43 protein-coding genes are annotated in these 57,671 nt (G+C 45.7%); 14 read left to right on the top strand and 29 right to left on the bottom strand.

What is annotated here, in order from left to right; translation table 11 throughout:
• The first annotated feature begins 171 nt into the window (after positions 1-171).
• From M3636_RS22845 to M3636_RS22835, 3 genes are all read left to right on the top strand, one after another.
• Positions 172-552, top strand: coding sequence for a VOC family protein (locus M3636_RS22845; protein ID WP_251384140.1), 381 nt, complete (start codon positions 172-174; stop codon positions 550-552).
• Between the two features lie 256 nt (positions 553-808).
• Positions 809-1,711: a LysR family transcriptional regulator gene (locus M3636_RS22840; protein ID WP_056702477.1), complete on the top strand. Its 903-nt coding sequence runs from the start codon at positions 809-811 to the stop codon at positions 1,709-1,711.
• 31 nt (positions 1,712-1,742) lie between these two features.
• Positions 1,743-2,552, top strand: a complete 810-nt coding sequence (locus M3636_RS22835) for a histidinol-phosphatase (protein WP_251384139.1) — start codon at positions 1,743-1,745, stop codon at positions 2,550-2,552.
• Between the two features lie 262 nt (positions 2,553-2,814).
• Here the strand turns inward: M3636_RS22835 and M3636_RS22830 are convergent, their stop codons facing one another.
• From M3636_RS22830 to M3636_RS22805, 6 genes are all read right to left on the bottom strand, one after another.
• Positions 2,815-3,456: a GNAT family N-acetyltransferase gene (locus M3636_RS22830; protein ID WP_251384138.1), complete on the bottom strand. Its 642-nt coding sequence runs from the start codon at positions 3,454-3,456 to the stop codon at positions 2,815-2,817.
• Positions 3,457-3,619: 163 nt separating this feature from the next.
• Positions 3,620-4,369, bottom strand: a complete 750-nt coding sequence (locus tag M3636_RS22825; protein WP_128103412.1) for a metallophosphoesterase family protein — start codon at positions 4,367-4,369, stop codon at positions 3,620-3,622.
• Between the two features lie 59 nt (positions 4,370-4,428).
• Entirely contained in the window at positions 4,429-5,376 is a 948-nt protein-coding gene (locus M3636_RS22820; RefSeq protein ID WP_251384137.1) for a metallophosphoesterase, read from the bottom strand.
• Between the two features lie 204 nt (positions 5,377-5,580).
• Positions 5,581-6,345: a succinate dehydrogenase iron-sulfur subunit gene (sdhB, locus tag M3636_RS22815; protein WP_251384136.1), complete on the bottom strand. Its 765-nt coding sequence runs from the start codon at positions 6,343-6,345 to the stop codon at positions 5,581-5,583.
• Positions 6,346-6,814: 469 nt separating this feature from the next.
• Positions 6,815-8,557 carry a succinate dehydrogenase flavoprotein subunit gene (sdhA, locus tag M3636_RS22810; RefSeq protein ID WP_128103414.1) on the bottom strand — a complete coding sequence of 581 codons (1,743 nt, stop codon included), beginning with the start codon at positions 8,555-8,557 and terminating at the stop codon, positions 6,815-6,817.
• Positions 8,558-8,639: 82 nt separating this feature from the next.
• Positions 8,640-9,308 (bottom strand): succinate dehydrogenase cytochrome b558 subunit, encoded by a 669-nt coding sequence (locus tag M3636_RS22805; protein ID WP_128103415.1) that lies wholly within the window; start codon positions 9,306-9,308, stop codon positions 8,640-8,642.
• A gap of 572 nt (positions 9,309-9,880) precedes the next feature.
• Between M3636_RS22805 and M3636_RS22800 the strand changes: the two genes are divergently transcribed.
• Positions 9,881-10,804 (top strand): LysR family transcriptional regulator, encoded by a 924-nt coding sequence (locus M3636_RS22800; RefSeq protein WP_145408679.1) that lies wholly within the window; start codon positions 9,881-9,883, stop codon positions 10,802-10,804.
• Between the two features lie 55 nt (positions 10,805-10,859).
• Here the strand turns inward: M3636_RS22800 and M3636_RS22795 are convergent, their stop codons facing one another.
• The gene (locus M3636_RS22795) at positions 10,860-11,531 is read right to left on the bottom strand and encodes a potassium channel family protein (RefSeq protein WP_145408680.1); all 672 of its coding nucleotides are present in this window, start codon (positions 11,529-11,531) and stop codon (positions 10,860-10,862) included.
• Between the two features lie 17 nt (positions 11,532-11,548).
• Entirely contained in the window at positions 11,549-12,889 is a 1,341-nt protein-coding gene (locus M3636_RS22790; protein ID WP_251384135.1) for a TrkH family potassium uptake protein, read from the bottom strand.
• 398 nt (positions 12,890-13,287) lie between these two features.
• Between M3636_RS22790 and M3636_RS22785 the strand changes: the two genes are divergently transcribed.
• Positions 13,288-14,985 carry a CPBP family intramembrane glutamic endopeptidase gene (locus M3636_RS22785; protein WP_251384134.1) on the top strand — a complete coding sequence of 566 codons (1,698 nt, stop codon included), beginning with the start codon at positions 13,288-13,290 and terminating at the stop codon, positions 14,983-14,985.
• On the opposite strand, the gene uvrC is transcribed toward M3636_RS22785, so the two are convergent.
• Positions 14,954-17,056 (bottom strand): excinuclease ABC subunit UvrC, encoded by a 2,103-nt coding sequence (gene uvrC / locus M3636_RS22780; RefSeq protein WP_251384238.1) that lies wholly within the window; start codon positions 17,054-17,056, stop codon positions 14,954-14,956. The genes M3636_RS22785 and uvrC overlap by 32 nt on opposite strands.
• Before the next feature lie 226 nt (positions 17,057-17,282).
• Positions 17,283-17,600, bottom strand: coding sequence for a thioredoxin (gene trxA, locus M3636_RS22775; protein ID WP_036605788.1), 318 nt, complete (start codon positions 17,598-17,600; stop codon positions 17,283-17,285).
• Positions 17,601-18,043: 443 nt separating this feature from the next.
• On the opposite strand from trxA, the gene M3636_RS22770 reads away from it, so the two are divergent.
• Positions 18,044-18,199, top strand: a complete 156-nt coding sequence (locus M3636_RS22770) for a YqzM family protein (protein WP_095292061.1) — start codon at positions 18,044-18,046, stop codon at positions 18,197-18,199.
• A gap of 102 nt (positions 18,200-18,301) precedes the next feature.
• Here the strand turns inward: M3636_RS22770 and dnaI are convergent, their stop codons facing one another.
• The 11 genes from dnaI to M3636_RS22715 form a co-directional block, all read right to left on the bottom strand.
• Entirely contained in the window at positions 18,302-19,252 is a 951-nt protein-coding gene (dnaI, locus tag M3636_RS22765) for a primosomal protein DnaI (protein ID WP_251384133.1), read from the bottom strand.
• Between the two features lie 224 nt (positions 19,253-19,476).
• Positions 19,477-22,341 carry an alpha-mannosidase gene (locus tag M3636_RS22760; protein ID WP_251384132.1) on the bottom strand — a complete coding sequence of 955 codons (2,865 nt, stop codon included), beginning with the start codon at positions 22,339-22,341 and terminating at the stop codon, positions 19,477-19,479.
• Between the two features lie 4 nt (positions 22,342-22,345).
• Entirely contained in the window at positions 22,346-25,504 is a 3,159-nt protein-coding gene (locus M3636_RS22755; protein WP_251384131.1) for a beta-galactosidase, read from the bottom strand.
• An 11-nt stretch (positions 25,505-25,515) separates the two neighbouring features.
• Complete coding sequence (locus tag M3636_RS22750; protein ID WP_251384130.1) at positions 25,516-26,835, bottom strand: glycoside hydrolase family 125 protein; 1,320 nt, start codon at positions 26,833-26,835, stop codon at positions 25,516-25,518.
• Between the two features lie 81 nt (positions 26,836-26,916).
• Positions 26,917-30,024, bottom strand: a complete 3,108-nt coding sequence (locus M3636_RS22745) for an alpha-mannosidase (protein WP_251384129.1) — start codon at positions 30,022-30,024, stop codon at positions 26,917-26,919.
• A 3-nt stretch (positions 30,025-30,027) separates the two neighbouring features.
• Entirely contained in the window at positions 30,028-32,346 is a 2,319-nt protein-coding gene (locus M3636_RS22740) for a glycoside hydrolase family 3 N-terminal domain-containing protein (RefSeq protein ID WP_251384128.1), read from the bottom strand.
• A 33-nt stretch (positions 32,347-32,379) separates the two neighbouring features.
• Complete coding sequence (locus tag M3636_RS22735) at positions 32,380-33,300, bottom strand: carbohydrate ABC transporter permease (RefSeq protein WP_251384127.1); 921 nt, start codon at positions 33,298-33,300, stop codon at positions 32,380-32,382.
• A gap of 24 nt (positions 33,301-33,324) precedes the next feature.
• The gene (locus M3636_RS22730) at positions 33,325-34,254 is read right to left on the bottom strand and encodes an ABC transporter permease (protein WP_251384126.1); all 930 of its coding nucleotides are present in this window, start codon (positions 34,252-34,254) and stop codon (positions 33,325-33,327) included.
• A 78-nt stretch (positions 34,255-34,332) separates the two neighbouring features.
• Positions 34,333-35,805, bottom strand: coding sequence for an ABC transporter substrate-binding protein (locus M3636_RS22725; RefSeq protein WP_145408689.1), 1,473 nt, complete (start codon positions 35,803-35,805; stop codon positions 34,333-34,335).
• A gap of 281 nt (positions 35,806-36,086) precedes the next feature.
• Complete coding sequence (locus M3636_RS22720; RefSeq protein WP_251384125.1) at positions 36,087-37,610, bottom strand: response regulator transcription factor; 1,524 nt, start codon at positions 37,608-37,610, stop codon at positions 36,087-36,089.
• Position 37,611: 1 nt separating this feature from the next.
• Positions 37,612-39,441 carry a sensor histidine kinase gene (locus M3636_RS22715; RefSeq protein WP_483311539.1) on the bottom strand — a complete coding sequence of 610 codons (1,830 nt, stop codon included), beginning with the start codon at positions 39,439-39,441 and terminating at the stop codon, positions 37,612-37,614.
• A gap of 212 nt (positions 39,442-39,653) precedes the next feature.
• Between M3636_RS22715 and M3636_RS22710 the strand changes: the two genes are divergently transcribed.
• Positions 39,654-42,410 (top strand): endo-beta-N-acetylglucosaminidase, encoded by a 2,757-nt coding sequence (locus tag M3636_RS22710; RefSeq protein WP_251384124.1) that lies wholly within the window; start codon positions 39,654-39,656, stop codon positions 42,408-42,410.
• Positions 42,411-42,779: 369 nt separating this feature from the next.
• Here M3636_RS22710 and M3636_RS22705 read toward each other — a convergent pair whose 3' ends face one another.
• Positions 42,780-44,315, bottom strand: a complete 1,536-nt coding sequence (locus tag M3636_RS22705; RefSeq protein ID WP_251384123.1) for a replication initiation and membrane attachment family protein — start codon at positions 44,313-44,315, stop codon at positions 42,780-42,782.
• Between the two features lie 665 nt (positions 44,316-44,980).
• The gene (locus M3636_RS22700; RefSeq protein WP_128103429.1) at positions 44,981-45,274 is read right to left on the bottom strand and encodes a YuiB family protein; all 294 of its coding nucleotides are present in this window, start codon (positions 45,272-45,274) and stop codon (positions 44,981-44,983) included.
• Between the two features lie 266 nt (positions 45,275-45,540).
• Between M3636_RS22700 and hemQ the strand changes: the two genes are divergently transcribed.
• Positions 45,541-46,287 (top strand): hydrogen peroxide-dependent heme synthase, encoded by a 747-nt coding sequence (hemQ, locus tag M3636_RS22695; protein WP_128103430.1) that lies wholly within the window; start codon positions 45,541-45,543, stop codon positions 46,285-46,287.
• A gap of 88 nt (positions 46,288-46,375) precedes the next feature.
• On the opposite strand, the gene M3636_RS22690 is transcribed toward hemQ, so the two are convergent.
• The gene (locus tag M3636_RS22690) at positions 46,376-46,624 is read right to left on the bottom strand and encodes a hypothetical protein (protein ID WP_128103431.1); all 249 of its coding nucleotides are present in this window, start codon (positions 46,622-46,624) and stop codon (positions 46,376-46,378) included.
• Entirely contained in the window at positions 46,621-47,814 is a 1,194-nt protein-coding gene (locus M3636_RS22685) for an NAD(P)/FAD-dependent oxidoreductase (RefSeq protein ID WP_128103432.1), read from the bottom strand. Before M3636_RS22685 ends, M3636_RS22690 begins: the two co-directional genes overlap by 4 nt.
• 592 nt (positions 47,815-48,406) lie before the next feature.
• Between M3636_RS22685 and M3636_RS22680 the strand changes: the two genes are divergently transcribed.
• A complete protein-coding gene (locus tag M3636_RS22680; RefSeq protein ID WP_128103433.1) occupies positions 48,407-49,408 on the top strand; it encodes an NAD(P)/FAD-dependent oxidoreductase in 1,002 nt (333 codons plus the stop codon).
• 153 nt (positions 49,409-49,561) lie between these two features.
• The gene (locus M3636_RS22675; protein WP_082560585.1) at positions 49,562-49,813 is read left to right on the top strand and encodes a hypothetical protein; all 252 of its coding nucleotides are present in this window, start codon (positions 49,562-49,564) and stop codon (positions 49,811-49,813) included.
• 22 nt (positions 49,814-49,835) lie between these two features.
• Here the strand turns inward: M3636_RS22675 and sda are convergent, their stop codons facing one another.
• Together sda and M3636_RS22665 are read right to left on the bottom strand one after the other, a co-directional pair.
• The gene (gene sda, locus M3636_RS22670) at positions 49,836-49,979 is read right to left on the bottom strand and encodes a sporulation histidine kinase inhibitor Sda (protein ID WP_024632651.1); all 144 of its coding nucleotides are present in this window, start codon (positions 49,977-49,979) and stop codon (positions 49,836-49,838) included.
• A gap of 353 nt (positions 49,980-50,332) precedes the next feature.
• Positions 50,333-50,992 carry a YheC/YheD family protein gene (locus tag M3636_RS22665; protein WP_128103434.1) on the bottom strand — a complete coding sequence of 220 codons (660 nt, stop codon included), beginning with the start codon at positions 50,990-50,992 and terminating at the stop codon, positions 50,333-50,335.
• A 457-nt stretch (positions 50,993-51,449) separates the two neighbouring features.
• On the opposite strand from M3636_RS22665, the gene M3636_RS22660 reads away from it, so the two are divergent.
• The gene (locus tag M3636_RS22660; RefSeq protein WP_128103435.1) at positions 51,450-51,704 is read left to right on the top strand and encodes a hypothetical protein; all 255 of its coding nucleotides are present in this window, start codon (positions 51,450-51,452) and stop codon (positions 51,702-51,704) included.
• Positions 51,705-51,730: 26 nt separating this feature from the next.
• Complete coding sequence (locus M3636_RS22655; protein WP_251384122.1) at positions 51,731-53,257, top strand: Ppx/GppA phosphatase family protein; 1,527 nt, start codon at positions 51,731-51,733, stop codon at positions 53,255-53,257.
• Here M3636_RS22655 and ppk1 read toward each other — a convergent pair.
• On the bottom strand, positions 53,217-55,298 hold the full coding sequence (gene ppk1 / locus M3636_RS22650) for a polyphosphate kinase 1 (RefSeq protein WP_128103437.1): 2,082 nt from the start codon (positions 55,296-55,298) through the stop codon (positions 53,217-53,219). The genes M3636_RS22655 and ppk1 overlap by 41 nt on opposite strands.
• 247 nt (positions 55,299-55,545) lie before the next feature.
• Between ppk1 and M3636_RS22645 the strand changes: the two genes are divergently transcribed.
• Both M3636_RS22645 and M3636_RS22640 read left to right on the top strand, forming a co-directional pair.
• Positions 55,546-55,773 (top strand): hypothetical protein, encoded by a 228-nt coding sequence (locus M3636_RS22645; RefSeq protein ID WP_251384121.1) that lies wholly within the window; start codon positions 55,546-55,548, stop codon positions 55,771-55,773.
• A gap of 513 nt (positions 55,774-56,286) precedes the next feature.
• Complete coding sequence (locus tag M3636_RS22640; RefSeq protein WP_251384236.1) at positions 56,287-57,267, top strand: glycoside hydrolase family 53 protein; 981 nt, start codon at positions 56,287-56,289, stop codon at positions 57,265-57,267.
• Here the strand turns inward: M3636_RS22640 and M3636_RS22635 are convergent.
• On the bottom strand, positions 57,264-57,671 hold a 408-nt coding region (locus M3636_RS22635), incomplete at its 5' end, for a hypothetical protein (RefSeq protein ID WP_251384120.1). The genes M3636_RS22640 and M3636_RS22635 overlap by 4 nt on opposite strands.

Here is a 57,671-nt window from a genome sequence, read left to right as displayed (position 1 = left end):
TGAAAAGACTAGAAAATAAGATGTGCAAAATTAAAAATAAGTTCTTAAGCATTATTTTCGTGAAAATCAGATAAGCTGCCTTTCATCATGAAAAAGCATGACTTCTGTCCCCCGCTATGGTATAGAAGAATAGGAGACATATCATCATCTAACTAGGGAGTGAACCATTGAATGATTAACCAAGTCGGTCAAATCATGCTGTACGTCAACAACCAGGAACAGGCTCTACAATTTTGGACAGAAAAAGCGGGTTTCCATCTCATCGCAGAAGAAAACATCAGCCCAGAAATGAAATGGTACGAGATTGCTGCAACCCCGGATGCCGAAACGAGCCTTGTTCTTCAAGACAAACAGGTCGTTGCCAAAATGTCGCCAGGTGTCAATCTAGGCACACCTTCCCTGATGTTTTTCACTCCGAACATTGATAAGCTCTATCAGGATTTCAAGGATAAAGAGATTACAGTTGGCGAACTGGTAGATTTGCCTTTTGGCAGAATATTTAACTTTGCCGATGATGAAGACAACTACTTTGCCGTTATGGAACGCAAATAAAATAGGTTTACACTCAACAGATCATGAGCGAGATATCGTTATAATCTTCGGGCGGCTGACGCATAGTCAGTCGCTTTTTCTTATTAAAGCTGCCTCATCCTATGTATTCCTATGTTCTACAAACTTCGTGATGTTAGATTTATTGCCCTGTCCCGTTGAATCACCTATAATTTAAGATAACGGAACAATGAAACGTTACGGATTCCACTCACAAGCTTGATATGTAGTCGATACTTTGCCCGCTAGGAGGAAATACATGAATATCAGCCAACTGGAGACGCTGATCACGATATCCAAAACGATGAGTTTCCGCAAAGCGGGAGAATTACTGAATCTCACTCAGCCTGCCGTCTCTGCCCAGATCAAAAGTCTGGAGGATGAATTCAACACCGTTCTTGTAGATCGTAATCAACCCGTCACACTCACTGACCGTGGCCAAGTATTTCTGGAACATGCCGAGCGCATGCTGGATATTGTGGATGAATTGAAACAAAAGCTATCCGATCTGGATGAAACACCACAGGGAAGGATTGTACTCGCTACAACAACATCCATCGCCATTCAAATTTTACCAAGGGTATTGTCTTACTTTCAGGATCAGTTCCCTCTAATTAAAACAAGCATTCAGTCCCTACCATCCTCACAGATTTATACTCAGGTCGAAAATGGTTTGGTCGACATCGGTATCGGTTATCTTACGGAACGTAATCCGAATCTGAATACCGCCGTGTTGTATTACGATACGTTTGAACTCGTCGTTTCTCCTGCCCATCCCCTGGCGAAGCAAAAGCACGCTGCCGTGGACGTATTGCGAAACACCCCCCTGATTCTATTGTCCCCAGATACTGTGGGGCGTCGTTTTACAGAAGCTGTGTTCAAAAAGTATGATATTCAGCCCAACATCGTCATGGAGTTGTCGAGTAGCGAAGAAGTCAAACGTATGGTTGAGATCAACTTAGGAGCTGCTGTCATATCCAAGCAATCCGTCGCACATGAGCTGCGGCAAGGTACGCTGCGGATGATCCCACTAAGTGAACTTGAGGTCAGTCATCCCGTCGGCGTCATTTACAAATCCAGCCGGTATCTCAACTCAGCCATGCAGCAATTTCTAAGTGATCTCAAAGGTATGCCTGAGACACAGTTCATCAGTTCTGAATGACAAATGAGCTATGAGAAAGGAAGGATTTCTAATGAAATTTGATCTTCATACACATCATTTTCGTTGCGGTCATGCAGACGGTAATATTCGTGATTATATTGATGCGGGTATTGAGGCAGGACTTCAAGCCATCGGTATCTCCGACCATACGCCTTATTTTGGCAGTGAAGAGGAGCAGGCGTTTCCACGAATTGCGATGGGCAAGTCGGAATTACGTAACTATGTTGAAGAAGTCTTGTCATTGAAACAAGAATACGCGGGCAAAATTGACGTATTACTCGGCATTGAATCCGATTATTTCCCCATCCATGCGGAGCTGTATCGTGACACGCTTGGGCAGTACCCTTTTGACTATATTATTGGATCTGTCCACCATACCGAGGATGTTAGCATTTTCAATAAGACACGATGGAAGGGACTTAGCAACGTACGCAAAGTTGAAGTGAAAGAGAGTTATTATTCTTTGATTGCTCAGTCTGCTCGAAGTGGTATGTTTCAGATTCTCGGTCACATCGATGCGATGAAAGGCAACTACCCGCCCTTCTCGGAAATTATCGCGGATGATGCGATTGATAAGACGTTACAGGTTATTGCCGATGCGAACGTAGCGATTGAAATTAATACCTCAGGCAAAACAAAGCTCAGCGGAGGCTGGTACCCTTCGGATGCCATTCTCGAACGTGCCCAGCACTACGGTGTGAAAGTAACGTTTGGATCGGATGCTCACAAACCTCAGCGTGTAGGGGACGAGCTGGAAGAAGTGCGTACTCGACTGCTGGAGATTGGGTTTACAGAATGGGTATATTTCAAACAAAAGCAGATGCAGATTGTTCCTTTGTAGTGGTTCAGTCCGCTTATATTAAGTCAAGAACCCCACTTGGAAGCTCATTCCGTAGTGGGGTTCTGTGTTTTCGTTGCGATCTGCTTTATATGAGGACAAAAAAAATGAACCCGTTCGCACGGGTTCCAACAGCATAATATATTTATCAAAAAGGGGGTCATGAGATAAGTTTACCCGCTGTCTGTTAGAGTTCAATTGCAGCTATATTTCATTTGTGTAACAAATAAATTGAAGTTCAAATACGTGTTTCAACTCTCTTATTCTATGTCAGCTGAGGCTTGTCGAAGACCATAGCCTGGAGGTTACTTTCCATGATGGCTTGAACCTGTTGCTCCCGGTACATGCTGTATACTTTAACGTCCATCAACGTATCACTTTCACTGGTGACGTCATGCTCCACTGAACCAAAAGAAGGCAGCGTTCGTTCGTAAGACATACCGCTTTTGTATAACACCCGCTCAGATGATACGTTAGCTTCGTAACAACGTGCTTCCACTTTCGATAAGTGTAGCTCCGTAAATCCGAATTCAATCATCCGTCGTAGCGCCTCCGTAGCTATGCCTAAGCCCCAACAAGATCTGCTCACGATGTATCCAATCTGAGCTGTACCCTGCTGCTCATTCCAATGTTGAAATGAAATGATACCAATGAGTGGCTCTCTTCCTTTCCAACATATCCCGTAATGCAACGATTCAAGCTTCGCACTGCTACTGCGAATCTGATTCAATAATCGCCGGGCACGAACCGGTGTTGGCTGGTTCCCTCTGTTCACATAACGGATGATCTGTGGATCGGAAAACAATTCCGACAATGTGCCAAAATCATTCTGACGTAACGATCGTAGCACAAGGCGTTCTGTCCATAGTACAGGCAATCCCTGACTTAGCATTTTTCGGGTCAGCATGACAATCGCTCCTTTTGCCTATCGGGTTTGAGTCCGGTAAGACAAGCATGCTCTGGAGATGATCCGGAAGTATAATATTTCAATGATACAATTCGAAAAGGACGACTAGATATCGTATGGTTCTATCACGGCTTACGTTATTATGCCAACACACGCTGAGCTGTTATTCCTCTGTCACACTTTTCTCCTGTAATCCACGATAAACACCTGTACGAATCTCTCGAATGTATAGCTCAAGTGCTGGCACCCCGGCTTGTTGTGCAACCTGAACCTCCTGCTCGATATCATAGGGGACTCGGACAAATTGAATATTGATGGTCTGGTTTATATCTCCGCTGCTCTCTCCCTCAAGAATACAATACGAAGCCTGAGGAATATCCAGTGGATTGCCCACACTTCCCACATTGAACAAAACTTTCCCATTTAGGTGCTGTAGATAAGCATTGTGTACATCGCCATAACCAACGATATCTGCCTGTCCGAGTTCAGGCTCATTCGCTGGGGCATCAAACATTGCAATACGTTTGTCCATTTCGTCCCATGGTTGTACGCGATGATATACGCTCTGTGGTGAAGCATGTAACAATCGAACGGTACGACCACTTAACTCGAATTGGTGACTAAATGGAAGATTCGCTAAATAGTCCAGCCGTTCCTGCCCAAGCTTGTCTGCTTGCCAAGTAAAGTTCTCATTATCCCGATTCACGGCGACCAGCTCATCCCAATTGCCACGAACGACTTGTTCACATGTCTCTCTCACCTGATCAACCACCTGAACCGGATCAGGCCCTTTGCCTACAAGGTCGCCAAGACAAAAGATTCGCTTCAGCCCGCGACTCCGAATATCGTTCAACACTGCTTTCCATGCCGTCATATTGCCGTGAATATCGGATACAATCGCAATTCGTTCCATCCTGGCTAACCTCCATTCATAACTTGCATATTCATGTATTGTATTATGTCAGATGTATATTATGTTTGATGACTCTGCAAACGAAATACGGTGACTTCTGGTCTGCACAAAAAACGAATGGGCAAATGGGTCATCCCGAACCCCCGATTCACATACACCGGCATTTTCGTCCAACCGGCATAATACAATCCCTGCACATATTTGTGTGCACCACGAGGAGCAGATAATGCCCCAATCCAGGGAAAACGAACCTGACCGCCGTGGCTATGCCCAGACAACTGCAAACCAAAACCATTTGCAGCAGCTCTATCCGCATAATCTGGCTCATGCATGAGTAATAGCTTCCAAGTGTCCTCATCCAGACCATCCACAGCTGTAGCCAGATTAGGCTTACCCGTTAACGCATCATCTAAACCAACGATAGCTATTCGATCTTCATGATGCCGGATAACTACATGAGCGTTCCGAAGTAAGGTAAAGCCAGCTTGCTCAAACATTTTCTCTACTTCTTCTTGCTGCTTCCCCCGGTAATCATGATTACCGAAAACTGCAAACTTGCCAAACTTAGCTTGCATGGAAGATAGAGCCGGAATACACTCCCGCATAGGTTCTGCATCTCGCTCCACGATATCTCCTGTAAAACATATCAGATCCGGCTGCTGCTCTTGAATCAGATCCGCCAGCTTCTCGATCTGCTTCACGCCAGTATGGAACCCGATATGGGCATCACTGAACTGAATTAGTCGCAAGCCATCAAAGGCGCTGGGGAGTTTAGGGAGATTCAATTGTATCTGCTTTACTTCCACACGACGCGGCTCCCATAGCGCATATCCACCTGTAAACACAGTTGCGATCGCTGTCATTAGAGCCGTCTTTAACTTTGTACTTCGCCGGGAGGGATCATGATCCTTTTCCTGACCAGGAAAAATGGGCTGCTCTGTCTCATTCTTATCGGCTCCGCGCCTGATTAGCGTCTCCTTACTACTCTTATACGGCACCCTTGCCATGTTCCCTCTCCTCCTTCCGCACGAAAAACATCCCCTCATTATAGCATATTCTGCATGATAAGCTCGGTTCCTTCGCCCCATTACAAAAAGAAGTCATGTCCCCAAACAACCACGATCGGAGAACACGACTTCTTGTCACATATCATATTAGACTGACAGTTATAAAATTCTACTACAAAACCATTTGCGCTAAACTAGCTACGCTTAAACGCCCAACCAACGTTTGAACATATGCTTCGTTGTTTGTTTGTTCATTTCAGCAATAGAAGTAGTCAGCGGAATGCCCTTAGGACAGGATTGAACACAGTTCTGCGAGTTACCACAGCCTTCAATTCCTCCATCCTCCATCAATGCTTCCAGACGATCCTCAGCGTTCATCTCACCTGTTGGGTGAGCGTTGAAGAGACGTACTTGCGAAAGTGCTGCAGGTCCAATAAAGTCTGTCTTTTCATTCACGTTAGGACAAGCTTCCAGACAAACACCACATGTCATACATTTGGATAACTCATATGCCCATTGACGCTTCTTCTCTGGCATACGCGGTCCTGGCCCAAGGTCATAGGTACCGTCAATTGGAATCCATGCTTTTACCCGTTTCAGGGCGTTAAACATCCGATTACGGTCAATGACAAGGTCACGTACCACCGGGAATGTTTTCATTGGTTCAATACGAACCGGTTGCTCCAGCTTATCGATCAATGCAGCACACGCTTGGCGCGGCTTGCCGTTGATCACCATGGAGCATGCTCCACATACCTCTTCCAGACAGTTCGATTCCCAACATACTGGAGCAATTGACTTACCCTCAGTATTGACCGGGTTCCGCTGAATTTCCATCAGGGCACTGATCACGTTCATGTTGGGACGGTACGGAAGTTCGAACTCTTCGTTATACGAAGCTGATTCTGGGCTATCCTGACGTGTGATGATAAACTTGACGGTTTTGTTCGCTGTTGCTTGTTCCGCCATATCGTAGTCCCCTCCTTGGTGACGATGATTGTATTGCTATCGTTATAAGACCAACGTGTTACACGTAGTCATTCCGCCGACAGAAGATCCTTCCGATCGCTGTTATCCCCAGACTTTCTTTGATCCCATCCAACAGGGTTAAAATCCGGGGATAAAGGCGAGCGCTTCACTTCTTCAGTATTCTTCTGTCTTCTCCGTTAAAGTGGTAACTGTTTGGAATTTATAAATATAAAAATAAATCTTCTTGCTGATTCACAGTTAAGAGCGGACACTTCTCTAGGTCATTTCCGCTCCCTCCACTACGTCGTGCACATGCGTTACTTTACTAAAACGATAATCCAATCATGCTGGATTGTAGTAGTTTTACAGTTGGAAGCTTCTCAAATACTCAACTTCCTGAAAACCTATGTGGTTACGGATGACATTTCGAAAACGGAATGACCTGCCGCAACTGTTGAACCTACCGCGATTAGTCTTTGGAGTAGTCGCGGATCCGTGGTGGGATCAGGGAAACGTCTACTGGCTCGTACGAGATTTGTGGCCCTTCCTTCGACCAGCTTGCGATGGTCGTTTTGAGGAATTCCTCATCGTTACGTTCCGTGAACTCAGGTTTGTAATGTGCGCCACGGCTTTCGTTACGCAGCAGTGCGCCCAGCGTCATGGCTTCAGCCAACTCAAGCATGTTCCACAACTGGCGTGTAAATGCCGCACCCGGGTTGTTCCAACCTGAAGTGTCATACATATTGATTTTGCCATAACGTTCTTTCAATTCCTTGATCTTGCCAATGGTTGCTTCGAGCTTGTCATTGTAGCGTACAACCGTCATGTTGGCTGTCATCCACTCGCCAAGCTCTTTGTGAATCACATAGGCATTCTCGTTACCCTGCATCTTCATGATGCCTTCGTATTTATCCGTTTGTTGTTTCGTATAGTTATCAAAGACAGAGGAAGAAATATCAGCAGAAGACTTTTTGAGTCCTTTGATATATTCAGCCGCTTTTGGTCCAGCAACCATACCGCCGTAGATGGCCGACACCAAAGAGTTCGCACCAAGTCGGTTCGCTCCGTGGTATTGATACTCGCACTCACCTGCTGCAAACAGCCCCGGAATGTTAGTCATTTGATTGTAATCTACCCACATACCGCCCATGGAATAATGGACTGCCGGGAAGATTTTCATTGGGATTTTACGTGGATCGTCACCCATGAACTTCTCGTAGATCTCGATAATTCCGCCGAGCTTCACATCCAGCTCTTTTGGATCTTTATGGGACAGATCGAGGTATACCATGTTCTCGCCATTGACTCCAAGACCCATATCTACGCAGACGCTGAAGATTTCACGAGTCGCGATGTCACGTGGTACAAGGTTACCGTAGGATGGATACTTCTCTTCAAGGAAGTACCATGGCTTACCGTCTTTGTATGTCCAGATCCGTCCACCTTCACCGCGTGCAGATTCTGACATAAGACGGAGCTTATCATCGCCCGGAATAGCCGTTGGGTGAATCTGAATGAACTCACCATTCGCGTAATTTACACCTTGTTGATACACGGCACTTGCCGCTGTACCTGTGTTAATGACCGAGTTGGTTGTTTTTCCGAAAATAATACCAGGGCCACCACTCGCAAGTATGACAGCTTCGGCCGGGAAGGTCTGCACCTTCATCGTTTTCAGGTCCTGAGCTACGATGCCTCGGCATACACCTTCATCATCGACAACAGCCTGTAGGAATTCCCAGTTCTCATACTTCGTAACCAGACCTGCTGCTTCCCAACGCCGTACCTGCTCGTCTAGTGCGTAGAGCAATTGTTGTCCTGTTGTCGCTCCTGCAAACGCCGTACGGTGATGTTTCGTACCTCCGAAACGACGGAAATCAAGCAAGCCTTCCGGTGTCCGGTTAAACATAACGCCCATTCTGTCCATCAAGTGGATGATGCCTGGCGCTGCTTCACACATCGCCTTAACTGGAGGCTGGTTCGCGAGGAAGTCGCCGCCATATACCGTATCGTCAAAGTGTACCCAAGGAGAATCTCCCTCACCCTTGGTATTTACCGCACCGTTGATGCCGCCTTGGGCACATACGGAGTGAGATCTTTTAACGGGTACTAGTGAAAATAAATGAACATGGACTCCGGCTTCAGCCGATTTGATCGCCGCCATCAAACCTGCGAGACCGCCGCCCACAATAATTACATTAGATGATGCCATTGTTGTTCACTCCTTTATAAGTCAGCAATTATAGAAGTTGTTCAAAAAGTCCCCTTTTTGAACATGAATTGAAAGCTACTGCCTAGATCAGAACTGATTTAACTGCGTCAATCATCGAAGTTGCAACTTGGAAATCGATGCTACGGAAAGCAAATAATGAAGCAATAAACATGATAGAAACAATACCGAATAAGCTCATGCATACGTAAGAGGATACACGCTGCGCGCGCGGACCAACTGTAATCCCCCAGCTAACGAGGAACGACCACAGGCCATTCGCAAAGTGATATGAAGCCGCAACCACACTGATCATATATATAACAAAGGTTATCGGATTCGTCACAGCATCATGAATGACGCCGCCTATCTCTTCATGTGTTACGTTACCCAACGCAATTTGCACACGCGTCTCCCATACGTGCCAGATTACGAACACAAACGTAATGACACCACTGACCCGCTGTAATGTGTAGCGCCAGTTACGCTCATTGCCATAACGACCCACATTAGGCTTAGCCTGATAGGCAATATAAAGACCGTAGACACCGTGGAAGAACAACGGTAACCAAATGAGCGTCGCCTCAATAACAATAACAAGAGGTAAGCCATTCAGAAATGCAACGGCATCGTAAAACGCTTCTTTGCCGCCTTCAACTGCCGTGAAGTTCGTCACCAAATGCTCAATGAAGAACAAACTGAGCGGAATGACGCCGAGCAAGGAGTGCAGCTTTCTGGAATAAAACCCTTTCATAAAATGTCGATCCCCTTTCGCTAAATACAACGTTTTCATAAATTAGTTCACTATCACACACAAACCTTTCCTAAGGAAAGGTTCGACAAATTGTTCCGTTTTCGTCAGGTGTGAACAACTTGTGTCACAATTCATGTTACTCTTTTTTTTCTTATAAGGGAATTGCAATATAATTATTAAATGTTATAACCTATAGGTATAAGCATTGAAACATTGGACAAATACCACATACATCATACAAAATCATTTTTCAAGGATATGCATCACGCTTGATACCAAAAGTGCGTGTTCAAAAGGTCGGTTTTCAGTACCGAGAAGATGATGAAGATAGAAATGGAGTAGCGGAGCGTAGGCAAAACTACGTGAGCAACTACATGTTTCCGAAGGAAACAAGCTTCGTAAGCATCCCGCTTATTTCGGCTGAATTCCATCTTCGACGCTGAGATGCCGCTCGCGCACCCTTCGTAATCAAAATTGGACTTTTTGAACAACCTCTAAAAACAGATCTTACCTTCAATATGCACATATAATCGCATTTAAAGACATCTGAAATGGAAGCGAGGTTAGCGTCTATGTTTGAGGATTTAAACGCCTTTGCGGCGGTCGTGGAGCAATCGAGTCTAAACCGGGCATCCAAGCTGCTGAACCTGTCACAGCCCGCCCTATCTCGCAAAATTGCCAAATTGGAGGATGAGCTCGGGGTAGCTCTCTTTCATCGTCGGGGTAAACGGCTTGAATTAACAAGCGTGGGCCAGCTCGCCTATACGTTTGCCGTTGAACAGAAACAGCAGCAACAGAAGTTTCTAAACATGCTCGCCCAGTATAAAGACGAGGAACAGAGCACGATCACCCTGGGAGCCAGCCTGACCACACTTCAAACGACGTTACCCCCTCTGGTTAATGCATTTATGGAGAAACATCCGAACGCAGAGCTTAAGCTGTTAACAGGTAAAACCCATGAAATCGTTTCTTTTGTCCGTGATAAAAAAGCAGACGTCGGTATCGTCGCCTCCTCCATTAATGAAGCGGGGTTAAACTGCATTCCGCTCTTTGATGACCATCTGGAGCTTGTTGTACCGCTAACTCACCCGTTGTCAGGGCGTGAAGCAGACATGGAGAATCTGCATGAGCTACCGATGATCACTTTTTCCAAAGGCACATGGTATCGCAAACTAACGGACGATCTATTCCATCGTTGTGCGGTTATGCCTGATATTCGTATGGAGATCGACTCCTTCGAAGCCATCATACGTCTATTACCTACATGCAAAGCTGCTGCTCTCCTACCCAAATCGTATCTTCGTCCCCAACTGCTTGCGGATAATGACCTGGTATCCGTTTATCTGCCTGAATTGCAGCAGACTAGGCGAACTACGAGCATGATTTATGGTCATAAGGAAGATCTGAGCAAGACATCGAGACAGTGGATAAAAGAAACCGCTGCGCTGTTCACAGCAAAGGCGCCGCTATCCTCTAAGAGAACAACGACGCCCTAGTTATAGTTTTCATGATCCTTTTTTGCCTTAAATTAATCAATGCCATAGGACGATCTTAGTCCTCTTGGCTGATTACCTCTTCTTCAAAACGCTCGATATTGTCGTTTGTGCCGATAATGACCATAATATCCCCAGTATGGAGAGAGTCTAGCGCCGTAGGAGCGATTATAACCCCTGCCTCCTTCTGTAATGCAACAATGCTACATCCAAAACGTACACGTGCATTCAGTGAGGACAGCGTCTTGTTATGCAGGCACTCAGGCACTTTCATTTCGACAATACTGTAGTTATTGGATAGCTCGATATAATCCAGCAAATTCGGAGTTACCAGCTGATGGGCAACCCGCACTCCCATATCCCGTTCAGGATACACGACACGGTCAATGCCGAGTTTATCCAGCGCACGGCCGTGAAGAACAGAGATGGCTTTGGCTACCACCGTTTTTACACCAAGCTCTTTTAACAATATCGCAGTCAGGATGCTTGTCTGAATATCGTCCCCAATCGCTACGATGCCACAGTCGAAATTCCGGATGCCGAGGGAGCGCAGCACTTCCTCATCTGTTGCATCAGCTACAACGGCATGAGTGACCAATTCACTGATATCTTCGACAACCTCTTCATTTTTGTCAATACCGAGCACCTCGTAGCCAAGTTCCATTAATTCCTGTGCCAAGCTGGAGCCAAACCGTCCAAGCCCAATCACTGCAAACTGCTGTTTTTTCATCGTTCTTCACGAACCCCTTATCCAATAATCATTTTGCCTTCCGGGTACCTGTATAACTCCTTACCCTTTTTCTGTCCAAGTGCATACGCTAGCGTAATTGGCCCGAGTCGACCTGCGAACATGGTAAAACAAATCAATAGCTTACCAAATGTGGTCAGCTTCAGTGTAAGTCCCATAGATAAACCTACCGTACCAAAGGCCGATGTCGTCTCAAATAAAATCATTAAGAAGCTGCTGTCCTCCGTCGTGCTCAGGATCATCGTTACGGTTATAATGAGCAGCAGCGCAAGCAGTGTAATCGTAAGTGCTTTGAAGATCCGCTCCTGCACTAGCCTGTATCTAAAGAAGACAATATCCTCCCGGCCGCGCATCATGGCTATAACGGCACCGATCATAATCATGAACGTAGTCGTCTTGATTCCACCCCCTGTTGAACCGGGCGATGCTCCAATAAACATCAGTATAATCATGAAAAATTGCGTAGCCTGCCTCAAGCCGGCAATATCCACCGTATTAGCACCAGCTGTTCGAGGTGTGACCGATTGAAAGAACGAACCGAGAATTTTACCACCCCAATTCAGCCCACCAAGTGTTCGCGGATTGTTGAACTCGAAGACAAAGATCACTAAAGCTCCCAATACAATAAGTAGACCCGTCGTTAACAGCACAACTTTGGAGTGCAGCGAAATCTTACGGGTTTTATGATAATCAATGAGATCGGACAATACGACGAAGCCAATTCCCCCGGAAATAATGAGGAACATCGCCGTAAAGTTTACCAAAGGATCATAGACATAACTCGTCAAACTGCGAAAATCACCAAACATATCAAAGCCAGCGTTATTAAACATCGATATGGCATGCCAGTATCCGTAATACATCGCTTGACCCAGCGGCATGTCAAATGACCAACGAATAGCGAATAATGTGCCACATACCAATTCAATAATGAGGGAATACGCCACAACTTTGCGAATAAGCCGCACAATACCTTCCATCGTGCTCTGGTTCATCGCTTCCTGCAATATAAGCCGTTCCCGCAAAGAAATCTTACGTTTGAATGCAATCGCCACGAGCGTAGCCATCGTCATAAAGCCTAGTCCACCGATCTGAATCAACAAAGCTATAATAACTTGACCAAGCACGGAGAAATGAGTACCTGTGTCCACAACCACCAGTCCAGTCACACAAACGGCTGATGTTGCAGTAAATAGTGCATCAATAAAAGAAAGGCTGTCCCCACTCTGACTCGATGCTGGAAGCATCAACAGTAATGTTCCTATCAAAATAATCCCGGCAAAGCCAAGCACCAGAATTCGAGGCGGAGATAGGTTCAGCCATTGAACATTTAATTTCACTTATGGATCATCCACCTCTACTAAAATGAAAACAACTCCACCATGTGGAGTTTCAACCTAAACGGTATGATTCGTATGGATTTAACGTATACATACATGTTGAACTATATTGTATTCGTTCCCTTAATACGTTGCAGGCATGCGGTTTGTTACACATTTGCTTCAAAAATTATAATCGCTTGAACGTTTGCAAACAAAACGATTTTTGAGTAAATAGCATCGAATTCCGCCAAATAGGGAAAAACTCAGATATCGGGATGGATTGATCTGATTATTTCGATCGTTTTCATTCATTTTCAAGGATTTACACAGCTTCTCGTTTCCTTATTGGCGTTCAAGGCTTCGCCTGTGATATCTTTACTTTAATATCCATATTAATAAAGGAGGAAACATATTAAATGAATCCCTTAGGGCAGCCTTTAGAACTCAAAGCGAACTTCAAGCGTTTAGGGTTGCTTGCGGCGATCGGCCTGATTCTGTTTTTCGTTTTTCAGATCCTTCCATCTACGTCATCTCAAACGACAGACATCACGTCCACACCCGTTATAAGCAAGGAGCAAGCAACGCAATCAGCAAGATCCTTTGCGGCTTCCGTAGCCGATTATACCCTTCCTAGCAACGAAGAAGAGCCTCTGGTAACGTACCAGACCCATTCAGACATATACGGGTATATGTCCAGAACGAAGCAACTAGATGCTTACAATAAGCAATGGGAAGCTACCTATCCCTATGATGTATACCGCGTACGTTTGGTCGATAACGATCGAGGCGGTTACTTAAATGTCGACGTACATATGAAGACTGGCAAAGTGGTCGGATTTACTCGAGAGCTTCCTTCTTCCCTCTACGCTTCGGCTAATGTTGAAGAAGATCAACAGAAACGCAATGCGACCATTCGTGTGGCTGAAGGAAATATATCTTTAGAACAGAAAGAACGTCTTGCCGCAGGTGTACTTACCGAATTTGGATATGAAATCCCCAAGCTCCAGTTAGATACACAGGATGGAGAAGGTGGACTGAAATATACGGACGTAGATAAACAAATCGGGGACTCCAACCTGGAGTTAAACTTTACGTTTGAAAGTGGCGCAGTTCGTTCCTTTGAAGCTGTTTTCTCCGTGCCTGACTCCCATACCCAGTATGTAAAAGATCAGACGCGTCAGGCTAACTACATGACGTATGGTGGTTACGCATTTCTGACGTTTGTACTCGGCGTATTGGCGATCATCTACAGTATTCTAACGAGAGCACACACCTCATTTAAGCGTGGTATTATCTTATCCTTGATTTACTTTGCAGCTTCCGTCATTGGTACGTTGAACATGCTGCCACTCTTAAAATCTCAAGGATTAAACAGCTTCATGCTCAGCTTCCTCATGATCTTTCAGATTGGAATCACGCTAGTCATGAGTGCCACGATCTACCTATCACTCGTTGCAGGTGATGGGATGTGGAGAAAAATTGGGCTAAACCCTTGGCCACGTGCCAAAGAGCCAGGATATGGTAAATATGTACTTCACAGTATGTATACAGGTTATCTCTGGGCACTAATCTTGCTTGGTGTGCAGTCCATTCTCTTCTTCATTCTTGAACGGAGTATTGGAACCTGGTCAACAACATCTGCCGATCAATCCACATACAATATGAGCTATGCCTGGCTCTTCCCAATCATGGCTTGGATGGCAGGGATCGGGGAAGAGACCGTCTATCGTTTATTCGGTATCCGCATGATGCAGAAGATCGTGCGCAACACCTTTATCGCTTGTCTTATTCCGACCATCATCTGGGCATTAGGACATACCTTATATCCAATCTATCCGGTCATTACACGGCCAATCGAATTAACTGTGATTGGACTCCTGTTCAGTTTCATTATGCTACGTCATGGCTTTGTCGCGGTTGTTTTCAGCCATGTAATATTCAACAGTCTCTTGATGGGTCTGAGCCTTGTCTTCATGGGTGATGCATTCAACGTTTCCGCAGGAATCTTCTGGATTGTACTTCCTGCAATCGTGGGTTATGTCATCTATAAATGTAATCCAAACAAAAAAGAGAAGCCGTATGTCACGACTCCTCATCACGAAGTGCTGCAATAATCTGATTTGCCAGTTTGTCACCAATAGATAGAGGCCGGAAGTCTTCGACGCTGGCCTCTTTTATTTTGCGTAAAGAGCCAAAGTGCTTGAGTAAAAGCTTACGTCTTTTCTCTCCAATGCCCGGAATGGAATCCAAACGTGAAGTTACCATTGATTTGCCACGTTGCTCTCGGTGGAACGAAATGGCGAATCGGTGAACCTCCTCCTGAATTCGTTGCAGCAAATAAAACTCTTGGCTATCTCGCGGTAGCGAAATAACCTCCGGTGGGTTACCAATCATCAGTTGGGATGTTTTGTGTTTGGCATCCTTCACCAGACCACATACAGGAATGAACAAACCTAATTCATTCTCCAGCACATCCACTGCCGCAGAGATCTGACCTTTACCTCCGTCCACAACGATCAGATCGGGCTGAGTGAGGTTCTCTTTCAATACACGTTCGTATCTACGACGAATAACCTCTCTCATCGTCTCGTAATCATCGGGGCCTTCAACCGAACGAACCTTGTACTTACGGTACTCTTTCTTATCCGGTTTGCCATCTGTGAACACAATCATAGCCGAAACAGGATTAGTTCCTTGGATGTTCGAGTTATCAAACGCTTCAATTCGGCGTAATTGATCCAGCCCAATCCAACGCCCCAGACCTTCCGAAGCCTTCGATGTCCGTTCTTCGTTACGCTCAATTAGTCTGAACTTCTCTTCTAACGCCACGCGTGCGTTGTCCACAGCCATCGTAATCATCTGCCGTTTCAAACCGCGCTGCGGAATATGGACCTTGATCTCCAGCCATTCTTGTAACGCAGCGGCTGCCTGGGCTGGCTCTTCCAATCCTGCGGGTTGCGATTCACGCGTTGATGAAGTTGAATCTGGATCGTTATGCTCGGGATCCTCCGTATGAGCCGTTGATTCCTCTAGAGCTGATGTAGTTTGTGCCGGCTCCATATTAGTTTCATAGGTTACAGACGTTTCGGCCACAAGGGGTTCGTCGGTCTTCACCTGCCACTGCTCTTCCGTTGTCTCCGCGGTCACTGCTGCAGGACTAACTGCTTCTGGATCTGTTCCACTTTGAACAGTGTCAGCTACTTCCAGCTCTTTAGGCATGTCAGGCAATAAAATCTCTTGCGGCAATGCCGGGTTGTCGCTGTAATATTGAGTCACATAGGACATGAAATCACTGTATGTTTCGCCATAAAACGGAAACGTGGATACGTGACGTTCGATCATTTTACCCTGACGCATATATAGAATCTGGACACACATCCAGCCTTTATCAATAGCAAAACCAAATACATCACGGTCTCTGGCGTCCGCCATGGTGATCTTCTGTTTTTCCATAATTGCATCAATGGCAATAACCTGATCACGCAGCTCTTTAGCCCGTTCAAAATACAGATCCTCAGCAGCCTCCTGCATTTTGCGCTGTAGATCCTTCTTAATCTCTTCATGCCCACCACTCAGGAAGGAACCAATCTCTTGGGAAATCTCATCGTACTGCTCTTTGTTGACTTCCTCCACACAAGGTGCAAGACATTGACCCATGTGAAAATAGAGACAGACCTCCTTCGGCATCACTCCGCATTTACGTAATGGATACATCCGATCCAGCAGTTTTTTCGTTTGATGAGCCGCATACGAATTGGGATACGGTCCAAAATACTTGGCTTTATCCTTCAGCACCCGCCGGGTTACTTCGAGCCTTGGATGCTTTTCATTCGTGATTTTGAGGTAGGGAAAGGTCTTATCATCCTTAAGTAATACGTTATATCGCGGCATATGCTTCTTGATCAGATTACACTCTAGAATAAGTGCTTCCATGTTACTACCCGTCACGATGTATTCGAAATCGCGAATCTGGGATACGAGGCGTTGCGTTTTACCATTATGACTACCCATAAAATAAGACTTAACACGGTTCTTCAGAACTTTCGCTTTACCTACATAAATAATCGTACCTTCTTTGTTCTTCATCAGGTAACAGCCAGACATATCTGGCAGCAGCGCCAGCTTGTGACGTATATGCTCTAATGCTTTTTCTTGCTCTTGTAAATCTGTCATAAATCCGTCCATCACTCTGTGAATCCTCCTTCCCCGAAAAGGTACACATCAATTGTTCACTTCACACTTCAAGGGGATTAATTATGCCCTCGCCATTTTCATTTATAATACACGTTCAAAAGGGCTGTTTTCAGTGCTTCTTATAATGAATAGTATACTTTATATTGTCCTATATGATAGCATTCGACGCAAAACGCCCCCGGCATATAAACCGGAGGCGAACGTTAAGCCTAGTGTCTTATTGGTGTTTCTCAATAATTCCTTTGAGTGCATCTTTAGAGTTCAGACCAACCACTTTATCAACCGGTTGACCGTCTTTGAAGAAGATCAATGTTGGAATGCTCATTACGCCAAAGCGAGAAGCAGATTCCGGATTTTCGTCCACATTGACTTTTGCAATTTTCACTGCATCGCCAACTTCAGTGGACAGCTCTTCCAGGATTGGAGCGAGCATTTTACAAGGACCGCACCAAGGCGCCCAGAAATCAACAAGAACCGTTCCTTCTCCTTCGACTTCTGCGTTAAAGGATTGATCGGATACGTTAACAATAGCCATGATAATTGTCCTCCTTATATATGCTTACGGTTATTATAACCTGTAACGTCGTGAACGACACTTCCAGTATAACACATGTACTCTTGACTTGTGAAATGAACGGAACAATGTTCATCTATCAAACATCAAATCTTCATAATTATTGATTTCAGGTGTAAATGCAAAATCTTTACAAACGCTTTCTTTTCCAAGTATACTGAACTTACTCCGGGTTTCAGCACCAATAAAGTGCAGGTTCAAAAAGGGCGGTTTTCAGTACCGAGAAGATGGGATGAAGATAGAAATGGAGTAGCGGAGCGTAGGGAAAACTACGTGAGCAACGGACATTTCGGCTGAATTCCATATTCGATGCTGAGATGCCGTTAGGCATCCATCGTAATCAAAAGTGGACTTTTTGAACTACCTTATATAGGTAGCTGCATATCCCCAAAGGAGGAAATCACATGGATGCAAATGTGCGGATCAGTGACCCGCGTGAACATGTCAATGAAGAACCCCGTAACGATCTATTTGATCTGATTGCAGGTGTAGCTGGCATGGGTGGCCTAATGACCGTGATCTTTTTCGGTATGGTTATCTTCAAATTTCTAACCGAATAGGACACGACAGTCACACGCAAGATCCAAAAAAGCCTGGCTTTCGCATTGCGAAAACCGGGCTTTTTGCTGAGCATTGTTTAAACTTATTTCAAGCTAGTTGGATCAACGTTTACCCCGCTGATTCTCCCCACGAACGGATACTACATCAACAAATGGACGAATTCGATCCATCAGACGCTGACCCTTGTTCATTTCCTCGCCGTCTTTGCTTGTGAAGCTCAAATGTTTCTCCAGCCCCTCCAAGTTGTAATTCGACGTGTAGAACGTAGGCTTGCGATTCATGCGGTAGTTCAATATGGAACCCATCACATGGTCACGAACCCATGGATTCAGATTCTCAGCTCCAATATCATCAAAGATCAGCAGGTCACAGCTCTTCAGAATATCTGTCGTTTCCTTAACCTTCTGTCCATCCGTAATCATCGATTTGAGATCCTCTACAAAATCAGGCATATAAATGATAACACCGGTATGACCGGCGACAGCCAGTTCGTGCAACAAATAACACATGAGAAACGTCTTGCCTGTTCCAAATGATCCTTCCAGGAACAGTCCATTAGAAGACAACCCATTCTCTTTAGTTTCGTTAATATAACGAAGAACTCGATTTACCGCTGGTGCACGCATCCGATCTTTGCCCATAATTTCCACATCATCATAACCCGCATTTAGGGCACGCTCGTCCACATAGAAACTACGTATTCTTTGTTTAATCAGATGTTCGTTCTGCCGAGCAATGTGCTTGGAGCAAGGTGCTTTTTTATCTATAATTTCGGGTTTGCCGTTAAAATGTTCTACTTCCAGCTTGCAAAAATGACCCTGAAAATCGTTAGGACAGTTGTCCAGTCCCGGACAATTCGCACAGTTCTTAGAATCTTTGGCATACTGAAACAGCTTGCTCAGATCAGTCATCATCTGTGTGTCTTTCAGTTCAGGATGACTCGCACGGAACTCTCGTACGTATGGATCATCCATCAATTCTGCCGCGATTCGCCGAGACTGCTCACGAAAGGAAGGGTTAAGCTGCTGAAGCAGTCCTCCCAAGGATTCCATGGCTTCAAGCCCCCTTAATGGTGTCTGTATAGAATGAACAATGAACCGTTACTTATACCATTACGATGGTATAGTAACCTTCAATCGCTTTGTAATTCTACTGTTCATTCTATAGAAAAGCAACCAATAACTCAACTGAAACTGAGCGGATACCTCTGGAAAATAGCATAATCCCTTTGTCACGACACAGATGTCAGATCCTACAAACTAGAAACTTGCACTTATTAAAGCCGAAGACCCACGGTTACAATTTCACATGCTCTCGTCTGCATGATCCATTCTTTACTGGCAAAGGATACGGATGAAGCCCCTTCAATTGGACTAGCCTGTTGCGTTTCTGCCTCTTCCTCCAGTATGTTGCTCTTATACATCGTTTCAAATGACTGTGAATTGGTCTGTGAGGCAGCCAGTCTCAGCGTAGTCGCTTCTGTTGTCATGTTGTACCAGCGAAGCATCAGATCGCCTGAATCCGCATTGACCTTGAGGGATGAAAATGCCACCCCTTCCCCTTGCCACGCAAGTGGGGAATGACTAGGTGTGAGATCGCCTGGATGCACTTCAGTCTGTACCAGCGTCCATGGAACTTGGAACTGATAAGCCTCAATATATGCATCTGCAGATGCAGCACGGCCATGATGCGGGATGATCTCCATTTGAAACGAATGCTCTCCGAGACATTGGGCTTCTGGTGTCGGGAACAATCCCCAGTCTCCGAGTTCACCGACAGCTCGCAGTAAGGTAACTGCAATCGTATTGCGTCCATCCTGAAGGACTTCATACTCGTTCAGACCCAAGTTGGCAATGACTAATCCAGCCTGATCCTCACTCACATTCACAAAGCTCTGCTGATGCTGCGTATTGCTAGGATTTTGCCACTCTGGTGCAGGGATATTATCCCTTGTAGTGATTTCGAACATGGAATCCGCATGGTGCACAGCAGTCTTCAGATCCGTTGGGAAAAGAGCACGCACCCGATGATCCTTCGCTTGATTGTTAAAGGTCGTTTCCATGTGAATTCCTTTTCCACTTCGACTGAGCGATAGAACCGTCCGAATCTTTAACGGGATCATTCTCGCAGAACGTTGCGCTTTGCGGTATGGATAATAGATCAATTCCCGTTGCTCACGATCCAGTAATTCATCTGCAGACTCAGGAACTTCCCAATGATGAACAATTTCGTAGGAGACACGATAGGCTGTATCCTCAATGACTCGTACCTCTGCCACAAGATCTTGTGTGGTTCTAGCCACTTCGTTTTCTGGCTGCTTGAACATGTACTCGTTCCCGATATCGCCAACATCCTCGTACATACCAAGATCATGATATGTACGACCTGTTTGTTTATCCGTGAGTGAGAACGAGCCGTTGGCTGCAATCACTACAGATAGATGTTCATTTTCCATAGCACGCTCTGTATGCCTTAATGTGGTTCCATTTGAAAGTTGTCCATCATGAACGTCTTCATTAACTCCCCCTTCACTACGTACCCAAGCATAGGTCTTCAAGCCAAGTGCAGGCACCTTCTCGGCTTCAAAAGTAATTCTGACCCGTCGACAGCTGTATGGCTGGCGAAAGCGATCATCAGGTAGATCATAACCGAATTGCAGACCAAGATCCTCTACTGTGCACGGGACGGATGCACCATGCTCATCAACCAGAATGCGATTGGATAGGTCGATTTCGTTCATCTGAAGAGCCATCTCTTCCAAGGAATAGCCATCACGGAAGTATCTACGTCCAGCATCCAGCTCCATCTGCACAACACCACTACGCTCCCAACCTGTTGTATTGAAAGTAATGAGCGGTCGTGCATCCTCGCCATAGCTGCTAAAGATTGATGTGTCCACCATGCTAGCGATCTCGCTGCTGCTCTGCTCAGCCAATGCTTCGGCTACATGACGACTCTTCTCGAATCGCGTGACCATTTCGCGATGAACCTCGTCCACACTGCACCCACAGATACTATCATGTGGATGGTTTTGCATTAACGTTTTCCAAGCATATGTCAATTGATCATGCGGATAGGTGTGTCCGAGCAGATACGCATAGGACGCCAGTGGCTCAGCCACTTTTTCCAGCATCGCTTGCCCTAATTGATTCATTTGTTTGAGATACACACGAGCGGAGGCCGTATTCACAAGCGTTCCCCAACCATCCGTACGCTGACTACGCAATTCTCCTTTTACCGTGGATAGCTCATGTTCGGCATTTCCTTTCAGTGCTTCTAGATAATCTGGAAAGTTGGAATGAACAAACTCAATATCGGGGTATAATTGTTCCGCCATCCGAATGGCTTCCGGCAGATCCCGCTGGATCGGCTGATGATCGCAACCGTTCATGTACAACAACTCATTGGTCGAAGCATATTTCTCTGCGTCTGCAAGCTTGGTTTCCCAGAACTTCCGAGCTGAAGCCTCATCCACCGGAACCTCATTCCCGTTCGAGTACCAGTTAGCAAACAAAACACCGAGCACTTTCGATCCATCCGGTCCTTCCCACATCAACTCAGAGAAGCTGGATTCATATCCTTCATCCGATACCGTATTGTTAAAGCCTGTAGGTTTAACGCCCCGACCAAAGAAAACATTATCAATCCCCGATTGCAGCATGAGCTGCGGAGTCTGTCCAACCAGACCAAACGTATCAGGAAAATAACCGATCTTCGACGGTGTGCCATAACGCTTGGCATCCTGATGTCCAACCTGCATATTGCGCACATTGGCTTCCCCGCTCGTCAGGAATGCATCCTGCAAAATGTACCAAGGACCAATCACAATTCTTCCGTTACGGATATGTTTCTCCAGTCGTTCCTTCTGCTCTGGGCGAACCTGAAGATAGTCCTCAATAATAATGGTCTGCCCATCCAGATAAAAGCTTTTGTAATCCAGTCCCTCATCCAGTTGATCCAACAGCGAATCTACCAGTTGTACTAAACGCATATGATGCTTCTCATACGGCAGGTACCACTCACGATCCCAGTGCGTATGGGAGATAATATGTGCTCTCTTCGACTTTCGAGTTCTGCTTACTGATCCCGTAGTTAAATCTTGGTCTGCTTGTGTTGCTGGTTCTGTATGGTGTTGGGTCATCGTGTTATCCTACCTCTCCGTCTTGTTGTATAATCTCAACCTCATCAGGACGATATACTGCAAGCAACTTGCCATCTGAGTCTGTGGCAAACAGCACGGAACGGTCTTTCTCCAGTTGGAACGTATATGAAACGCCAGAACGTTTGTCTCTTACTTGTACTTGATGATTCATTGAAGACTCTGATACAAACACAAATACATTCCCTTTTGGGAAACTCAGCTTCCGGCCGTAAATTCCCGCAATGTCTCCGCCAGATTTCCATTCCAGCTCCTCATGCACACCGGCAATATCGGTCGCATAACGATACAACGCTGCGAGCGGCTCATCCCGTCCGTTTAACTCCAGTGGTAGCGGCGTCCAGATCAACTTACCTTTTCCCCAGGTCTTAACAGTTACCTCATCCGGCTTGCTATAATCCCGACTAGATAAGGTCTCCTTCGCCACCTCAGCAATGCGACGCCGTCCATAAGTCACACGGTGATTTACTCCATTAAGACTTAACATCTCTTCCCGCTGTACGTTACCCAATGTGCGTTTACCTACGATATGATCCGCAAAGTCATTTGGCTTCCAGTAGGCATCCAACCCAAGTGGCCCAGTGATAAGCAAACTTATTCCTTTTTGCTCCGTAAACGCAAACAATTGACGCAATGCATCACGATCCATATTGTGTGCACTCGGTACAATCACTAGCTTCGGTGGTTGCTGCTCCAAAGCTTCGAGATGATACTCCGATACGGCACGGAATGGTAGTTTGAGATCATAAGACATCACACGCGTGAGCTTGGTTGTAGCATCATAAGCCAGGGAACGGTTCGAAAAGTCGTTAGAATATGGGAATACCACCGCAATCTCCTCAAGCTCTCGATCCTCGAAAAGATCACGAACCTGATCGATAAATCGACCGTAAGCGTACGATACATCCGCCTCCGGTTTCTCCGTACCATCTACACGAAGCGCTCCAATATGGGACTCATTCGCATTATCCATATAAAAGTTGGTGTTCCATATCCATTGCACCGCTCCTGCACCCCCTGTAGCAAACGCATAAGCGTATTTGCGTTCAAGAATGTGTTGAAGCTCGGCTTCTGTGCGTTTGGCTCTTCCATCCGGTGTCTCCACATACATAATGCCTGTCTCCTGAATGAGATTTGGCTTATGAGGCGTTTTGGTAAAAATACCATCCCAGATCAGATCATCGTTCAGCCACCAGGAATGCACTGTTGTGTAGTCCACCTCACGTTCATAAAAGAATGGCGAAGGACGCTGTGCGCCAAGAGCCTCGTCCTGTCCAACCGTGACCAGATGATTGGGCACCAGATCCTTAATTGCATGAACAAGCTCTTGAACCCATGCATTGTGCATCTCCATAGAAAAGAGACAATAATCAAGCCAGCGTGTTCCTTTCTTGGCCTTGTGCATATCCTGTACGTCAAAATTAATGTCTTCCGGCTCTGGAATGACTGCGGCTGCAAAATCAGGAAGCTGCTGAGGTGACATGTTCCATGCCTCCTGAAGCACTTCAATCGATTCATGCCGCTGTTGAAGCCACTTCACAAAAGCCTGCTGTTCATGCGAATCCCTAGCAGAACGTGGACCATCCGAGAAAATACGTACTGGATCGAACATGGATGGCTCGTTAATCAGATCCCAATCCACATGGGTCGTATGTTTATGTCGACTGACGATACTGCGGATAAACCGCTTCTGTGCCTCAACACTTTGTGGATCCAAATACGGATTCGTGCCTTCCCATGTCTCGGGTGTAAAGGAGAAGAACGTGAAGGTTACCTGCAAGCCGTGGCGCTTAGCCGTTAACAGGAAGGCATCAATCGCACGTAGCACATCCTCTGCCATATGACCATCCACCTGCATCATATTGCGATAGGCTGTCCAGATTCCTGTTCGAATCCAGTTAATTCCCGCTTTCGCCATCTGTCCCATATCCCGATCCCACACGTCCGCATTCGGCAGGAACAGAAATTTGCGTGCCACATCAGAGGTCATATAGGTCATACCAACCACAGGCAATGGCCGGCCGTCTTTTACAAAATAATCTCTACTGCGGGTGATAACTTCTCCCTCTTCAAGCAATGGAGCATCCTGTCCCCAGAAGCCTTGGCGCAGAATTCGCACTTCCCCGTCCGCTGCCTTCGCACGACATATGATGCGGTATAGTCCAGGCTGTACAGTAATTGGAAGGGGCAGGCGAATGAACTGCTGTTCACCGGAAAGCGCCATCTCGATCTGGTGACTCCATACGTTTTCGGATGTACCTTTTGCACGATCCTCCCGTTCAACCGTTACATCAAATGTCCACAATTCAGGCGAAGTACGTCTAAGTCCTGTACGATTCAAAATCTGGCCTTGGAGGGTCAAAACGGGCCGTTCATCAAGCTCGTAAGTAGCATAATTCGGTTTCAGAGACAGCTCGGTGACTCCTTGGGCACAGAACTGTGCCCATCTCAACATCTCCGTCGCACCATCCTGCTCCCAAAAGGAAGTTGTTAGTGGCACATGGACAAACATCCAGCGTGAACCGCTAAACGTACTGCGAGAATTTTCCCATAACACAACAGGAGCTGAGATTTTACGTTCATCCTTGCTCCATCCACACAGCAGCGGGTAGATCTGTGTACTCATCGTTCCAGCCGAACCCATCTGGTGAGGCAGATCACTGTTTTTGGTCGTGTGCGGAACTAGATTCCACGTGTCAGCGATCTGAAACAGTCCCTCTTTGCCAGCGAGAAGAGGAACTTGCTCCGTAGCAGCAATCGTTTGAACTTTGGCAGAAGATACGCTCAAAGCCTCATGAATGTATAGCTCTTGATGGTATGCCGTTTGCTCCGATTCCACGATCCATACTCCGGCCTCATCTCGCACAGGTCGCTTAAACGGCGCACCTCCGACACTGATCAGACTTCCCCCCTGCTGTAGGTACGCGATAATTGCTGTCCATGCTGACTTTGGAAAATAGGGTGCGTGCAGATTCACCAGACAGCCTCCACCCGCGGTGGAATTCAGCAACTCAGCCAGTTGATGCGCATCTGCAACAACAATCTCTTCTGTCTCTTGCCATGTATCCACAGCCTGCTTAGAAGGTAGACCACTCTCTACCGGAAAATTCGGGTCAGCAAAAATGATCAATTTGCGGTTATTCATCTGTGCATTGCTCATAGCAGGCCAGCCTTCATCGATTTATAAACCAACTGGGAGAACAAACTGTTCGACCATGCAAACCATTTTCGTGTAAAAATAGTTGGATCATCGGCATGAAAGCCTTCATGCATATAACCGGTGTCCGCATCCGTCGCTTCAAGCATACGAATGATCTCCAGCTTTTCCTCGTCTGATTGAGCAGTCAATCCTTGCATCGATAACCCCATATGCCAGATGTAATTCGGTGGTGTGTGCGGGCTACCGATTCCTTTGGCAACTTTGCCTTCATAATAGAAAGGATTCTCTTTGCTTAGAGCAAACCGGCGAGTATTTTGATAAATGGGATCATCCGCTGTGACATAACCGAGATATGGAATAGACATGAGTCCCGGTGTACCCGCATCGTCCATTAGACAATAATTCCCGTAGCCATCCGTTTCGTACGCATAGATGGGTCCAAATTCAGGATGACGGTAGATACCGTACAATTGAATGCCATGATCCACGTCCTGCTCCAGATCCTTAAGCTCCTGCAACAATGCCATATCTCTGAACACCCATTCCGCAAACTCCTGCATTTGACGCAAAGCAACAACCGCAAACATATTCCCCGGGATGTTGTAGTGGAAATCACACGCATCGTCACTGGAACGGAAGCCTGACCAGATCATTCCCGTATAATTCACAGGCATGCCTTTACCATGATTACGGAGAGAGTCTGTTGGGATGCCATTATTACGTGTGAAGCGATACGGTGATTGCTCCATATGGTGCTGTTCCACTTTGAACAGATCAACAATTTTACGCATCGCCGCCTTGAAGCTGGAATCAAAAATATCCGTCAATTCGGTTTCCTTCCAATATAAATACGCCAATCTCACAACGAAGCATAAGGAGTCAATCTCAAACTTGCGTTCCCAGACCCATGGTGACATGTCCGTCTCGTCCGTTGTGTTCCAGTGCCAGTCATTGGCTGTTTCGTTGAAGGCATTCGCATACGGATCAATGTGAACATATTGGATATGACGTTTAATCAGCCCACCAATAATGCGTTGCAGCTCCTCGTCTTCCTTCGCAAAGGGAATATAGTGAATTACCTGTTCAACGGAATCACGCAGCCAGGAAGCTGGAATATCTCCAGTGATCACAAACGTTGTACCATCCTCCATTAACTTCGTTGTTGTCTCAATGGTATTGGGAAAACAGTTCTTGAATAACTGAAGCAGCTTCGGTCGGTGAGCCAACTTCTGTTCCGCTTCTTCCAATACCGCTTGAATGGATTGTGGCAAAGCAACAGGTGGCATCGGTATTTTGGGTAATCGGAATTGTTCCATAGATAAGTGCGCTCCTTTAAATAAATTGAGTGATGTATATGAAAAGAGAAAAATCGTTCTCGTATAGAAAGTTCAAAACGTTTAGCGCAGTAGCACCGTTTTAATCTCGTAAGGCTCAAAGGTCAGTGTGATCTGACCATTGGTGATATCCAATGGCTCCCCAACCTCTTCCAAAGCGTTTGAGAGACAAGCTTGCTCACACCCTTGCGACCATTGCAGAGTTACACGTTCCCGTGTACCTGAAGATTCATAGAATCGAAGCACCTGGCCGTAGCCATTCTCTGCGGGTTTAACGGTATCCAGCACGACATGATGACTATCCAACTGAATCCAGCTTCCTCTTGCCGGGAGATCACCTTCGCTCTGTTCCGTATGCTGAACAGTTATTTCATGATTCAGTTCGGCTGCTTGACGGACGATATGTGCTTGTTGCCAATCTCCTTCATGCGGGTACAGAGAATAAGTGAATGTATGCTCTCCAAGGTCAGCCGTTCGGTCAGGCCATTTAGGAGCACGCAGTAGAGATAAACGCATCGTGCTGCCTTGCACGTCATAGCCGTATTTGCAATCATTAAGCAGGCTCACGCCATATCCATACTCCGATACATCTGCGAAACGGTGCCCACAAACTTCATATTGGGCTTGCTCCCAGCTTGTGTTACGGTGGGTTGGCCGCTCCAATGCACCAAACGGTATTTCGAATGTAGCCTTGGATGTTACTACGTCAATCGGGAAGCTGACTTTCAGCAGCTTATGGTCTTCATTCCAGTCGACATGGGTCTCAAAGTCGATCCGAGGTGAGTCGTGATAAAAGACAACATCCTGCGTAATCACCGATTGGTGAAGCTTCCATTGGAAGCGCAGTACATCCTTCGTTGTTCCCGCCAGCACCAGCTTTTTCTCCAACAGCTGCACTTCACCAGCGATCTGATCCTCATAACGGTTATCGATATCCCAAGCATCCCAGAGTGTCGGACGGTCATGGAAAAAGTAAAATTGATTGCCTCGTTCACCTGGCTTCAGTATCTCGCGCTCTGCGCGCTTATCCCATAAACGAGTGATCTCTCCGCGTTCGTTAAATTGTACATAGTAAAATGCCGTTTCCCATGTATCGTTAAAGCTCTGTTGTCCCGCGAGGATTGCCGATTCTCGCACATGTGTATCCCTAGTATTTTCCGGTACCAGCCAAATGGTCTTGTATCCAAACGCCGGGATATCTGTCACAAGAACAGACATGCTGTCCTCTTCCAGATCTAATCGCAAACGCTGACCTTCTCCATCTATGGCATATCGATCAAAGCCATCATGGAATGGAAGACGAACGAGTGCATTCCGTTTCCAACCGAGACTGTTAAATACAACGTAGGCTACAGAACCAGCTGGTCCTTGTGTGTCCATTCTCTTGATCAATGCTGTAATTCCTTGATGAAGAGCGGTTGTACCCAGTTCAAATACTTGCCTGTATTCCTCATCTGAGGTCACGTAAGATTCTGTAATGGCCGAGCCTGGAATAATATCGTGGAATTGATTCAGCAAAATCAGCTTCCAGCCATCATGTAGTGTCGAACGCATCTCAGCTTCCGTGTCTGCGCTCATATCCGGAAAAGCGAGAGTGCTCCATAACTCGGCTTCACGATACAGCACTTCTGCTTTGCGGTTATTGCGTTTGTTGCGTGCATGGGTCGTATAAGTTCCTCGGTGCAGCTCCAAATACAGATCGCCATGCCACTTCGGAAGAACTGGCTGTTCCTGTTCAATTCCAGCAAAAAAGGCTCCGGCTGTGCTATATCGACTTGCAGGCTGGCCTACCATAAGACTCGCCCGATCCACGTACTCCAGCATCTCGCGCGTTACCCCGCCACCACCATCACCGTGTCCATATAAGAGCATTTGCTCGGGATGTGCTGCTTTCTCCCGGTATGACTGCCAGTGCTCGTGGATATCCTTCGGCAAGGTATGTTCATTGACGCCATGATTGAGGTAAGACAAAATCGCTGTACCGTCTATACCAACCCAGTGAAAGAGATCATAGGGGAACACATTCGTGTCATTCCAGCCCAGCTTCGTGGTCATAAAATAATCGACATTGCCATGCTTCAGAATCTGGGGGAGAGAAGCACAATACCCGAAAGTATCAGGCAGCCACTCGATATTTGATGTCTTGCCAAACTCCTCCATGTAGAAACGTTGACCATATAACATCTGGCGAATCAAGGATTCACCACTTGGGATATTCAGATCTGGCTCAACCCACATGCCACCAACTAACTCCCACCGACCCTCCGCAATCCGCTGCTTCACCCGTTCATATAGCTCGGGATCATGCTCTTTCAGGAAGGCATACAGCAAAGGTTGGCTCTGGGAATACACATATTCAGGGTATTCATTCATTAGAGCATCCACGGTAGAGAACGTCCGACTTGTTTTGCGCACCGTCTCGCGTACAGGCCACAGCCAAGCAATATCAATGTGCGACTGTCCCACCATATGCTCCAGCCCTTCCGCATTACCGCCGATCTGATGTACTTGATGCCTCAGGCTCTTCTCAATCTGACGAATGTGTTCTTCCTGCCTGATCTCTTCATTAGTTAAACCAACGAATTGATCCATGGATTGATACAATGCTTCCAGTAACCTTACCCGCCGAAAGTCACTCTCGGGCAGCAATGTCGCCGAATCACGTACAATAATGACCGTGTACATCAGACTACGAACTGCTTCGTTCGGTCTCACCAGCAAGCTGGTAATCGAAGTTATCGGTGGTTGAATAACCGCTTGTTGATTCAAGGGATCTACAGGTTCAGGTACTGGATCAAACATCTCAATCTCAAGTTCAGGTGAGATGCCGACTTGGGACGGATCAAGCGTAACGTAGGTATGATTACGATCCAGCCCTTGATATGAGCGTCCATTTACCCGTAACAAACCTTCTCCTCCAGTTTCAAAGACCAATCCGTACGGTGCATCCCGCCAAGAGTCAGGAATCTCTAAACGTGTTCTGAAGAAATAGGTTGTTCCCTGCTTGCTCGGAAACCGCTCAAAATCCTGCCCTTCCAGATACACACCCTGATCCTTGTAGTCTCCCGGCACATTATAATAAGCACGGTGAATGTCCCAACTGCGCAACTGCAATTGCTCCAGCCACTGCTGCTCGGATAACTCGCGAATAAATCGTCTGATACGTTCCAAGATTTACGCCTCCTCTACGGTCAGCTCGACCATCTGGGTATCGTTTACGTTGCGACCGATATGAATGTGGAATTGTCCTGCTTCAACAACAGGCTTCAGATCGCGTCCAATATATTGAAGCTGCTCTGCCCCAATACCAAATTCAATATTCCGGGTCTCACCCGGCTCTAAATTCACTTTGACAAACCCCTTAAGTTCCTTCGCTGGCCGGGTGATGGAGCTTATGACATCGGAAATGTACAGTTGTACTACCTCGGCTCCCGCACAGGTGCCTGTGTTAGTCACATGCACCGATACGGTGACTGAATCACCCGTAGTCATGGAATTCATGCTAAGCTTTGGCGCGCTGTATTCAAATGACGTGTAACTGAGGCCATATCCGAATGCGTAACGTGGCTGCAGATCCTCTTCTAGATAACGCTTGCCACGAGATCGTTTACCGTTATAGTAGACTGGTAGCTGACCCACATGCTTGGGGATGGAGATTGTCAAACGACCTGATGGATTCACGTCACCAAACAGAATGTCAGCAATCGCATGTCCTCCCTCTTGACCTGGGTACCATGCCTCCAGAATGGCATCGGCATGTTCGTCAACCCACGGTTCTGCAATAGGACGACCATTGATGTAGACCACAACCAGTGTTTTTCCAAGTTTATGGATCTCCTGAATGAGTTCCAGTTGTACACCGGCAAGTCCTAAGGTCATGCGATCAATACCTTCACCGCACTCCATATCATTCCATGTGTTATCGGACACCCTCGAAGCTCCCGTCTTCAGGTCAATCGTGCCCTCTCCAAAATCACGAGCGCTGGATCCACCCACGACCATAATCACGGTATCTGCTTTGCTTGCAACCTCTATAGCCCGCTCAAAACCTTCTCTTGAATCCCCTCTAATCCGACAACCTGGTGCATAGAGCACTTGCTCCGAGGGCTGCACCGTCTCAGAACACATGAACTTGCTTCGAATACCATCCAGTACAGTCTGCACTTTGGACTTCGGTTGGGGCGATGTGTAGTCGCCAAGCTGATTATAAGCATGATCCGCATTGGGCCCAATAACGGCAATCCGTCCCGTCGTTGCTGTTGATAACGGGAGTGTAGCGGCTTCATTTTTGAGCAACACAACTCCTTCCGCTGCCAATTGATGAGCCAGCTTGATATGCTGCTCATTGCCAATCACTTCTGTCGCTTGATCAGCATCCACATATGGCTGCTCGAATAGCCCTAATCTGAACTTCAATGCCAGTACACGACGGACAGCCTGATCCAGAACTTGTACTTCAAGCTTCTCCTCTGCCACAGCCTGCTCCAGATATTGTCCAAACATCTCGCCTGACATTTCCATATCAATACCCGCCTGAATCGCTTGAACCGATGCATGCAATCCGTCGGATGCAACGTCATGCCCACTGGCTAGCATGTTAATTGCACCGCAATCTGTAATGACCAGACCCTCGAAGCCCCAATCTTTACGCAATACGCCATCGAGTAATTCGTTATTTACCGTACAAGGTATACCATCAATTTCGTTGTAAGCCGGCATAATAGAGGCTGCACCAGCCTCCACCGCTTTGCGAAAAGGATATAGATCGACTTCCAGCAGCTCACGCCAGCCCATATGTACAGGCCCTGCATTACGCCCGCCTTCTGAGCTGCCATAACCAACAAAATGCTTCAATGTCGCAGCCACCGCGTCTTCCTGGTCAAGGCTCTCACCCTGAAGCCCCTGCACCGAAGCAACGGCCAATTCCCCAATGAGGTACGGATCTTCACCGAAACATTCTTCGGTACGTCCCCAGCGTGGGTCACGCACGACATCCAGTACCGGTGAGTACGTGACTGCGCCGCCTTGGGCACGAGTCTCTCGTGCCACCGCCCGACACATCTCTCGATACAGTTCTACGTTCCAGGTGCTCCCGAGCAGAAGAGGAACTGGAAAGACGGTTCCATCAATCGCCATATGCCCATGCGAGCATTCTTCACCGATGAGGATGGGAATGCCCAGTCTAGAATGTTCTACAGCATAACGTTGGATGAGATTAACTGCTTCTGCCCCTTCTCTCGCACATAACCCGTTCTCTAGCGTAACGCCAGTCCATGGGTCTGCCCGAAGTGCACCATAGAGGGAGCCGATGCCCCCCTGTTCTACTTGCTGCTTGAAGGAATCACTCAGCGTGATGTGACCCTCGTTATTCGTATAGGTCTGCCAACCAAAGGGTTGAACTAGCTGCCCGATCTTTTCCTCAATCGTCATTAGACTCAGCAAGTTCTCTACCCGTTCAGCCACCGATTTACTGGCGTCCTTATAAATCATCATCCTGCATCTCTCCAATCCTATCGAGTGATTCGGTTATTCTTTTACTGCTCCCACTGTCAATCCTTGCACGAAATAACGCTGGAAGAATGGATAAGCGAATATAATCGGCAACGTTGCAAGCACAACCATCGCCATACGGGACGTATCCTGTGGAATGGACTGCATCGCTGCCAGACTCATTGAACTGTTGGCCGAGTTTTGCTGGATAAACTGGATGCTTGATTCAATCCGCATCAGCATCGATTGCAGAGGAACCAGATTAGGGTTATCAATGTACAAGAGCGCATTAAACCAATCGTTCCAGTAACCGAGTGTACTAAACAGTCCAATGGTCGCGAGACCTGGCAAGGACAATGGAATCACGATTTTCAAAAACGTATAAAATTCGCCTGCGCCATCAATTCTTGCTGACTCAATAACGGCATCCGGCACACTCGTAGAGTAGAATGTACGCAGAATCATAATGTAGAAGGCGTTCATCGCAAGCGGCAGTATGAGTGCCCATACGGTATCCTTTAGTTGAAGCAATTGGGATACTACCATATAGGTCGGGATCATCCCGCCGTTAAACAACATCGTCAGAATCGCAAAAATGGAGAAGAATCTCCGATAACGGAAGCTCTTGCGTGAGATTGCATAAGCATACAGAGACATCAGAATTAGACTGATGATCGTACCAAGCACGGTCACCAAAATAGTCACGCCATAAGCACGTAGCAATGTGTCGCCACTCTGCCAGACAAACTGATAGGCCGCTAGGCTCCACTCTGCAGGAATCAGTCGGTACCCGTCACGAGCCAGCACCTTCTCGTCCGTAAACGAGATAATCACGACAAAAATAAACGGAAATACACAGATCAGAGCGAATAGACCGGCAATGAGGTTCATCATCACGTTCCAGCCACTGGATACATGGTGGAAGTCGCGTTTTTTTACAAGTTGAGCTTGAGCCATAATGGTTCACTCCTTTCCCGTGTTCTAGAATAAACTGCTATCTTTATCAATTTTGCGAACGACATAGTTGGAGATGATGACAAGCACAAAGCCCACAACGGATTGATACAATCCTGCTGCTGTACTCATTCCAATCTCCCCGCTTGTTTTCAAGCCACGATAGACATACGTATCAATAACGTTCGTAACCGAGAAGAGTGTACCGGAGTCCCTTGGCACCTGATAGAACAGTCCAAAGTCGGCATAGAAGATGCGGCCTACGGCCAGCAAGGTCATAATGGTAATGATTGGTGACAGCAATGGGATCGTAATGTTGCGAATCTGCTGCCATTTGTTCGCTCCATCAATCATGGCTGCTTCATACAGCGAACGATCAATCCCCAGAATAGATGCCAGATACACGATGCTGTTGTAACCAATGGTTTTCCATAATGCGACGAAAATCAGAATATACGGCCAATACTTAGCCTCGGAGTACCACTGAATCGGTTCCATTCCAAACCAGCCAATAATCTGATTCAACATCCCTCGATCCATACTCAGGAAGCTGAATACGAAGTAACCAACGATAACCCAGGACAGAAAGTAGGGGAGAAACATCCCCGTTTGATATAACTTCGCTAGCCGTTTATTAATGAGCTCCGAGAGTAAAATCGCTAGCCCTACTGCAAAAACCAGCCCTAAAAAAATAATGACGATATTATAAAAAAGGGTATTTCGCGTAATCAGCCATGCGTCATTGGTGCTGAACAGAAATTTGAAATTATCCCAGCCTACCCACTCACTCTTCATCAGGCTTGCCCAGAAGCCTTCGCGACTGACTCGATATTCCTTGAATGCAGCCACCGTGCCCACGAGTGGCAGATAAGAGAAGAAGAAAAACCAGATGGCACCAGGCAGTACCATGAACAGCATGACTCGGTTTTTAATCAGATTTTTCAAAAATGTAGTCATTGTGGATATCCTCCTTCAAGCTCTGAATAAAAAAAGATCGGACGCGATAAGCAGCCGCCCGATCCTTACGAATTACGTTTACTTGTTTTCCGCTCTCCAGGCGTCCAGTTGGCTTTGGGCTTCAGCCATTACCTTCTCCAGTCCGGCTTGATTGAATTTCTCAATCACTTGATCCAGATTGGTTGCCGGGTCTAGTGTACCTGTCATCAAAGCTGCCCAATATTGCTCTTTCACGTTCTGTACTGCCGTAAGTTCGGCGGATACATTGCTTGCATCAAAGTTGAAGCTGAGGATTGGAGAATTCACACCTTCAGCATTAAACTTTTTGAACTCATCCCATTTGTTGTCCGGGTCATTGCTGTTCAGATACAGCAGCATGTTATTCCCAAGGGAGTATGAAGGCATATCGTAGTTTTTCGATTCAGGCAGATTCTCCATGTGGGTGTCATCTACTTTTTTGTAATGCGTGCCCTCGATCCCGGAGTCAACCATATTGCGGAGAACCGGATCTGTATTCAGCAGGTTCAAGAATTCCATCGCTTTCTCTGGATATTCCGAGTTTGCTGAGATTGCCATAATCGATCCTTGTACCGATGTATTCGTAATAATTGCATCACTTGCTGGTGTGGAAACGACTGGATATCCATAGCTTGCAGACCATTGGTTATCTGCCATCGGCTGTGTCTGTGCACGATCTAGGAACCAGTTGCCTGATGTCGTGAGATCGTTCGTAGATCCCGTCGTTGCAGCTTCTGGGGACACATAACCTGCCTTATAATATTTATTCATAGTGGTAAGTGCTTCTTTCATCTCAGGTGTTTCTAAGATGTTCACAAGTTTGTAGTCGGTTGTATCCAGTTTGATTGCCATCGGTAGATTCTGGATCACATAGTCATATGGCACATAAGGGACATAGTTCTTATCCATAGCAAACGGTGTAACACTTGGCTCATTTTCCTTGATCGTTTTGAGCAATGGCTCTAAACTGTCTAACGTACGAATGCCGGACATATCCAGCTTGTATTTATCTAGCAAGGTTTGGTTGAAACGCCATACTTCTTGCTGTGGCAACTCTTTGTTGGCTGGAATACCGTAATTGTGTCCGTCTACCTTGGAGCCACTAAGGAAGGCCGGATCGATTGTATCCGTCAGCTCTTTGCCGTATTCAGGAAGCAGCTCATCTAGCTCCATGAACGCACCTTTTCTTGCATTTAGGACATAATCGAATCCGCCAGAAGCAGTAAACAGAATATCCATAGGTTCACCTGACGCTACGTTCACCTGCATCTTCTGTGGATAATCACCCCAGTCAACCATCTTCATTGTTACTGTGGCATTAATCTTTTCTTTGGTGTACTTGCTAACTTCCTCCATAACCTTATTAACATCCTTTTGCGGTGTACCAATGGTGTACCAGATCAACTCGACCGAGTCGTCTCCCGCTCCTCCGGATTCAGAGGCCTCTTTGCTCCCCCCGCATGCACTAAGAACAAGCGTAACAGCCATTAACAATGCAAGAACGAGTGAGAAACGTTTTTTTGATTTACTCATTTTATGACCCTCCCTTTTCGTGTTCCCTTCAGCGCTACAAACTAACTACATTAACCTTATCGAATGAAAGCATTTACAAAAAGAAGATAAACTTAAGGTTTCGAGGTACAAATTAAAGAGAAACAGGTTCAATCATTCAAATTTTTGTTTTTTAATAAAACGCTTACACAAAAGAGACATGCCAGGTAACATATGGCCTATGATTCTTTTCATGCCACTGTTTTATCTGAATGTCTTTTTCATCCTGTTACTTTGCTGTCCCATTCGTCGCTAATTCTACATTATCCAAACACTTTAAAATCAGTCGGTGAAATACCTACATACTTGCGGAATTGTTTGTAAAAATATCCTGTCTCCCAATACCCTACATTCCGAGCGATCTCATGCACCTTCAGATTGGAATTACGTAACTGCTCCTTCGCACGTTCAATCCGGTATTTATTGAGGTATTCAGCAAATGTCTCTCCTGTCTCCTTATGAAACAATTGCCCCAGATACACGGGATGCAAATGATAATGGGCTCCTAGCAGTTTCAAGGAGAGCTCGTCTGCGTAATGTTTGTCGATATGCTGAAGCACCTGATTCACGATCGGATTCTTCAAATCCTGTAGCAAGGACTGGATGGTCTTTAGACCCACCTCCTGAAGAGCTAACACTAGTTCATCAAAGGTGTTGCTATCTAATACAAGACGAAGCCCCTCCTGATACATCGCCGTTTCATCTGAATGTTTAATGGCCTCTAGCTCCATTTTGAAACGAATAACGACTTCCAATGCGGTATTCTGAAGCTCCGCTGGCGTAAGTCCATCACGGTGTTGTTCAAAATCTGTGCGAATGCGGTTAGCGAGCTGTTCAACATTGCGGGACAGAATAAGCTTGGCATATTCCCTCCAATCAATAAAGAACGTAGCTGCATGATCTTCGCATTTGTCTAACATCGCATAATCAATAATTTTCAGATCGGGATAGATCATGACATACTGAAGTGCTGTCTTGGCATCTGCATAACTGGACGGCGCATGATATAACCCTTGCATCAATCGTCCCATCCCGATCCGCACTGATGGATGTGTTACTGAGATCGCTTCATATAAGTTCTCTAGCCCCTCCATCAATTTCTTTTCCTCATCTGCATGCCCATCCATATTAGCTATGATGACGATATCTCCGTCCATATCATGGAACACGTTGAGATGAGGCTTAACGCCTAGCAGCCGCCCCACTTGTTCAAACATGTCTGAGTTTTGTCCTTGATCTTTATTACGCAAGATGGCGACTGCAACATATGACGCTTCCAGCGAAATGTTCATAAACCGGGCACGTTCCTCAAATTCAGTATCTGCAATCTGTCCTGTTAACCAGCGGTGAAGGATATTGTCCTTCAGAATCTGAATACCATAGGCGTCATTATTTAGTTTAGGTGGAACTGCACGATCTAGCTTGGAAGCTGTATTGGTCAGCGTCGATTCCAATTCTTCCACATTAATGGGTTTGAGCAGATAATTTTCAATGCCAAGTTTCATGCCTTCTTTTAAGTATTCGAATTCATTGAAACCACTTAAAATAATCACTTTAACCTCAGGTTGCAGCCGTCTTGCTTCGCGAATCAGATCTAGGCCATTCATAATGGGCATCGATATATCCGTAATGAGAATGTCCACAGATTGAGAAGAAAGTGCTTCAAGCGCTGCTTGCCCATTACCCGCATGGTTTACGATCTCCAACCCAAATGAAGACCAGTCCACAATATCGTATAGCCCTTCAATGATGAAAGGTTCATCATCTACAATAAAAACTTTATACATATTACTCACCTGCCCTTTCTGTATGTGGATAACGCACCGTGATTGTTGTCCCTTCTCCGAAAGTGCTCTCAATCGTAATTCCGAACTCTGGTCCATATAAGTAGCGCAACCGACTATGGACACTTCGCAATCCAAACATCTGACCTGACTCCTCGGGACGTTCCAACTCTTCCATGATCTCTGTCAGGCGTGAAGGCTCAATGCCCTTTCCGTTATCCCTGACCTCTACCTGTAGGATATCTCCTTTCTCTTGCACAACAATGGATAACCGATTGTCAGAGCGTTCTGTGCGAATTCCATGAACGACGTAATTTTCAATAATCGGCTGTAAAGAAAGCTTAACCACGGGATGCTGATAAAAAATAGAATCGATCTGGATCGTATAGACGAATATATCCTTGTAGCGGATGCGGAATAGCTCCAGATATAAGCGACAAGCCTCCATCTCATCCTTTAACGTGTAGTTTTTCTTCTGTTGTACCAAGCTCTTGAACAATACAGACAGACTATAGATCATCTCACCCACATCTCTAGCTCCCTGAGATATAGCCCTCATCCGAATGACTTCAAGCGTATTATACAGAAAGTGCGGGTTAATACGTGCCTGTAGCGCAACGAGTTCGGTCTCCTTCTGTTTGATCTCAGCTTTGTACACTCGCTCAATGTATAGATTGAGCTCGTCCAACATATCGTTGAAGCTATGCGAGATTTGCCCAAGTTCATCATCCCTTGCGTCATCAATACGCGCTTGCAAGTTCCCGTATTTTACTTTTTGGGTGAAGCGAATAATTCTTCGGGTACGCTTCGCAAAGTTGATAATGAAAAATGCCGGAACGAGTACAGCGAACAAAAGACATACGATACTAATGGAAACGATGGTATTTCGAATACCCGCGTAAGCTTCAGCCATTTCTTCCACAGGAACTGTGCCAATGACGACATAGCCTTGATCAGCCGAGACAAACTTATTGACGTACATGTTCTGCTCTTTCTTCATCTCGTCCATATCCGTCTGGTCAAACAGTGAGTCAGCCATATTCACGTAAGGGTACTTCTTCCCGTAATAATTGTTGTTAGAGTCAAATAACACGGTGCCTTTGGCGGATAACACCACGATATCTCCCTTTAAATTGCTGTCATAGTTATCGAGCGCATTACCGATTCCTTTTGAATCATAGAACACAAGAAACTGCCCGAGATTGCGAAGCGTCTGCGTATCATTAATCGGAACACGAATGGCATACAATGCAGGGTCCCATTGATTGATCTCTTTACGAATCCATAGATTCGGTGCACTGATATTGGGTGTTTCCATCGCCATCACGTCAGGAATGTAAGAGTGCGCTGCATTGGTACTCAGCTTGCGGAACGGTTTGTTTTGATTAAAGACAGACAGGTCCTGCTGCTCAGCACTATATAACATCAGATGATGAATTTCTGAATTGCGATCCATGATATTCTGGAAATGTTTAAGCACATCTGCCGAATAATCATCCTGATTGGCATAATAACCATTCGTTAAATGTTGAACATACTCCGCATATGTGTAATTCATCAGATAAGTGATGTTGGCGGATAATGCCTCATTCTGATGCATGTCCCTCACCATGTTTTGCACCGCTTCAAATTGCTGATGAATGGTTCGATCCACATGCTCCATCGCGGCTTTCTGAATGGCTAACTCCCTGCGAATAGTCGAGTCGGATACCGATAGAAAGATAAGATAAGACAGCGTTATGATCGTAACAATTGAAATCATCGAGAAGATGAACAGCATTTTAATAAACATATTATTTTTGAAGAAATTATTGTAAACGCTAACAATTTTCAAGTCGCGGGTTCCCTCCGATGCTGTTTTTCTGTATTGAATTATATCATTCGCCCCCTGACATAGACCGGACACCTTGAATTTTTCTTTAATTTATACATATGTTTCTTTAATTTCGCCCTATTTGAAAACGCTCTTATACACTATCGTTAACCATAAGTTTAGCTTTCTGTAAAAGAAAACCATACATTCATCCCACTTGAAGGAGGAACAGCATGACACGTAAAATCAAACCGAAGGGCTTCATGCCCAAAGTAACGTCCATGGTGCTCACAACCGCACTACTCGGACAGATTCTGGCCTCGTCTGTATATGCGGGAGACACGCTCCCTTATACTGGCGAAAGTGCCAAGGGGATTAATCAGCCCTATCAGCATGGCTACACTGCTGCTCAGATTCTAAACTGGACACCGGAGAGTGATATCTATGGAGACCTACTTCGTGCCCACGTCCCCTTGCAACCGCGTAATGAGGCATTTGCTGCTACACAGGCTTACCCCGAGCTCAGCCCAGAAACTCAACTATTCACCATGAGTGGTGATTATGGTAATGCGTTCTTTGATAGCACGCCATATACCAATGAATTTAGTCAATATCTCTTTAATTATTGGCAATATACGGACTACTACAGCTACTGGCACGGCATGGCGTCTGCTGGAGTTCCTGAAGAGTTATACGACCCCAGCAAGGAATGGACGGAGAAGTATTTTGAATTTGGCATTCTGAACATTCCAAACCCAGCTTACACCAACGCAGCTCATAAGAATGGGGTGAAGTCCATTGCCAACATCTTTTTCTCCGATAATGACCGCGGCCCTCAGACTTATAAACAAATGCTGATCCAAGACGAAAACGGGAACTTCCCTGTAGCTGAGAAATTAGCCGAGATGGCGGAATACTACAACTATGACGGATATTTCTTCAATCAGGAAGAAGTCGCCCGTGGTGTAGCTCCAGAGGATATCCCATCGTACAAAAAATTCATGAAGTATCTAAGAGATCGAGGATTATATGTGCAATGGTACGATTCCACGGTCAATACAACCGGCAAAATTCAGTATCAGAATGAGTTTAATGGACTCAATAGTCCCTTTGTTCAAGATTCGATTCTGGGCAGAGTCTCTGATTCCATCTTTTTGAATTATGTGTGGAACCACAATATGCTTCGCGATTCACGCGACCATGCCATCAGCCTAGGACTTGATCCACTGGAAACCGTATTCGCTGGTGTTGAAGGCGGACATGACAAGTTTGGGCGCTGGAAGCAATCCTATGATCTACGAAACAACTTGGATGAGAACGGCCAACCGATGAACAGCATTGCAACTTTAGGTGCGGACTTCACCCATAACGCGCTAGATGAAGAGATGGGCGACGGTAGCACCAATCATCGGGCAGAGGATGAGTACCAATGGATGACCTTTGTTCGTGATCGTGCTTGGTGGTCTGGGCCGAATCAGGATCCAACGAATGCACGACGCAACGCCACAGCTAACCTCTCGGATGTGTATGCATCTGGTGCTAACTGGGATGGTATTGCCGCATATCTTACTGAGCGCTCCGTCATCGAAGGCTCCAACTTCGCAACCAGCTTCAATACTGGACACGGCCTACAATATTATCTGAATGGCTCTGTATCCAATGATAAAGAGTGGTCCAACATCAATATTCAAGATATCCCTGTCACCTGGCAATGGTGGATGGATAGTCAAGGTAGCAAACTCAGTGTAGATTTCGATTATGGTCCAACCTATGAAAAAGGCGCTCGATATAACTATGACGCCATTGGCGCATTCAAAGGCGGCAGTTCTCTTGTGGTAAACGGTACACTCAGCGCAGATAACTTCCTTCGTCTGTATAAAACTGATCTGTCCGTCAACGCGCAATCGAAACTGGATCTGACATATAACAAACCATCTACTGATGATGCTTCCTCTCTACGCGTAGGACTAATCTTCCAAGACGCACCTGAGAACGTAGTCTACGTTAATGTCCCTAATTCGGGTAAACGTACAGCAGGCTGGGAGACTGTTTCACTGGATTTAAATGCATATCAAGGTAGGACGATTGCCGCTTTTGGACTCTCCTTTGATCCGAACCATACAACCATTGAAAATTATCAGATGAACATTGGTCAGATCCGCATTACAGACGGTTCAGCGATTGTACCCGACGCTCCTACTGGATTCCATATTACCAAAGCATTAACCAATACGGATGAACTGGTCGTCGCATGGGACATGAAGGACTATTCAGAGGTCAAGCAATACAATTTATATGAAAATGGTGCATTTGTCGGCGGTGTGTATGATTCCACGTTTTACATCAAATCCCTTAAACAGCGGTCTGGTGAACTATCCATACGAGCTGTAGGGGCAGATGGTACTGAGAGTAAAGCAGCCGTTCTACCTTATAATTTGAATACAGCAGTGCAAGATATCGACGTAAAATTCAAATCGAATGGTGATGCCATCGTTAGTTGGAAGAAACCTAAGAAATCTAAGGGCAATGATACCATCCAGCTTACGCTTGAAACGGAATATACCAAGGAACCTTTCACCAAGTCACTTCAATTGAAAAATAATAAACCATCCACCATCCTGACGGGACTCCCGACTAATGGTGAACATTACGTATTGAATATCGCCGTCGGCGATCATGCTCCAGTGACCTACACTGGTAAACTGGCAGATCTCCAGATTACTCCATACCCCCAAGATAAGGTTACGGTAAAAGACGGTAAATACACACTTGCCCTGCCTGACTTGGAGGACTGGTACAAAATCTATGTATATGAGAACGGGGTAGCCCGCGAGTTCGGGGTTACTTATGTTACGCAGAAATTTCCGTATATCATCCGGGGCAGAACGAAGCTCAGTGAACTGACCTTCACACCTGCATCCAGTAATAGCACATTGAAGCTGGTTATCGAAGATTATGCAGGGAATCAGGCGACAACCATTCTGAGGTAGGATGATCAGAGAATGTCCGAGATATAGTTCGAGCACCCCTTGCATCAACGTCAGCAAAAAATACAGCCCTTCACTTCCACCAGGAAGTTGAAGGGCTGTATTAGCTGCGCTCGGAGTGTATCAGATCATCTCTATCAAGCGACCCGCCTTTATTATCCTTATCTATTAGAGGTTGTTCAAAAAGTCCGCTTTTGATTACGAAGGATGCGCGAGTGGCATCTCAGCATCGAATATGGGATTCAGCCGAAATATCCGTTGCTCACGTAGCTTGATCTACGCTCCGCTACTCCATTTCTATCTTCATCCCATCTTCTCGGTACTGAAAACCACCCTTTTTGAACACGACTATTAGAGACTAAACACGCGCTGTTATGACGTGCCTTTTTGTTTATTCGCCTGCATCTGCTGAGCGAACCTCATCATCTCTTCGAATTCTTCCTCGGACACGGCATCGCCATCGGCTGTCATGTCCTGTACAATCGGAATTTCCGGCTTGGCTTTGGCTCCTTTGCCGTATGTACGGGTACGGGTTCCAGCTGCACCAGCAGCCTGCTTGCCTTTCACTTTCGATTGATCACGAATGTACTGAACTGCCTTCTCGTACGAATTCACTTGCTTCAGCAGCATGTTGGACGCAATAGCCTCAACAAAATTACGGTTGATCCGTTGCTCACCGCCAGAGACTAGAAGCTGCATCAAGTAATGAATCAGTACATTAATGACTTCTCCTGGCAACTTGTAGCTTAGATCAATTTTCTCAAAAATATCCACTAGATTATCCGGCACGGCCCCCGGAAAGAATGTCTGAAGAAGTCGTGTATAAGGTTCGTTACGTAACATCATATTATATTGGTGAATGTCACATTTGGTTGCGAATTGTGGAGGGACTTCAACGTAATATTCCATCTGTACCACGTGCTCTACAGGTGGTTCCTCCGAATCATTCTGCTGTTCTGGCTCATCCATATGCTGGCGAAGGGCAACAACCTTCGCGGCTTGCACGGTCTGCTGTTCCTGACGCTTCTTCGTCTGTCTGAACTGCAAGCTCGCCTTATGCTGAAGATCATCCAGAAGTAGCTGTCCCTGTGGACTGAAGACATCATCTTCATCCAATAAACGGCATACATCCTGCACACTGAGATTAAACTTGTTCACAACATAATTCACAATCCCAAGCTGTTCATGATCGAATCTCAGTTTCTCCACATGACGACGGTTCACGGATTCGCGTGGAAAACGCAAAATAATGTCGGCATAATTCAAGCTATTCTCTTCTGCAGCAAGGATTGTCCCGCTACGCTGAGCTGAAGTCGATACTTCCGACAGGGCTTGCTCCAGCTCATAATCAATGACATGGGTATTAAGTTCAAATATATCGTAAAAAGGAACGGAAATATTCTCTTTATTCGCTGCCGGATAAGGCGCATCGCCATTCTCTACTGCCGAGAATCCGGAACGTAAGGAAAGCACGGCAAACTTGCCAATCTTGTCACGAAGCAACAGTGTCAAATGCTGTGTACGGAAAAATTCCGAGGGCGACAGTGGTGGCTGTAGCTCATATTCATAGATGTAATCATCATTCTCCGGAATATATAAACGCGAGGTCTGAAGTAGACCTACCGCTTCTAGCTTCGAAGCTTGTTCGATCAAATATTTACGCCCCTTCTCGCTAGGCTCAAGACCGAGCGTCATGAACAATCTTCGTTGTTGTTCAAGCGGGGAATAACCTACCTGTTCGCCGGGAAGATGCTGAAATAACAGCCGATACAAGCCAACCGCAAAGGCACCTACCATAGGCTGGTATGCTCCGGTAAGCATACGGTCATCCAGGGCACTTAGTCCAAACTCCCTGTATACGCAGTAGCGGTGATGTTCAGTATAATGCAGCAAGTTCTTCATGCGCATGGCTTGATCTCCTTCTCCCCAAAAATCATGTTAAAATATGTGTTCAAAAGCGAATCTTTTGAACAGCCTGCAAAAGTGTGTTTATCTATTCTATCACAAATATAGAATCCTCAAATGTTCAAAAACAGGTAAAAAACGAACCCGTTCTCGCTCCGTTTCGTCCTACGTCGACATCATTCACGTTTTCGTAGAGTTGCTAGAATACTATAAAAATAAAATGCTGACAACATGAATCAATTTCAAAATACCTTAAGCAAACACAAGTGAACATCTTGAGAACGTGCTCTTCCATATATATGGAGTTGTCTCCCCTCACTATTCCATATCTTTAGAGGTTGTTCAAAAAGTCCGCTTTTGATTACGAAGGATGCGCGAGCGGCATCTCAGCGTCGATTATGGGATTCAGCCGAAATAAGCGGGATGCTTACGAAGCTTGTTTCCTTCGGAAACATGTAGTTGCTCACGTAGCTCCATCTACGCTCCGCTACTCCATTTCTACCTTCATCCCATCTTCTCGGTAATGAAAACCGACCTTTTTGAACAGGATCTTTAGCCAAGCCAAAAAGCCCTTCCTTTCGCCCACGTAAGCGGTTACGACAAAGGTAAGAGCTTTTCATTCACATCCGTATTTAACGCTACTTAACCATCTCTTAGAACAACATCTCTTAGAACATCTTGTACCCGCCTAGACGGAGTTTACGTATGGTCCAACCGCTAATCACTGCCCCAGCAAGTCCAGCCACGCCTGTAAGATAATCTACGATCTGAAACGATCCTAGATGTGACGTAAGCGGCACAGTCTGATCCCATAACGAATACACAACCACAGGTAGGATCACGATCACAAACAAGTATGAGGGAAACCAGGTTGTCTTCATCAACATATTCAAAATGAAACCGATCCCGAACATCATTACGAAAAATAATACCATTAATACCAGCACAGGTATAAACTGCATCGGGTGACGTTCACCTCATCTTTCAACCGACTCGTGTTACGTTCTAGCTCGTAGTTAGTTTACCGTAAAAAATGTGGCGAAGCAACGAACTTTCTGGACAAATTTCCCTGTCTTCACGCTCTGTTCATTTGCCCTTCTGCTTCTTGTTGGGATACAATGTAAACGATTAAGAACTTAACCATCCCTTATTTTGCGTCTTCAAAACAAACTTTTGAACAACCTCATATAGGGATTTGGAAATATATTCTGCAGGAGGAAAAATACCGATGAACGAAGCAGCATCAACTCTAGAGGGCTGGTACGCCTTGCATGATTTCAGATCTATTAATTGGGCCGCCTGGAAAGCAGCCGACGACGAGGAACGCGCTGTCGCACTGGACGAGCTTCAAGAATTCTGGAAAGAATGGAAAGAGGTCGAAGATACATCCAAAGGAAGCACAGTCGTCTATACCGTTGTTGGTCAAAAAGCCGACCTGGTCATGATGCACCTGCGTGAGACGTTGGAAGACCTGAAGGCCGTTGAGAATGCGTTCAACAAAACGATGTTCGCTCAATACACGACCAAATCCTATTCCTATGTCAGCGTAGTTGAGCTCAGTAACTACCTTGGCAAGGAAGGCGAAGATCCGATGCAAAACCCAGAGATCATCGCTCGCCTGAAACCTGTTCTACCACAACGACAATACATCTGCTTCTATCCGATGAACAAAAAACGCGAGTTGAACGACAACTGGTATATGCTGTCTATGGACGAGCGCCGTACGATGATGCGCAGTCACGGCATGATTGGCCGCAGCTATGCGGGCAAAGTGAAACAAATTATTACCGGTTCCGTCGGATTCGACGATTGGGAATGGGGCGTTACCCTGTTTGCGGACGATGCATTGCAATTCAAAAAGCTCGTTTACGAGATGCGTTTTGATGAAGTAAGTGCCCGTTATGGTGAATTCGGCTCCTTCTACGTTGGTAGTTTGCTGAATGAATCTTCATTGGAAGATATGTTGAAACTGTAAAATGCACAAAGCACCGCGAAGCCATCCTTTACCAGAATGGAACGCGGTGCTTTTATTTATTACTTGTAATGGTTGTAAACTATACTATTCAATCCTCTTCATCAACCGCTTTCAATGACTCCAAAAACTCAGCCGTTGCCCGATCACGGTCACGACCCTTCTCCTTAAGGCGCTCAATTGCAGGCAGAATAAGAATGTCTACTTCTTTTTGCACGACATAGGCTAGATCATACTGATTTTGATCCTCCAGGTAACCCCCAACCTGCATCAGGGCGTTATATCGATCTAACTCATCTCGTGTTAATAACCCTCGAACTTGAACACTGCAATGTCTCATCCAAAGAACCGCCCTTTCTTCAGAACCAGGGGAATGCCACCAATAATAAACAAATACCGGAGATCGACCAGCTTCTTCAGCTGTGCTGCCTTCCAGCCTTTATATTTCTTATCGCCTACAACCGCGATTGCTTCACCTTTTCCTAGCGAAGCCACCGTACCTTTACTCGTAAATACAAAAGGCTGCCGCTCTTTTTTGCGAATGGCTGCAACGACATTGATCGCACAGTTCACTCCCTGCTGCATCGCAATCTGAGCTGTCGGAGGATAAGGACGTCCTTCCTTGTTGAATACAAGCGAGTTGTCTCCAATCACATATACATCCTCATGACCAGGTGCACGCAGATATTCATCCACCTTCACCCGTCCACGCATAACTTCAAGACCTGCCTGTTCCAATAACGCGTTACCACGAATCCCACCCGTCCAAACAACGGTAGCGGCATCAATCTTCTCGCCTTCGCCGACAATAACTCCATCCGGCAGACACTGTTTAATGGGAACGCCGATTTTAAAGGTAACTCCTTTTTTCTTCAGCACGTTCATCGCATGTTCGACAAGTTCCGGATCGAAGCCCGGAAGAGCCGAAGGTGCCGCCTCTACATTATATATGTGGACATTTTTGGGATTCACGTCGAATTCTTTGCATAACTTAGGAATACGATCCGCAAGCTCAGCGACGAATTCCACGCCACTAAAGCCTGCCCCACCTACAACGAAATTGATTCGATTGCGTTTATTGTCATTTTTGTACATGGCAAATTGATACTCAATGTGCTCACGGATCAATCTGACCGAGTTAATGCTGCGAATAGTCATTGCATGATCCAGCATCCCTGGAATGCCAAACGTCTCCGGTTCACCGCCTAGACCAATAATGAGGTAATCGTAGGATAATGTACCGTCCTCTAAAATGATTTTGCGATCCTGTAAACGAATCTCTTTCACGTTAGATTTGACCAAATCAATTTTGAATTCATCAATCAGCTTCGAAATGGAAACCCTTGCGTGTTCAATTGTATCTGTACCGGCTGCCGGCATATGTAGATGTGTAGTTATATAGTGATAATCATGCCGATTCACTAATGTGACGTCGGCCTCGTTATAATTTAATTCTTTCTGAAGCCTCTGGGCTGTCAGGATTCCGCCATAACCCGCGCCAAGGATGACGATTTTGGGAATACTGCTCATGTCTTTACCCCTTCCGGTTTCGCTCGCATCAGCCATTCGTGTGGATCATTACAACATGCATTTAATTAAAAATATGGATGAGGTCTTATCCATTATGACGACAAATGTTAACTTCGCGAATTTATTTGAATTTTTACTTCAGCATTTTACAACAATTTATATGGTCATGCGAAAATTGCATTTTTAAGAGGTTGTACAAAAAGTCCCTTTTTGATTACAAAGGATACTTAGAGACATCAAAATTGTGAAATTATACACAAGATTCGCTAACTCACACCTATTCCTCGACACACTAAACAAGAAGAATTATATTAGACAAAAAAACACATAGTACAGGTCAAGGATATCTGTATTTCTGGCAAAGATCAAGGATTTTTTTGTTATTTTTCATAACCTTTCATTTCCAATTTCACCCTATTCTCATGTGATCTTCATCATTTCTTCTCAGATTAGTGATGCAGCTAACTTTGCAACCCAGAATACACCGTTTATAATAGGAAAGACAGTTCGGTACCTACGCTGGTTACAATATGTATCGTGCATATTTCTTCCTGCTAACTACCTATTAAAATACGAAAGGTGTTGTTGATTGTTGACTGCACAAACTAACGGTCATGAAATGACTGATTTACTTATTATTGGTGGCGGCCCTGCAGGACTATTCGCCGCATTTTATGGTGGAATGCGTCAAGCTTCCGTTACTCTGGTTGAAAGTATGCCTCAGCTGGGTGGACAACTTGCAGCTTTGTACCCGGAAAAGTACATCTATGATGTAGCTGGGTTCCCGAAAGTCACTGCTCAAGAACTCGTAAACAACCTGATTGAGCAAATGAGTCACTTCAACCCGAATATCCGCCTTGAAGAAAAAGTGGTATCCGTGGAGAAAAAAGAAGAACAGCATTTCATCGTAAAGACAGATGAGAATGAATATCATGCCAAAGCTGTTATCATCACAGCAGGTGTAGGTGCATTTGAACCACGTCGTCTGGAACTTGAAGGCGCAGCGAAGTTCGAAAAAACGAACCTGCACTACTTCATCAGCGATCTGAACGCCTTTGCTGGCAAAAAAGTACTCATCAGTGGTGGCGGAGACTCCGCTGTAGACTGGGCACTTATGTTGGAGCCTATCGCAGAGCAAGTGACTCTGATCCATCGTCGTGATAAATTCCGTGCACACGAGCACAGTGTAGAGAACCTCATGAACTCTAAGGTTAATGTGGTTACACCTACCGAGATCACTGAACTTCATGGTGATGAAACGATCACTAAGGTTACACTTGCTCACGTCAAAACGAAGGAAACTCAAGAGATCGAAGTCGATGACGTTATCGTTAACTTCGGATTTGTGTCCTCTCTCGGCCCTATTGCAGAGTGGGGGATTGAGATCGATAGCAATTCCATCGTGGTTGACTCACGGATGGAAACATCGATCCCAGGTATCTTCGCTGCTGGTGACATCACAACATACCCTGGTAAGCTTAAACTGATTGCCGTAGGATTCGGTGAAGCACCGACAGCAGTCAACAACGCGAAGGTATACTTCGACCCAGATGCTAAATTGTCCCCAGGACACAGCAGTAACATGAAACGCTAATTCCATTCGGACAAGTCCAATAGATTAAGTTCAAAGAGGATCGTTTATCCTAACTGAGAAGAAGAATAGGATAATTGCTGACTTTTTGAATAACATAAAAGCTACAAAAAAGGGTATCTTACTCCTGAACACTACAATTCAGGAGGGATACCCTTGTCTTATATATGCCCGCTGTGTAACGGTCTGGTTGTACCGGAGCAGGCTTGTCCCCACTGCCTTCAGGGACTATCAGAATGCGGCAAATTGAACGACTACACCGGACCATATAGTCCTTATGCGACTTCGATCACTTCCAGTACTTCAGATGAAGAAGGAAGCAGTTGCATTCATCTCATGTATTGTCACCACTGTCAGACAGGCACTTTACAGCCTGTCGCAATGTGGGACATGTCCGGAAACTTGTAAACATTGCCTGCAATGAGGATCTCTAGTGAAGAATGGCAGATACGTCGGTACCCAGTTTGCGCTTATGAATTTCTGCCAAAAGCAGCGCGATGAAATCTCTCTCGAGATCAAGTTCAATCGCCTTATGGTAGGAATCCAACAACATCTCATCGGATAACATAGCCATTTCCCGCCACAACCTTTCCTTTATTTTCCTCAAAACTATCATATCAGAGATTCATATAGAGAACAAGCGTTCTGTTATCCACAAGAGTTTGTGGAAATCCTGTGCATAGTTTGTTGATAAATGGTAAAAATGTTGATTAAACAACGTGGATAATGTGGACAGAATTTATACACAGGATTCATCCGTTTCTACCAGAACGTTTAACATCGAATTTTTTTGGCAACAATTCATAGTTTCAGGAGTAGTTGCGTGTAATTTACCCGAAGTGATCTCATTTCAAACGTCTTTCATATGGTTTTATCTATTAAATATTATCGGATTCACATTTGGATTTATTTAGTGTTTTTCACAATTCATTGGGGTCTGGTATTTACTTCGAGAATCCATATCTTTCCGCTGTAATCTATACCATAATCAAACCCAAGCTGCCCTACACCTGGAAATTGAACTTCCATGATGCGTGTACATGTGAGGGTCAAAGCACGCATTTCACGACGTTTATGTCTGCTCGAGATATGAGGAAGTGAGAGCTGCAGTGCTCTTCTGCCAGACAGCATGGTTCCACCCTTGCTTAGATTGGTAATGCACAGCCCTGGACGGGCCAAACGCCCCACTAATGCTCGGAACACCCAGCCTCGTTCCGTCTTAACTACCTTCACCCTGTAATCCACAGGTCTACCTTGAATTGTAGCTAAGTGGATGCCTTGTTGAATCAAGTATCTGCGTTTGGCTTTTACTCGCATTAGAGAACGATACATTTGACTGTAGTTGGTAAATGTTCGGGTTACTTTCATATGGGTATAACGATAGCTCCCACCGCTTGTGGATACTTTGATTACACCGTAACCCCCTCCACCCACAATCGGTTTAATATATACCATGCCATAACGGCCAAGCATAAGCTGCAGATTTCTTGCATTGAACGCCATCGTCTGTGGAATATGAACGGCTGCTACCGGATATTTCAATAAGGCTGCTGTCTTTCGCCACTTGCTCGCAAGTTGTCTCGACATCCGTTAATCTCCTTTCCTGTGCCATGGTTCTTCTTTATACATACTCAACAGGAGTTCATTTTTCTTGGATGTCTGTCCAAGGCTAAGGCCCCTTTTGTAGTGAAAAAGTCCAAAGGCTTGTTCAAATGAATGTTCAAAAAGGACGGTTTTCAGTACCGAGAAGATGGGATGAAGATAGAAATGGAGTAGCGGAGCGTAGGCAGGACTACGTGAGCAACTACATGTTTCCGAAGGAAACAAGCTTAGTAAGCCTCCCGCTTATTTCGGCTAAATTCCATATTCGATGCTGAGATGCCGTCAGGCATTCTTCGTAATCAAAAGCGGACTTTTTGAACAACCTCTTCAAGGAAACTGACATATGCCCGGTTTGCTTTTCAAACGCTTCAATCTGTCGTATGCTACTAAAGAATGGTTTAGCAAGGCTTAAATATGTGGGTTTAAGGAGCGTTCAGAAGAAATGGAGTCATTTTTCAAATCACTATATGGCGTAGCTTATGTTGCAATGTCCATCGTTCTGGTAGCTGTCACTATACTACTGTTTGTAACAGGCATTCGACTGTTTATGAAGAAACGTAACCGCGGCTTTGCCCTAAGCTGTATTCTATTTGCTTGTTTTATCGTCTTCATCATTGTAGTCATGCTTACTACGCCCTTCTCCGCCACGCCTCCAGGTTCACCGGAAGCAATGGCTGCCCTGCTTCATTTCGGGTAGATCACCTCTAATAGAAGGAGATGCATATGAAACAAAACGAAACGCTTGGCATTATTGATATTGGCTCGAACTCGATCCGTCTCGTCATCTACGAACTGGATCAAAATGGAGCATACCGGAATATCCATGAAGATAAATATGCTGCTCGCCTGAGCAATGCAGTTGAAACAAACGGACAAATTCTTCGTCCTTCATTGGACAAGGCTATAACCGTCTTGAAGCAATTCAAGGCTAAATGTGAAGCATTCCAAACCCATCGTATTCGTGCTGCGGCTACGGCAGCTATTCGTAATGCTACGAATGCTCAAGAGATTATCGGTTGGCTCGAACAGGAAACAGGACTCGAAGTTGAATGTGTATCCGGGGATCAAGAGGCCTATTATGGTTTCCTTGGCGTTATCCAGTCCATTGATCTGGCTGACGGATACGTCGTGGATATTGGCGGAGGTAGTACGGAGATCACCGTGTTTCGAGACAGAAAAAGACTACATAGCATCTCCCTTCCCATCGGTGCTGTAAATTCCTATGCACGGTATGGTGGCGAGGATACTTGGTCAAACGATCATATTGAGGCACTATGTAATCAAGTTGCTGAGGCACTACGCGAACATGATTGGGTAAGACAGCATCCCGGACTTCCCTTAATCGGTCTTGGCGGCACCATGCGTACCTTGGCCAAAATTGAGCAAAAGAGAACGCAATATTCGTTGCCCGTAACCCATCACTATGAGATTAGCGCTGCTTCTATGGATAACATGTGTAAATCTCTGCCTCATCTCACTTCAGCACAGCGCAAAAAGGTACCGGGCCTAGCCAAGGATCGGGCAGATATCATCGTTCCAGGTATCCTTATTTTACGAACGGTCTTCGATATGATCCAAGGGGATCATTATGTGGTTAGTGGCGCAGGCCTGCGTGATGGAATCCTTCGGGATCTGATGTCACCGCTCTGCCCTGAAGCACCCAATGCACTGGAGATCAGCGTACGTAATTTCATTCATTTTGGCCCTCCAGTTCCTGAGCAGCATCTGAAACGTGTGCATCAGGATGCGGTTGTTCTATACCGTGCCTTAATGGGCGAAGCTCCTGAACCAGCGGATGCGCGAATTCTATATACAGCCGCCATGCTGCACGGCGCAGGTAAACAGATTAATTATTTCCGCTATACCCAGCATTCTTCGTACTGGATTATGAATGCAGGGATATACGGACTTTCTCACCGGGAGACGGTACTGACTGCCATCGCAGCCGATTACCATCCCAAAAAAAGAACGCCCCAATTGCTGAATAAGCATAGGGACATTCTAAAAGATTCAGATGAGCGCCATGCCCATCGACTCGGCTCCATTTTACGTGCATCGGAAGCCATCAATCGGTCAGAGAGTATCTCTGCTGTAATGGCAACGACAAAAAACGGCTCGCTGCAGATGCATTTCATCTGTACAGCAGAGCCGTTAATGGAACTCAGTGGGCTAGAAGACGCCCTCAAAGATTTGGAAGACGCTTGGGAAGTTACGTCAGTATACTCCATTCAGCAGGCTTCCAAGGAATAATACCCATCGCCTCCGTCTGACTTCTCAGCGGGGGTTTTTCGTTTTTTACAAAGACATAGTTGCCTCCAGGCATAAGTTCTCTTGCCTTGACGTTATCGTTAAGAGATAAGTTCAGAATGTCGACCAGCATTCGCTTCAGTTCAGGATCAAACACCGGACACATCAATTCAATTCTACGTTGCAGATTCCGTGTCATCCAATCCGCACTGGAGATAAATACATCCGGGTTGCCGCCGTTCTCAAAATAGAACAACCGCGAGTGCTCCAGAAACCGGTCCACAATACTGATCACTCGAATGTTCTCACTCAGTCCCTCTACTCCAGGACGCAAACAACATACGCCGCGTACAATAAGATCAATCTGTACACCAGCTTGAGAAGCAATATACAGCTCATCAATCATATCCTGGTGAGATAGCGAATTGATTTTGGCAATGATTCGAGCCTTACGCCCCTGCTGAGCGTGTTCTGTTTCCCGGCGGATCAGGGCAAAGAGTTCATCCTTCATACCATCCGGAGCAACTCGGAACGCCTGTAATGCCTTCGGTCCAGAATATCCTGTAATCTCATTAAACAGTCCTGAGGCATCCTCACCGATAATCGGATTGGATGTGAACAGCCCTACATCTGTATATACCTTGGCAGTACTCTCGTTATAGTTACCTGTTCCAACGTGAACATAACGTCGTACGCCATGTTGTTCTCTTCGCACGACAAGAATAATTTTGGCATGGGTCTTCAAACCAACCAGTCCATAGACCACGTGACACCCTGCCTTCTCCAACTTCCGAGCCCAAGCAATGTTACGTTCTTCATCGAAGCGAGCCTTCAACTCCACAACGACCGTAACCTGCTTACCACTCTCTGCCGCGAGAGCCAGCGCTGGTATCAAGCGCGAATCACCGTTAACCCGATATAAGGTCATTTTGATCGCCATTACTTTGGGATCTTCTGAAGCTTCCAATATAAAGTCGGTAACCGGCTCAAATGATTCGTAAGGGTGGTGAACGAGAACATCCCGTCTTCTCAATAATTCAAAATGACTTTCACGTGGAACGAACTCTGGCGGATACACCGGTTTAACCGGGCTGTATTTCAGATGCGTAAATCCTTCCAAACTATCCACAAATCCAGCCAGAAAACTCAGATCCAGTGGTCCATCAATTTCATATACCGGATCTTGGATCTCGAATTCTTCCTGCAGTTCGTCGAGAGCATCTTGTCTAAAGTCTTTGCAGACTTCCAGTCGCACCGGTGCTCCCCGGCGTCTACGACGCAGCTCTTTCTCAATTGCTTCAAGTAAATCTTCAGCCTCTTCTTCATTAATGGATAAATCCGCATTACGGGTTACCCGAAATTCTTGTACAGCAAGCGGTACATATCCACTGAAGAGTGTATGAATATGATGCTTGATCAGGTCTTCGATCAGGATGAACGTTTTCTTTTTACTATTGGCTCGAAGTGGAATAGGCACAACCCGTGGCAAATTAGAAGGCACCTGAACAATCGCCAAGAACGGCTCGTCCTCTTGCTCCCCTTCCTTCTGCAACATCACGGACAGATATACCGATTTATTGTGTACCAATGGAAACGGACGACTCTGGTCAATCGCCATCGGTGTTAGTACAGGAAAAATAATCTCGTGATAATACTGATCCATCGCACGCTGCTGCGTCGCATTCAGATCCATATATTCTTGTAAAACGACACCTTTTTTGGCGAGGAGACGAATGAGCTCCCGATAAGTTTTATACTGCTCGGTAACCATAGCTCCTGTGCGTTTAATCAATCTTCGATATAAACCAGACGGGGTATACCCCGAGAAATCCTTTTGCGTAAAACCCGCCTTAATCTTTTCTTTGGTCTCTGCTACCCTTACACTCATGAACTCGTCAAGATTGCTGGCGACAATACCGAGAAACCTTAACCGTTCCAATAAAGGAGTTGTCTGATCCTGAGCCTCTTGAAGTACACGTCGATTAAATTCGACCCAACTTAAATCACGGTTAACATAGTTGCCTGTTTTGATATCTCTATGCATGAATGCCCCTCCGAATATGTTGCATATCAATCCTTGGTTAGTGTTCTTCACTAATTGTACTATCCGTGATTGGATATAAGCGTCAGCGTAATGTAAATGCAGTGTAAAATTTGTGTAAATGATACCTGATTGTCCGAAGTTTTTCCATCCCTTTACAAAGATCAGCAGACAGAGTAAAGTGATGTACAGTGTGAAATAGGTCGGCTATTGTCCTCTTATAAATAAGCATATCTTAAAGGAGCATATAATGAAATCGAACAAACCTAGAACATTGCAAAAAAATATAGAATTTTTCACTGCTGCCCTCTCCCAATGTATCGTAACAGCATGGCAGGAGGATCCAGCAGGCGTATACTGTGAAGTTGGCCGAGGCATAGTTGAACAAATCAGTGAAGATAGCGTGCGCATTCGCAATGATAATGGTACAAAGAGTCACTATGCGCGCGATATTACGATGTTCCAAACGGAGAAATAAGGAATTGTTCACTCTTCATTGGGCTGAGTGACCACTTTACTGCTGTTAGTGCCATTAGGCACTTCGTGAATCATAGCAGATATTTGGAATATTCCCTAAAAAAAGATTGAAAAAAAGACTAGCTTTCCGAAACAAGGTGTTGTATACTCTTGCCACAAGGAAAGGAGGTGCGTCAACATTTCTAATCACATGTTGAACGTGTCCCTTACCCGATCCACTAGCTCAAAATAAAAGAGACTGGTTGGAGGCGCGGGATACGGATCAATGTTTCAAAAAGCGCCACGGGTAGAAAAGCCGTCTTCGGACGGCTTTTTGTTTGCCTTTTTTTTGTAGAGAAGTTGAGAAAACAACCAAAATATTGGAAATAAACCCTATAGTTCAGCAATCCTTGCCCACTATAATTAGGACGTATCTTAAATACTCAATACAAGGAGGGATTTTGTAATGTTTAAATTTGTAAGGGGTTTCAAAACATCCATCGCTTTGGCTTTTGTGCTGTTGTTCACCTCCATTATGCTGCCTGCTGGTCAGCAAGTTAGCGCAGCACCTAGTTTCGCCAAAGGCGCAGATATTAGCTGGGTTCCCGGGATGGAAGCCCAAGGATACAAATGGAAAGATAAGAACGGTGTTCAGCGAGACATCATTGATATTTTGAAAAAAGATTATCAGATCAATTCGGTTCGTATCCGCGTATTTGTCAATCCTTCGAATGATTATGGTAACGGTTACATGAACAAGGATCGCGCTGCCGCTCTGGCGCAACGTGCCAAAAATGCAGGTATGAGCGTGATGTTGACGCTACATTACAGTGACTCTTGGGCAGACCCAGGCCAACAGTCCAAACCGGCTGCATGGAAAAATTACACCTTCCAACAGCTGATGGATGCCGTCTGGAATCATACACGCGATGTAATGACTACGATGCAAAGCAAAGGCGTAACCCCTGACTGGGTGCAGATTGGCAACGAAACGAATAACGGTATGTTATGGGAGGATGGTAAAGCCTCCAACAATATGAAGAACTATGCATGGCTTGTGAATACAGGTCATAACGCTGTAAAGTCCATTAGTAGCGGCACCAAAACGTTGGTTCATCTCGCCAATGGAGACGACAATAATCTGTATGTCTGGAATATTGGAGGTCTGATCAGCAACGGTGCTAATTTTGACATGGTCGCTATGTCCCTGTACCCTTCTCCTTCCGGATGGAATTCGGCCGTAACCAGTACGATAAACAATGCCAAAGATCTCATTAATAGATACGGGAAAGAAATCATGATCTCAGAGATCGGTATGGATAACAACCAACCGGCGATCGGAAAGAGTTTCGTAGCATCGATGAAAAATCAAATTCGCAATTTGCCGAATGGCAAAGGTAAAGGTGTGTTCTACTGGGAGCCTCAGGCTACATCAGGTTATAACAGTGGCTATGGCAAAGGCGCTTGGCAGGCCAATGGTGTGCCAACCATCATCATGGAAGGGTTTATCGACTAAGCCACGGGAGCAGAAGTAAGGGGTTGGAGCAGCTGGTGGTCGTTCCGGGGATGGATCGTTCTTCCGATCGCTGGTTGTCCTCGGATTTCTTGGATTCCCCTCTTAAGGGGAAAATCCGCGGACAAACGCGAGCGCTTCGCTTCTCCAGAATCGATTCCTTCCCCTCCACTACGTTGCTGCTCATGGCTAACTTCTGCAATCCATGTTAAGTCGATTATTGGAGTAGTAGGGTAGATCTGGAGCAGCTGGTGGGCGTTCCGGGGATGGATCGTTCTTTCGATCGCTGGTTGTCCTCGGATTTCTTGGATTCCCCTCTTAAGGGGAAAATCCGCGGACAAACGCGAGCGCTTCGCTTCTCCAGAATCGATTCCTTCCCCTCCACTACGTTGCTGCTCATGGCTAAC

The organism is Paenibacillus sp. MER 99-2, assembly GCF_023714095.1.
In the GTDB taxonomy this organism is placed as follows: Bacteria; Bacillota; Bacilli; order Paenibacillales; family Paenibacillaceae; genus Paenibacillus.
Note: the sequence above shows the minus strand (reverse complement) of the source record. Positions and strands in the feature narration are given on the sequence as shown.

Bases quoted from the DNA above. Each gene is read 5' to 3' on its own strand.
- M3636_RS22845 (WP_251384140.1), top strand. From the start codon at position 172: ATGATTAACCAAGTCGGTCAAATCATGCTGTACGTCAACAACCAGGAA.
- M3636_RS22840 (WP_056702477.1), top strand. From the start codon at position 809: ATGAATATCAGCCAACTGGAGACGCTGATCACGATATCCAAAACGATG.
- M3636_RS22835 (WP_251384139.1), top strand. From the start codon at position 1,743: ATGAAATTTGATCTTCATACACATCATTTTCGTTGCGGTCATGCAGAC.
- M3636_RS22830 (WP_251384138.1), bottom strand. From the start codon at position 3,456: ATGCTGACCCGAAAAATGCTAAGTCAGGGATTGCCTGTACTATGGACA.
- M3636_RS22825 (WP_128103412.1), bottom strand. From the start codon at position 4,369: ATGGAACGAATTGCGATTGTATCCGATATTCACGGCAATATGACGGCA.
- M3636_RS22820 (WP_251384137.1), bottom strand. From the start codon at position 5,376: ATGGCAAGGGTGCCGTATAAGAGTAGTAAGGAGACGCTAATCAGGCGC.
- sdhB (WP_251384136.1), bottom strand. From the start codon at position 6,345: ATGGCGGAACAAGCAACAGCGAACAAAACCGTCAAGTTTATCATCACA.
- sdhA (WP_128103414.1), bottom strand. From the start codon at position 8,557: ATGGCATCATCTAATGTAATTATTGTGGGCGGCGGTCTCGCAGGTTTG.
- M3636_RS22805 (WP_128103415.1), bottom strand. From the start codon at position 9,308: ATGAAAGGGTTTTATTCCAGAAAGCTGCACTCCTTGCTCGGCGTCATT.
- M3636_RS22800 (WP_145408679.1), top strand. From the start codon at position 9,881: ATGTTTGAGGATTTAAACGCCTTTGCGGCGGTCGTGGAGCAATCGAGT.
- M3636_RS22795 (WP_145408680.1), bottom strand. From the start codon at position 11,531: ATGAAAAAACAGCAGTTTGCAGTGATTGGGCTTGGACGGTTTGGCTCC.
- M3636_RS22785 (WP_251384134.1), top strand. From the start codon at position 13,288: ATGAATCCCTTAGGGCAGCCTTTAGAACTCAAAGCGAACTTCAAGCGT.
- uvrC (WP_251384238.1), bottom strand. From the start codon at position 17,056: ATGGACGGATTTATGACAGATTTACAAGAGCAAGAAAAAGCATTAGAG.
- trxA (WP_036605788.1), bottom strand. From the start codon at position 17,600: ATGGCTATTGTTAACGTATCCGATCAATCCTTTAACGCAGAAGTCGAA.
- M3636_RS22770 (WP_095292061.1), top strand. From the start codon at position 18,044: ATGGATGCAAATGTGCGGATCAGTGACCCGCGTGAACATGTCAATGAA.
- dnaI (WP_251384133.1), bottom strand. From the start codon at position 19,252: ATGGAATCCTTGGGAGGACTGCTTCAGCAGCTTAACCCTTCCTTTCGT.
- M3636_RS22760 (WP_251384132.1), bottom strand. From the start codon at position 22,341: ATGACCCAACACCATACAGAACCAGCAACACAAGCAGACCAAGATTTA.
- M3636_RS22755 (WP_251384131.1), bottom strand. From the start codon at position 25,504: ATGAATAACCGCAAATTGATCATTTTTGCTGACCCGAATTTTCCGGTA.
- M3636_RS22750 (WP_251384130.1), bottom strand. From the start codon at position 26,835: ATGGAACAATTCCGATTACCCAAAATACCGATGCCACCTGTTGCTTTG.
- M3636_RS22740 (WP_251384128.1), bottom strand. From the start codon at position 32,346: ATGATGATTTATAAGGACGCCAGTAAATCGGTGGCTGAACGGGTAGAG.
- M3636_RS22735 (WP_251384127.1), bottom strand. From the start codon at position 33,300: ATGGCTCAAGCTCAACTTGTAAAAAAACGCGACTTCCACCATGTATCC.
- M3636_RS22730 (WP_251384126.1), bottom strand. From the start codon at position 34,254: ATGACTACATTTTTGAAAAATCTGATTAAAAACCGAGTCATGCTGTTC.
- M3636_RS22725 (WP_145408689.1), bottom strand. From the start codon at position 35,805: ATGAGTAAATCAAAAAAACGTTTCTCACTCGTTCTTGCATTGTTAATG.
- M3636_RS22720 (WP_251384125.1), bottom strand. From the start codon at position 37,610: ATGTATAAAGTTTTTATTGTAGATGATGAACCTTTCATCATTGAAGGG.
- M3636_RS22710 (WP_251384124.1), top strand. From the start codon at position 39,654: ATGACACGTAAAATCAAACCGAAGGGCTTCATGCCCAAAGTAACGTCC.
- M3636_RS22705 (WP_251384123.1), bottom strand. From the start codon at position 44,315: ATGCGCATGAAGAACTTGCTGCATTATACTGAACATCACCGCTACTGC.
- M3636_RS22700 (WP_128103429.1), bottom strand. From the start codon at position 45,274: ATGCAGTTTATACCTGTGCTGGTATTAATGGTATTATTTTTCGTAATG.
- hemQ (WP_128103430.1), top strand. From the start codon at position 45,541: ATGAACGAAGCAGCATCAACTCTAGAGGGCTGGTACGCCTTGCATGAT.
- M3636_RS22690 (WP_128103431.1), bottom strand. From the start codon at position 46,624: ATGAGACATTGCAGTGTTCAAGTTCGAGGGTTATTAACACGAGATGAG.
- M3636_RS22685 (WP_128103432.1), bottom strand. From the start codon at position 47,814: ATGAGCAGTATTCCCAAAATCGTCATCCTTGGCGCGGGTTATGGCGGA.
- sda (WP_024632651.1), bottom strand. From the start codon at position 49,979: ATGGCTATGTTATCCGATGAGATGTTGTTGGATTCCTACCATAAGGCG.
- M3636_RS22665 (WP_128103434.1), bottom strand. From the start codon at position 50,992: ATGTCGAGACAACTTGCGAGCAAGTGGCGAAAGACAGCAGCCTTATTG.
- M3636_RS22660 (WP_128103435.1), top strand. From the start codon at position 51,450: ATGGAGTCATTTTTCAAATCACTATATGGCGTAGCTTATGTTGCAATG.
- M3636_RS22655 (WP_251384122.1), top strand. From the start codon at position 51,731: ATGAAACAAAACGAAACGCTTGGCATTATTGATATTGGCTCGAACTCG.
- ppk1 (WP_128103437.1), bottom strand. From the start codon at position 55,298: ATGCATAGAGATATCAAAACAGGCAACTATGTTAACCGTGATTTAAGT.
- M3636_RS22645 (WP_251384121.1), top strand. From the start codon at position 55,546: ATGAAATCGAACAAACCTAGAACATTGCAAAAAAATATAGAATTTTTC.
- M3636_RS22640 (WP_251384236.1), top strand. From the start codon at position 56,287: ATGCTGCCTGCTGGTCAGCAAGTTAGCGCAGCACCTAGTTTCGCCAAA.